Origin of the sequence: Sinorhizobium sp. 22678, from assembly GCF_052044265.1 — a bacterium.
Classification (GTDB): domain Bacteria; phylum Pseudomonadota; class Alphaproteobacteria; order Rhizobiales; family Rhizobiaceae; genus Sinorhizobium; species Sinorhizobium meliloti_A.
Genome location: NZ_JBQEMS010000033.1, coordinates 1 through 54,647 on the forward strand (window position 1 = coordinate 1; position 54,647 = coordinate 54,647).

At 57.7% G+C, this 54,647-nt stretch carries 51 protein-coding genes and 2 pseudogenes; 28 read left to right on the top strand and 25 right to left on the bottom strand.

The annotated features are described in order from the left end of the window. From ACTJKL_RS29130 to ACTJKL_RS29190, 13 genes and pseudogenes are all read left to right on the top strand, one after another. The coding region (locus tag ACTJKL_RS29130) for an IS66 family transposase (RefSeq protein ID WP_440854480.1) at positions 1 to 358 on the top strand (358 nt) is incomplete at its 5' end. Next, positions 355 to 918, top strand: coding sequence for a UPF0149 family protein (locus tag ACTJKL_RS29135; RefSeq protein WP_440854481.1), 564 nt, complete (start codon positions 355 to 357; stop codon positions 916 to 918). The genes ACTJKL_RS29130 and ACTJKL_RS29135, both read left to right, overlap by 4 nt. Positions 919 to 1,077: 159 nt before the next feature. Continuing rightward, on the top strand, positions 1,078 to 1,368 hold the full coding sequence (locus tag ACTJKL_RS29140; protein WP_440854522.1) for a transposase: 291 nt from the start codon (positions 1,078 to 1,080) through the stop codon (positions 1,366 to 1,368). A 355-nt stretch (positions 1,369 to 1,723) separates the two neighbouring features. Next, positions 1,724 to 1,831, top strand: a pseudogene (locus ACTJKL_RS29145) (nucleotidyltransferase); the annotation flags it as partial. An 88-nt stretch (positions 1,832 to 1,919) separates the two neighbouring features. After that, entirely contained in the window at positions 1,920 to 3,218 is a 1,299-nt protein-coding gene (locus ACTJKL_RS29150) for a capsular polysaccharide export protein, LipB/KpsS family (protein ID WP_440854482.1), read from the top strand. Between the two features lie 5 nt (positions 3,219 to 3,223). Next, on the top strand, positions 3,224 to 3,994 hold the full coding sequence (locus tag ACTJKL_RS29155; protein WP_440854483.1) for an ABC transporter permease: 771 nt from the start codon (positions 3,224 to 3,226) through the stop codon (positions 3,992 to 3,994). Continuing rightward, positions 3,991 to 4,650: an ABC transporter ATP-binding protein gene (locus tag ACTJKL_RS29160; protein ID WP_440854484.1), complete on the top strand. Its 660-nt coding sequence runs from the start codon at positions 3,991 to 3,993 to the stop codon at positions 4,648 to 4,650. Before ACTJKL_RS29155 ends, ACTJKL_RS29160 begins: the two co-directional genes overlap by 4 nt. Next, complete coding sequence (locus tag ACTJKL_RS29165) at positions 4,651 to 5,982, top strand: KpsE/RkpR family capsule polysaccharide export protein (RefSeq protein WP_440854485.1); 1,332 nt, start codon at positions 4,651 to 4,653, stop codon at positions 5,980 to 5,982. A gap of 136 nt (positions 5,983 to 6,118) precedes the next feature. After that, a complete protein-coding gene (locus ACTJKL_RS29170; protein WP_440854486.1) occupies positions 6,119 to 7,255 on the top strand; it encodes a glycosyltransferase family 29 protein in 1,137 nt (378 codons plus the stop codon). Beyond that, positions 7,252 to 8,211, top strand: a complete 960-nt coding sequence (locus ACTJKL_RS29175; RefSeq protein ID WP_440854487.1) for a Gfo/Idh/MocA family oxidoreductase — start codon at positions 7,252 to 7,254, stop codon at positions 8,209 to 8,211. The genes ACTJKL_RS29170 and ACTJKL_RS29175 overlap by 4 nt, the downstream gene beginning before the upstream one ends. Next, positions 8,196 to 9,170 (top strand): Gfo/Idh/MocA family protein, encoded by a 975-nt coding sequence (locus ACTJKL_RS29180; protein WP_440854488.1) that lies wholly within the window; start codon positions 8,196 to 8,198, stop codon positions 9,168 to 9,170. Before ACTJKL_RS29175 ends, ACTJKL_RS29180 begins: the two co-directional genes overlap by 16 nt. A gap of 14 nt (positions 9,171 to 9,184) precedes the next feature. Beyond that, positions 9,185 to 10,201, top strand: coding sequence for an NAD-dependent 4,6-dehydratase LegB (locus ACTJKL_RS29185; RefSeq protein WP_440854489.1), 1,017 nt, complete (start codon positions 9,185 to 9,187; stop codon positions 10,199 to 10,201). Positions 10,202 to 10,203: 2 nt separating this feature from the next. After that, positions 10,204 to 11,379 carry a LegC family aminotransferase gene (locus tag ACTJKL_RS29190; RefSeq protein ID WP_440854490.1) on the top strand — a complete coding sequence of 392 codons (1,176 nt, stop codon included), beginning with the start codon at positions 10,204 to 10,206 and terminating at the stop codon, positions 11,377 to 11,379. 60 nt (positions 11,380 to 11,439) lie between these two features. Here ACTJKL_RS29190 and ACTJKL_RS29195 read toward each other — a convergent pair whose 3' ends face one another. Further along, positions 11,440 to 11,661: a hypothetical protein gene (locus tag ACTJKL_RS29195; protein WP_440854491.1), complete on the bottom strand. Its 222-nt coding sequence runs from the start codon at positions 11,659 to 11,661 to the stop codon at positions 11,440 to 11,442. Between the two features lie 32 nt (positions 11,662 to 11,693). Between ACTJKL_RS29195 and ACTJKL_RS29200 the strand changes: the two genes are divergently transcribed. Then, positions 11,694 to 12,812 carry a nucleotidyltransferase family protein gene (locus ACTJKL_RS29200; RefSeq protein WP_440854492.1) on the top strand — a complete coding sequence of 373 codons (1,119 nt, stop codon included), beginning with the start codon at positions 11,694 to 11,696 and terminating at the stop codon, positions 12,810 to 12,812. Here ACTJKL_RS29200 and ACTJKL_RS29205 read toward each other — a convergent pair. From ACTJKL_RS29205 to ACTJKL_RS29245, 9 genes are all read right to left on the bottom strand, one after another. Further along, positions 12,795 to 13,475: a PIG-L deacetylase family protein gene (locus ACTJKL_RS29205; RefSeq protein WP_440854493.1), complete on the bottom strand. Its 681-nt coding sequence runs from the start codon at positions 13,473 to 13,475 to the stop codon at positions 12,795 to 12,797. The genes ACTJKL_RS29200 and ACTJKL_RS29205 overlap by 18 nt on opposite strands. An 8-nt stretch (positions 13,476 to 13,483) precedes the next feature. Further along, the gene (neuC, locus tag ACTJKL_RS29210; protein ID WP_440854494.1) at positions 13,484 to 14,650 is read right to left on the bottom strand and encodes a UDP-N-acetylglucosamine 2-epimerase; all 1,167 of its coding nucleotides are present in this window, start codon (positions 14,648 to 14,650) and stop codon (positions 13,484 to 13,486) included. Between the two features lie 92 nt (positions 14,651 to 14,742). Further along, positions 14,743 to 15,684, bottom strand: coding sequence for a GNAT family N-acetyltransferase (locus ACTJKL_RS29215; RefSeq protein ID WP_440854495.1), 942 nt, complete (start codon positions 15,682 to 15,684; stop codon positions 14,743 to 14,745). Next, the gene (locus ACTJKL_RS29220; protein ID WP_440854496.1) at positions 15,677 to 16,336 is read right to left on the bottom strand and encodes an acetyltransferase; all 660 of its coding nucleotides are present in this window, start codon (positions 16,334 to 16,336) and stop codon (positions 15,677 to 15,679) included. The genes ACTJKL_RS29215 and ACTJKL_RS29220 overlap by 8 nt, the downstream gene beginning before the upstream one ends. Then, on the bottom strand, positions 16,333 to 17,382 hold the full coding sequence (locus ACTJKL_RS29225) for an N-acetylneuraminate synthase family protein (protein WP_440854497.1): 1,050 nt from the start codon (positions 17,380 to 17,382) through the stop codon (positions 16,333 to 16,335). The genes ACTJKL_RS29220 and ACTJKL_RS29225 overlap by 4 nt, the downstream gene beginning before the upstream one ends. Next, a complete protein-coding gene (locus tag ACTJKL_RS29230) occupies positions 17,379 to 19,607 on the bottom strand; it encodes a CDP-glycerol glycerophosphotransferase family protein (protein WP_440854498.1) in 2,229 nt (742 codons plus the stop codon). The genes ACTJKL_RS29225 and ACTJKL_RS29230 overlap by 4 nt, the downstream gene beginning before the upstream one ends. Positions 19,608 to 20,170: 563 nt before the next feature. After that, positions 20,171 to 21,193, bottom strand: a complete 1,023-nt coding sequence (locus tag ACTJKL_RS29235; RefSeq protein WP_440854499.1) for a capsular polysaccharide export protein, LipB/KpsS family — start codon at positions 21,191 to 21,193, stop codon at positions 20,171 to 20,173. A 217-nt stretch (positions 21,194 to 21,410) separates the two neighbouring features. After that, complete coding sequence (locus ACTJKL_RS29240) at positions 21,411 to 22,181, bottom strand: ABC transporter permease (protein WP_440854500.1); 771 nt, start codon at positions 22,179 to 22,181, stop codon at positions 21,411 to 21,413. A gap of 7 nt (positions 22,182 to 22,188) precedes the next feature. Next, positions 22,189 to 23,115, bottom strand: coding sequence for an SGNH/GDSL hydrolase family protein (locus tag ACTJKL_RS29245; RefSeq protein WP_440854501.1), 927 nt, complete (start codon positions 23,113 to 23,115; stop codon positions 22,189 to 22,191). Positions 23,116 to 23,411: 296 nt separating this feature from the next. On the opposite strand from ACTJKL_RS29245, the gene ACTJKL_RS29250 reads away from it, so the two are divergent. Continuing rightward, a complete protein-coding gene (locus ACTJKL_RS29250; protein WP_440854502.1) occupies positions 23,412 to 24,119 on the top strand; it encodes an acylneuraminate cytidylyltransferase family protein in 708 nt (235 codons plus the stop codon). 111 nt (positions 24,120 to 24,230) lie between these two features. Here the strand turns inward: ACTJKL_RS29250 and ACTJKL_RS29255 are convergent, their stop codons facing one another. The 4 genes from ACTJKL_RS29255 to ACTJKL_RS29270 form a co-directional block, all read right to left on the bottom strand. Beyond that, a complete protein-coding gene (locus tag ACTJKL_RS29255) occupies positions 24,231 to 25,031 on the bottom strand; it encodes a 3-methyl-2-oxobutanoate hydroxymethyltransferase (RefSeq protein WP_440854503.1) in 801 nt (266 codons plus the stop codon). 84 nt (positions 25,032 to 25,115) lie between these two features. Continuing rightward, a complete protein-coding gene (locus tag ACTJKL_RS29260) occupies positions 25,116 to 26,342 on the bottom strand; it encodes an NAD(P)/FAD-dependent oxidoreductase (RefSeq protein WP_440854504.1) in 1,227 nt (408 codons plus the stop codon). Positions 26,343 to 26,609: 267 nt separating this feature from the next. Continuing rightward, positions 26,610 to 26,927, bottom strand: coding sequence for a MocE family 2Fe-2S type ferredoxin (locus tag ACTJKL_RS29265; protein ID WP_440854505.1), 318 nt, complete (start codon positions 26,925 to 26,927; stop codon positions 26,610 to 26,612). A gap of 43 nt (positions 26,928 to 26,970) precedes the next feature. Next, positions 26,971 to 28,062 (bottom strand): fatty acid desaturase family protein, encoded by a 1,092-nt coding sequence (locus ACTJKL_RS29270; RefSeq protein WP_440854506.1) that lies wholly within the window; start codon positions 28,060 to 28,062, stop codon positions 26,971 to 26,973. 209 nt (positions 28,063 to 28,271) lie between these two features. On the opposite strand from ACTJKL_RS29270, the gene ACTJKL_RS29275 reads away from it, so the two are divergent. The 5 genes and pseudogenes from ACTJKL_RS29275 to ACTJKL_RS29295 form a co-directional block, all read left to right on the top strand. Next, the gene (locus ACTJKL_RS29275) at positions 28,272 to 29,303 is read left to right on the top strand and encodes a LacI family DNA-binding transcriptional regulator (protein WP_440854507.1); all 1,032 of its coding nucleotides are present in this window, start codon (positions 28,272 to 28,274) and stop codon (positions 29,301 to 29,303) included. An 84-nt stretch (positions 29,304 to 29,387) separates the two neighbouring features. Then, positions 29,388 to 32,387 carry an AsmA family protein gene (locus ACTJKL_RS29280; RefSeq protein WP_440854508.1) on the top strand — a complete coding sequence of 1,000 codons (3,000 nt, stop codon included), beginning with the start codon at positions 29,388 to 29,390 and terminating at the stop codon, positions 32,385 to 32,387. 464 nt (positions 32,388 to 32,851) lie between these two features. Next, positions 32,852 to 33,133 carry a type II toxin-antitoxin system RelB/DinJ family antitoxin gene (locus ACTJKL_RS29285; RefSeq protein WP_440854509.1) on the top strand — a complete coding sequence of 94 codons (282 nt, stop codon included), beginning with the start codon at positions 32,852 to 32,854 and terminating at the stop codon, positions 33,131 to 33,133. After that, positions 33,090 to 33,458, top strand: coding sequence for a type II toxin-antitoxin system YafQ family toxin (locus tag ACTJKL_RS29290; RefSeq protein WP_180980810.1), 369 nt, complete (start codon positions 33,090 to 33,092; stop codon positions 33,456 to 33,458). Before ACTJKL_RS29285 ends, ACTJKL_RS29290 begins: the two co-directional genes overlap by 44 nt. Before the next feature lie 144 nt (positions 33,459 to 33,602). Continuing rightward, positions 33,603 to 33,765, top strand: a pseudogene (locus ACTJKL_RS29295) (AsmA family protein); the annotation flags it as partial. 224 nt (positions 33,766 to 33,989) lie between these two features. Here ACTJKL_RS29295 and ACTJKL_RS29300 read toward each other — a convergent pair. Together ACTJKL_RS29300 and ACTJKL_RS29305 are read right to left on the bottom strand one after the other, a co-directional pair. Beyond that, positions 33,990 to 34,730, bottom strand: a complete 741-nt coding sequence (locus tag ACTJKL_RS29300; protein WP_440854510.1) for a sulfotransferase family 2 domain-containing protein — start codon at positions 34,728 to 34,730, stop codon at positions 33,990 to 33,992. Further along, positions 34,708 to 36,525 carry an ABC transporter ATP-binding protein gene (locus tag ACTJKL_RS29305; protein ID WP_440854511.1) on the bottom strand — a complete coding sequence of 606 codons (1,818 nt, stop codon included), beginning with the start codon at positions 36,523 to 36,525 and terminating at the stop codon, positions 34,708 to 34,710. The genes ACTJKL_RS29300 and ACTJKL_RS29305 overlap by 23 nt, the downstream gene beginning before the upstream one ends. 353 nt (positions 36,526 to 36,878) lie before the next feature. Between ACTJKL_RS29305 and ACTJKL_RS29310 the strand changes: the two genes are divergently transcribed. After that, a complete protein-coding gene (locus tag ACTJKL_RS29310; protein WP_440854512.1) occupies positions 36,879 to 38,207 on the top strand; it encodes a polysaccharide pyruvyl transferase family protein in 1,329 nt (442 codons plus the stop codon). Between the two features lie 62 nt (positions 38,208 to 38,269). Here ACTJKL_RS29310 and ACTJKL_RS29315 read toward each other — a convergent pair whose 3' ends face one another. The 3 genes from ACTJKL_RS29315 to ACTJKL_RS29325 all read right to left on the bottom strand — a co-directional run bounded on the left by ACTJKL_RS29315 (position 38,270) and on the right by ACTJKL_RS29325 (position 41,874). Then, complete coding sequence (locus ACTJKL_RS29315) at positions 38,270 to 38,566, bottom strand: hypothetical protein (RefSeq protein ID WP_100674340.1); 297 nt, start codon at positions 38,564 to 38,566, stop codon at positions 38,270 to 38,272. 171 nt (positions 38,567 to 38,737) lie between these two features. Next, on the bottom strand, positions 38,738 to 40,771 hold the full coding sequence (locus ACTJKL_RS29320; protein WP_440854513.1) for an acyltransferase family protein: 2,034 nt from the start codon (positions 40,769 to 40,771) through the stop codon (positions 38,738 to 38,740). Positions 40,772 to 40,884: 113 nt separating this feature from the next. Then, on the bottom strand, positions 40,885 to 41,874 hold the full coding sequence (locus ACTJKL_RS29325; protein ID WP_411934707.1) for a KpsF/GutQ family sugar-phosphate isomerase: 990 nt from the start codon (positions 41,872 to 41,874) through the stop codon (positions 40,885 to 40,887). Positions 41,875 to 42,134: 260 nt separating this feature from the next. On the opposite strand from ACTJKL_RS29325, the gene ACTJKL_RS29330 reads away from it, so the two are divergent. After that, positions 42,135 to 42,872, top strand: coding sequence for a hypothetical protein (locus ACTJKL_RS29330; protein WP_440854514.1), 738 nt, complete (start codon positions 42,135 to 42,137; stop codon positions 42,870 to 42,872). On the opposite strand, the gene ACTJKL_RS29335 is transcribed toward ACTJKL_RS29330, so the two are convergent. After that, the gene (locus ACTJKL_RS29335; RefSeq protein WP_440854515.1) at positions 42,848 to 44,341 is read right to left on the bottom strand and encodes an ArnT family glycosyltransferase; all 1,494 of its coding nucleotides are present in this window, start codon (positions 44,339 to 44,341) and stop codon (positions 42,848 to 42,850) included. The two genes, ACTJKL_RS29330 and ACTJKL_RS29335, sit on opposite strands and share 25 nt — an antisense overlap. 317 nt (positions 44,342 to 44,658) lie before the next feature. Here ACTJKL_RS29335 and ACTJKL_RS29340 point away from each other — a divergent pair, with 317 nt between their 5' ends. Further along, on the top strand, positions 44,659 to 45,348 hold the full coding sequence (locus ACTJKL_RS29340) for a glycosyltransferase (protein WP_440854516.1): 690 nt from the start codon (positions 44,659 to 44,661) through the stop codon (positions 45,346 to 45,348). A gap of 130 nt (positions 45,349 to 45,478) precedes the next feature. Here the strand turns inward: ACTJKL_RS29340 and ACTJKL_RS29345 are convergent, their stop codons facing one another. From ACTJKL_RS29345 to ACTJKL_RS29355, 3 genes are all read right to left on the bottom strand, one after another. Further along, positions 45,479 to 46,378 carry a glycosyl transferase gene (locus ACTJKL_RS29345; RefSeq protein WP_102762746.1) on the bottom strand — a complete coding sequence of 300 codons (900 nt, stop codon included), beginning with the start codon at positions 46,376 to 46,378 and terminating at the stop codon, positions 45,479 to 45,481. Between the two features lie 63 nt (positions 46,379 to 46,441). Next, entirely contained in the window at positions 46,442 to 47,173 is a 732-nt protein-coding gene (locus tag ACTJKL_RS29350) for a membrane-anchored protein (protein WP_440854517.1), read from the bottom strand. Positions 47,174 to 47,213: 40 nt separating this feature from the next. Then, a complete protein-coding gene (locus ACTJKL_RS29355) occupies positions 47,214 to 48,044 on the bottom strand; it encodes a 3-deoxy-manno-octulosonate cytidylyltransferase (protein WP_100674333.1) in 831 nt (276 codons plus the stop codon). Positions 48,045 to 48,194: 150 nt separating this feature from the next. On the opposite strand from ACTJKL_RS29355, the gene ACTJKL_RS29360 reads away from it, so the two are divergent. Then, positions 48,195 to 49,109 carry a glycosyltransferase family 92 protein gene (locus ACTJKL_RS29360; RefSeq protein WP_440854518.1) on the top strand — a complete coding sequence of 305 codons (915 nt, stop codon included), beginning with the start codon at positions 48,195 to 48,197 and terminating at the stop codon, positions 49,107 to 49,109. A 57-nt stretch (positions 49,110 to 49,166) separates the two neighbouring features. Continuing rightward, on the top strand, positions 49,167 to 50,138 hold the full coding sequence (locus ACTJKL_RS29365) for a mitochondrial fission ELM1 family protein (protein WP_440854519.1): 972 nt from the start codon (positions 49,167 to 49,169) through the stop codon (positions 50,136 to 50,138). Between the two features lie 19 nt (positions 50,139 to 50,157). Here ACTJKL_RS29365 and ACTJKL_RS29370 read toward each other — a convergent pair whose 3' ends face one another. Then, positions 50,158 to 51,003, bottom strand: coding sequence for a glycosyl transferase (locus ACTJKL_RS29370; protein ID WP_440854520.1), 846 nt, complete (start codon positions 51,001 to 51,003; stop codon positions 50,158 to 50,160). 556 nt (positions 51,004 to 51,559) lie between these two features. On the opposite strand from ACTJKL_RS29370, the gene ACTJKL_RS29375 reads away from it, so the two are divergent. The 3 genes from ACTJKL_RS29375 to ACTJKL_RS29385 all read left to right on the top strand — a co-directional run bounded on the left by ACTJKL_RS29375 (position 51,560) and on the right by ACTJKL_RS29385 (position 52,812). Further along, positions 51,560 to 51,781, top strand: coding sequence for a heavy-metal-associated domain-containing protein (locus ACTJKL_RS29375; protein ID WP_102764583.1), 222 nt, complete (start codon positions 51,560 to 51,562; stop codon positions 51,779 to 51,781). A 308-nt stretch (positions 51,782 to 52,089) separates the two neighbouring features. Next, a complete protein-coding gene (locus ACTJKL_RS29380) occupies positions 52,090 to 52,287 on the top strand; it encodes a hypothetical protein (protein ID WP_026168999.1) in 198 nt (65 codons plus the stop codon). 135 nt (positions 52,288 to 52,422) lie between these two features. Further along, positions 52,423 to 52,812, top strand: a complete 390-nt coding sequence (locus tag ACTJKL_RS29385) for a YbaN family protein (RefSeq protein WP_440854521.1) — start codon at positions 52,423 to 52,425, stop codon at positions 52,810 to 52,812. Positions 52,813 to 53,290: 478 nt separating this feature from the next. Here ACTJKL_RS29385 and ACTJKL_RS29390 read toward each other — a convergent pair whose 3' ends face one another. Further along, complete coding sequence (locus tag ACTJKL_RS29390; RefSeq protein ID WP_440854436.1) at positions 53,291 to 54,490, bottom strand: IS256 family transposase; 1,200 nt, start codon at positions 54,488 to 54,490, stop codon at positions 53,291 to 53,293. Between the last annotated feature and the right edge of the window lie 157 nt (positions 54,491 to 54,647).

The window sequence follows — 54,647 nt, forward strand, 5'->3', positions numbered from 1 at the left end:
GCTGGGCAAGGCCGTCTCCTACGCGCTCAATCATTGGAACGGGCTGGCAGCCTTCCTGGAGGATGGCCGGATCGAAGCGGACTCCAATGTGGTCGAGCGTTCAATGAAATCGGTGGCTCTGACGAGGAAGAACTCGTTGTTCGTGGGCAACGAACGCGTTGGCAAGTCCTTCGCGGTCCTGGCATCGCTCGTCAACACAGCAAAGCTCAATAGTGTTGACCCCGAGGTCTGGCTTGCCGATGTGCTTGAGCGCATCATCTCGGGCAAGGTGCCCGCGAACCGGATGGATACGCTCTTCCCCTGGGCCTGGAAGGCCGAACGCGAGGCCATTGCAGATCAGGAGCGACGGGCGGCATGACACAGAACAGCCAAGGGACGACGGCACGACCGAAGCTCGATGACAAGGCGTTCGAGGCCTTCATCAGGGCACGTCGTCCCGTGTCGCCGATCTGGTCGATGAGTGGCCTCGACGGCTATCTCACGGCTCTCATCATCGGACCGAAGTTCATCGACCCACGCAAATGGATCCCGGAACTGACCGGTCCGGATGCCCTGAACCTGCCGATGGAGACAAGAGAACATCGGGCCGTACAGACGATCGTTGCTGAGTATAACCGCATCTCGGCTAGCCTTTCCGAAACACCGAAAGACCACCGGCCCCGGTTCACCCGGATCGATGATCAGACCTTTGATATCTTCGATTGGGACGTCTGCTTTCTGATGGGAACCGGGTTCGCGCCGAGGCTTTGGCAGCCGGTTCTTCGTGGTCATGCCGTCACTGGGGATATCATCGCACCCATCCGCAAGCTCGGCGAGGCAAAACGGAAAGCGACAAGCCAGGATGCTGCTGACGTCGCCGAAGCACTCGTCAATATCCGAACCTACTTTATGCCGAAGCGGGCAAAGCAGAAGTTCTGACCGAGCGCCAGAAACCTATCCGTCAATCATGAAAGCCGTGGGCCATTCGTTGCGCTCACGGTCGAAGCGTTGCGCCGCTTGCAGGATCAGGTCAGAGAACTTGATGCGGAGATTTCGGCAAATGCCAAGTCTGACGAAACTGCCCATGGCCCGATTAGCGTGCCTGGTATCGGTCCGCTGATCGCGACGGCTCTCGAGGCGCTTGCTCCATCGGCTGAAACATTCCCATCCGGTCGTGGTTTTTGCAGCCTGATCGGTCTGACACCGATCCAGCGTTCAACCGGCGGGAAGGAGCGCGTTGGACTAACATCGCGCATGGGAGAGGGAACGTTAAGACGTCTGCTCATCACCGCATCCAGCGCGCTGTCGTCCGCTGGGCCAAGCGTAAAGGCATACCATGCGGCTCATGGTTTGATCGGATGCTTGCGCGCAAGCCACCCATGCTGGTGATCGTGGCGCTGGCCAACAATACCGCGCGCATCGCTTGGGCGCTGATGAAGAAAGGCGGGACTTAGTGTGTGCACGTGCCTGCCTTCGCTTCTGCCGCATATTTATTCAGCGGCCACCGCGCCAAAAGGCCGCGGACTGATGGCGGTGGTAAGGGGCAGTGAGTCTGCCGCACGCAGGTCTTATTGCTGACCGACCCAGTCCCGATCGTCGCATTCTGTCATCGTCTCGCGGCCAGCCACCCGCATCCAACCAGCGCCGATCGGGAGAGCGGTGGGGCCTTGTTGCTTGGTTCCAATTAGTGCATAAGACTAATGTAATACACGCTATTTGAGGCACTTCAAGGTAACGTGACTAGGCGCTTCGCAAATTTCTCGAGCGAACCGAACACGTCCTCCGCCTCGTCGAGATGATTTGCACCGAACGCCTCGAAGAGCTTGAACGAGCGACGGTCCGAGGCAAATAATTTGTGACAAGGAGCGAGCGCTCGAGACTGGCGGATCGACTGCGGCGCATGTAGATAGCAGTCCTGCATTCTTTGATTCAAGGCGCCGATGGCTTTAACGCGACGACAAAGGGAAGAGCTCGCCGATGCTTCTTCCGCTCCCACACCGGAGCCGGTGACGACCTTTGCCGTCCAGATCATAGGATGGAAGAGAGAGTCTTTCGAGCGATATTTTCCCGACAGGCACTTCCGCTTCCTCCCCATGAATGTCGGCGAGCGCGAATTCGAGCGCGTCTGGAAGCCGCGGATCCTGGCCGAGAAGGACGCCGAGTTTCTCGCCTGGGGCCCGGAACTGCCGGGCCCTTTGGAGGCGCTGGCAAAAGCGCGGAACATTCCCGTCACTTTCATAGAGGACGGTTTCCTTCGCTCGGCCCGGCCGAGCGCCAGCCGCACGCCTCCCCTCTCCCTGGCGCTCGACGGCAGGGCGCTCTATTTCGACTGCCGGCATCCATCCGACCTCGAAGTGCTGCTAAAGAACTATGACTTCGAAGCGGATGCGGCACTGATGGAGCGGGCGCGCGTTGGCATCGCGCTACTCACCGAAAGCGGCATCAGCAAATATAATGGCGCGCGCCGGCGCAACGCCGAGGAAGTCTATGGCGAGAAGACGCGCAAACGGGTGCTGGTCGTCGGCCAGGTGGAGGACGATGCTTCGATCCGCTACGGCTGTCTCAGCCGCATGACCAACAACGACCTGGTGCGGCTCGCGGCCTCAGAGCAAGCGGACGCCCAGATCCTCTACAAGCCGCATCCGGACGTGCTGAGCCGCGCCCGCCCGGCAAGGTCCGACCCCGCCGAAGTGGCGCATCTTTGCGAGCTGGTGACCGAGAGCCTGCCGCTTGCCGAGGCGCTGCGCACCGTCGACCACGTCTATACGATCACCTCGCTTGCGGGCTTCGAGGCGCTCATTCGCGGCATCCCGGTCACGACCGCCGGCTGCCCCTTCTATTCCGGATGGGGCATGACGGACGACCGCCAGCCCAACCCGCGCCGCGGCCGTCGCTTGAGCATCGAAGCGCTTTTCGCCGGCGCCTATCTGCTCTATCCTCGCTATTTCGATCCCGAGACTGGAGCGCAAACCTCATTCGAAGCGACCGTGACCGCAATCAAAAGACAGCTCGACGAGCCGCAGGGCCTTGGCCCGCGCCGGCCGCAATGGCGCGCCTGGGGCCCTTACGGCCTTCTCGGCTGGCGCCATCTGCTGACCGCCTTTGTCACGCCGGCGATCCGCAAGATTGGCAGTGACCGCGATGTCGAAGACTTCAGGGCCGACCCGATCCGCTTCTTCCGCGGCCTGTCCGAGCGGAAGTACCGGATCATCGGCCGCATTCTCTATCCGTTCGGGTGACTGACATGGGCTATCTCACCACCCATTTCCGCGTCGTCGGCGCCCTTCTGGTTCGCGAAATGGCGACGCGCTTCGGCTCGAAGCCCGGCGGCTATGCCTGGGCGCTGCTCGATCCGACGGCCCACATCCTGTTGCTGACTACGATCTTCCAGACGATCGCCCACACGCCGGCACTCGGCACCAGCTTCGCGCTTTTCTTCGCCACCGGCTATATCGCCTTCCAGTTCTACCAGGCGATGACCGGCTACCTGAACGCCGCGGTCAAGGCCAACAAGGCGCTGCTCAGCTACCCGAATGTCGCGCCGATCGACACCATCGTCGCCCGCTTCGTCCTGCAGATGGGCACGACCTCTCTGGTCGCCTTCATCGTGCTCGGCACGATCGTCGCCACCATGCGGGTCGACACGAACATCCACTGGCCCTCGATCTTCGAAGCGGTCGGGCTCGCCTGCCTCTTCGGCCTCGGCGTGTCCATGGTCAATTGCGTGCTGTTCCTGAAATATCCGCTTTACGAACAGGTCTTCGGCATCTTCAACCGCCCACTTTTTATGATCTCCGGCGTCTTCTTCCTGCCCGACTCGATCCCAACGCCCTATCGCGAGCTCGTGCTGATCAATCCGCTTGTTCACATAATCATGAGTTTCCGCCAAGGGTTTTATCCAGAATATCGGGCGTTCGGCCTCGACATGAGCTATGTTTATGGCATCGCATTTATGACATTGTTTGCCGGAATGCTGGTCTTCACCCTTTCCAGAAAGACGCTGAGAAACGAATGATCCGCTTCGAGCAGGCGACCAAATATGCCCGCACCAAGGGCATCAAGAAGCCTATCATCGAGAACGCATCGCTGACGCTGAACCGCGGTAAAAGCGTCGGCCTTCTCGGTCGCAACGGCGCCGGCAAGTCGACGCTGCTACGCCTAATCGCGGGCGCTATCAAGCTCGACAAGGGTCGAATCATTCGCCGCGGCAAAATCTCCTGGCCGCTGGGGTTTCAGGGTAGCTTTCAAGGCTCGCTGACTGGGGAACAGAACGTACGTTTCGTCGCCCGAATCTACGGAGTAGATACGGAAGGACTGATCTCCTATGTCAAGGAATTTGCCGAGCTCGGCCCATTCTTTCGCGCGCCCGTGGGCACGTATTCCTCCGGCATGAAAGCGCGGCTCGCCTTCGGCTTGAGCATGGGCATCAACTTCGACTATTATCTCGTCGACGAAATCACCGCGGTTGGTGACGCAAATTTTAAGAAGAAGTGCCAGAGTGTCTTCGAGACCAAGCTGCAGGATTCGGACGTGATAATGGTCTCGCACAGCACCGGTACGATCCGCGATTATTGCGATTGCGGTGTGGTGCTGGAAAAAGGCAAGATGACGTATTATGAGAATGTAGAAGACGCGATACGCGCCCACGACAAAAATATGAAGGAAAGCTAGATGGCGGTAAGCAAGGACGCGGCAGTGAACCAGCCTGATTCCGCGCAGGCCGCTGGCACGCAGAATATCGCCAAAGCCGCGGCAAAAAACAAAGGTATTGCGGTCCTCGAGGGGCTCCTCGGAAAGGAAAGCGCACCGGTCATCCCGCTGCCGGGACGTAAGGTTGAATCACCCCAGAAAGCCGGTTGGCAGTCGAAGTGGCTGAAGAAACTTCGCTGGCGCCACGCCGTCATAGGCGCGTCCTTCCTCGGACTCGTAGCAGTACCAGCGACGCTTGTATCGGTCTATATGGCCTTCATCGCGGCGGACCAGTATCACAGCACCACCTCCTTTGCGGTACGTAGCATCGAGGGTGGCGTATCAACGGATATTCTGGGTATGTTCACCCAAGCGTCCGGTGGCAGCACTATTTCTGACAGCTACATTCTGATGGATTATATCCTGAGCGAGCGCATGGTAGCGGACGCCGACCGCAGATTCAAACTCGAAGATGTCTATGCTGCCCGAGGGCTCGACTATTTCTACGGAATCGGCTCTGACCTGCCGATTGAGGACAAACTCGCCTACTGGCGCGACATGGTTGATGTCAATTTTGATAATGCCTCGGGCATCGTGGCAGTGACTGTGAAAGCCTTTGACGCGAAGCAGGCGCAAGCTATCGCTCAATTCATCGTGGACAAGAGCGACAATCTTGTAAATAGCCTGTCACTTTCCGCCCGCAATGATGTGCTGAGGGCAGCGCAGGACGAAGTACTCGCAGGCGAGGCCCGCTTGGCCAAGGCTCGCGTAGCCCTGCGGAACTATCGCGACAGGTCGCAGGAAATAAGTCCGGAAGAAGGAGCGAAACTCGCCGTTCAGCTTATCGCTTCACTGGAACAGCAATTAACGCAACTCAACGCCGATCTCTCTACCGCGAAGACTCAGATGCGTGAAGATACGCCCAGGATTCGGGTCTTAAAAGCACGTATTGAAAGTCTCGAAAACCAAGTGGACGTCGAACGCAAACGTCTTGGTACGGGTGCGCGCGATACTGCATCCCCCTTCGGAACAGAGCCCCAAGATGTAGCTGGTCGAATCACGCAGTTCGAGGAGTTGGAAACGGAACGCGAGTTCGCCGAACGCGCATATACCGCTGCGTTGGGCGCTCTTGAGAAGGCGCGTGTTGAGGCGAACAACAGGCAACGGTATCTTGCACTGTTCATCGAGCCCACCCTCTCCGAAATGGCGCAATATCCGACGCGCATCGTAAATGCGTCGCTCGTGACTCTCGCTCTCCTGTTTGCCTGGGGTGTCGGAGTCATGGGCTACTACAACGTTCGTGACAGGGCGTAACTACGGCTTCGCTTTCCACGCTTCCTTGCCACGAACGGCGTCCCGCCGCCTAGATCTAATATCGGTTATAATGGAAGAAGCCACCTGCAGTATCTCTCACCGCAAAAGGTGGGTAAGTTGGATGTTCAGGCGCCTCATGTGGTACCTGAACGGTAGACCAGGCTCCACCGAGTTGCAGTCCAGTAGACGCGCTTATGCTTCCGGCCTTTATTCGGATGCGGTCAATTGGCTGCAAGCGGCGCTTGATAAATCCCGAAACGATTATTCTCTTCAGCTGAGCATGTCGCGCTGGGCAAGGTACGGCATTGTACCGTTTGAGAGTGCAAAGGAGATGTTGCTAAACATCGTCGACAACGCACCGCCGCATTTGGCACGCACGGCGTCGGTCGAGCTTTTGAATCTGTGCTGGGAAAGAGCTGGCGCGACAGCGGCAGTCGTCCATCTGCCCCGGACCATGCCCTTACTTGGTTCTAGGCCAGCAACTAGGGTTCGCGTGGCGGCTCTCATGAACGACGCAGGACTTGCTGAGGACGCCTTGGACATCCTCGCTGAGGTCGCAATCAGACACCCTCAATCACTTCGTGGCATGGGATATTTGGAACTGACAGTCGCCGCGCAGAATTCGGGGTTCGACCATTTGGAGCTAGGTCGGGCGGCATTGGCCATATCACACAGACTCAATGCTGGCGCCGCCCGTTTGCGGGCTCTCCTTGACACTCGGGACGTCGCCGTGGTCGCCAATGGCCGCTCTCTCATGGGTAAATCACAGGGAGCAAATATCGATGCCCATCGACAGGTGATGCGATTTAACAACTATGTTACAAGTGACATCGTAGATCTTGGCCGGCGTACTGATGTATGGGTGCGGCCCCTTAGTCCCCGCTATGTCCCTTGGAGGCAATTTCGAAAACAGCCTCTTCTTGTTTTCACCGGTCCAAACCTACGTCACCGATTTTCGGATGCTATTCAACTGTTAACAGCCTGCCCCAAAGAGTATGGCGATATAGCTGTTATCCCACCTTCGCTATACATATCCCTTTTCGGTGAACTGGACGCATCGCCGAGCAGCGGATTACTGGGCCTCGCATTATTGGCAGAACATTGTGGTGGCCGGGTACCGCAAGATCAAGTTTTCGGCTACTCACTTCAGGATAATAGGGAGAACATGTCGATTTACCATCATGGGACCGTTCAAGGCGACTCCCCGAGCCGTCACAACTGGAAAGCCGAGCTCAGGCTGTTCCAGAACTTGGTCGGAACGGAGCAGCAATGAAACACACCATTCTCCTCGCTGGTAGCGGCAATATCGGCCGCCGTCATCTACAAGCGCTGTCCGGGTTGAACCGGCGTTTGAACCTGATCATCATCGAGCCCGACGATTCGGCACGACAAGCATCCGCAGCACTGTTGGCTCCCTTCGCTGGCCAAATCGCCTTTCGCTTGCAATCGGATTCGGCCGACCTTCCGACGTCAGTTGACCTCGCGATTATCGCGACATCTGCCGGTCCGCGGCGGAAGGTGTTTGAGAGTTTAATTTCGGCCACCCACCCGAATTTCATTCTGTTTGAAAAAATACTGTTCACGACTCGGCGTGATCTAGATGAATGTGAAGAAATTCTCTCTAAGCTTGAGATACCAGCTGCCGTCAATTGCGGTCGACGCGGCTTTCATGATTATGATCGCTTGCGCGACGAACTTGGGTCTCGCCGCGGGTTGTCCATGAATGTGTTCGGTTCGGATTGGAACATCTGCTCGAACGGAATCCACTTCCTTGATTTGGCTACGCATCTATTTGCCGACATGCCGTTGTCGGTTTCAGAGGCAGAGTTAGAGCCCCACCCCGTGCCCAGCCGACACCCCGGCTGCATTGAATTCTTCGGAAGCTTGGTTGCACAGATGGGAGGCGGAGGGGCCGTCAAGCTCACGAGTTTGAGGTCTCCGGGCGTTCCGTTTGCAATAGAGATAACTCATCACAAGGAGAAATGGACGATTGAAGAAGCTAAGGGACGCTTAACCTATGAAGTCGGCGGACAGGAGCAATATTCTCGCCCGTTCGAGGCGATGATGGTTAGTCGTATGGGGCATTTGTACACGGAAATTCTGGATAGCCGGCAATCCCGACTTCCGTCCTACCGGACATCAGCAATCCACCATCGCCTGTTTGTCGACGCAATACGTCGCAGGTTGGGGATGCACCTCTCGGAGGATATGCCGTGCCCGATCAGTTGACGAGCTTAATTCTAGCTGGTTGCGGCGGCATGGCTGGCGCGTATGCTAAGGTGTTGCGCCAGGTAGAGCAACATTTTGTAGTGTTGGGGCGCAGCCAAGCAGGTGCCGAGAAATTTGCCGCCGAGTGGAATGTGCAGGTGGGGTATGGTCCGCATGAGGAACAGCTCGCCTCCCTCGAGACAGTGCCTGCGACGGCAATTGTTGCCGTCAGCGCGGCATCGCTCTCCGAAGTCACAAAGGCTTTGATCAAATTCGGATGCCGCAAGATCCTCATCGAAAAGCCTGCGGCAATGGACCCTGTCGCAGTCGCTGATCTCGCGAGGTTCGCGGAAGCACATGGCGTTGAGGCTTATGTTGCCTATAATCGCCGTTTTTATTCGTCGGCCCTGCAAGCAGAAAGACTAATTGCTGAAGATGGAGGCGCCCTGTCCCTCAAGTTTGATTTCACGGAAGCAACGCGCCGAATTGAGGCGCTTGGTAAAGATGCCGTCGAACTGCAGGGCTGGTTTTATGGCAACTCAACGCATGTGATCGATCTTGCATTCTTCCTAGCCGGCGAGCCACGCGAATTGCAAGCGCAGAGCCGCCGAGCCCTTGAATGGCATCCGGCTGGCGCCATCTTCAGCGGCCATGGGGTCACGAGTCGCGATGTAGTGTTTTCCTATCACGCTAATTGGCTTGCGCCCGGCAGGTGGGGGGTGGAGATCATGACTCGCCACAGGCGTTTGGTTTTGCAACCCATGGAGGAGCTTTTTTGCCAAAATCACAACACGTTCAACCTAGAGAACATCAGCTCGAATGACGAGTTGGACCGCCTCTACAAGCCTGGAATCTATCTTCAAACGAAGGCCTTTCTGGCTGCGAAGCCGGATGAACGGCTCCTTCCGCTTGCAAAACATGCCTCGCTATTCGCCATTTACGCGACGATACGCGATGGCGGCGTTTACTCGAAACCATAAGGATCAACAACTGAATGAGCACCGCGCTAAAAGGGAAAACAGTTCTCGTTACAGGAGCTGACGGCTTCATTGGATCACATCTTGTAGAACACCTCGTGCAGCAGGGTCTCAAAGTACGTGCTTTTGCGCTTTACAACAGTTTCGGGACATGGGGGTGGCTAGATCGCCTCTCGGACGACGTTCGAGGTCAGTTCGAAGTGTTTGTGGGGGACATACGCGACTCGCATGGCGTGCTGACAGCGATGCGTGGCGTAGATGTCGTCCTGCATCTCGCCGCACTTATCGCTATCCCCTACTCCTATCACTCACCGGATACATACATCGATACAAACATCAAGGGCACGCTAAATGTCCTGCAGGCGGCTCGTCAGCTCGACGTCAGCCGAGTCGTACACACGTCTACCAGCGAGGTTTACGGCAGCGCCCGATTCGTTCCGATCACGGAAGAGCATCCGCTGGTCGGCCAGTCCCCCTATTCGGCCTCAAAAATCGGCGCTGACCAACTGGCATTATCGTTTTACCGCTCTTTCGGGACGCCGGTTACAATCATTCGGCCATTCAACACGTTCGGTCCAAGACAATCGGCTCGTGCCGTTATCCCAACGATCATAAGCCAACTGGCAGCCGGCAAGACGGAAATACGTCTCGGCAAACTCAGTCCTACGCGCGATTTCACTTTTGTTACGGATACAACTCGCGCTTTCCAAGCTATGGCCGAAAGTCCCAATGTCCTGGGCGAGGTCGTTAATTTCGGCAGCGGATTTGAGATTTCAATCGGCGAGGTTGCCACCCATATCGCGCAGACGATGGGCGTCCAAGCGAGAATCGTCTCGGACGAGGAACGATTGCGGCCCGATCTAAGTGAAGTCGAACGTCTGTTTGCAGGGATCGAGAAGGCTCATCGTCTCACAGACTGGTCGCCGCAGTATTCGGGGCGGGATGGATTTGAGAGGGGATTGGCTGAAACGATCAAGTGGTTCCGCAACCCGGAAAATCTCTCATCTTACAAGCCTGAATCTTACATGGTGTAACGATGAGCCGTTTGAATGTGAGACAAGCGACCTCTGTGATCGCCGAGATTGCTGCACCCTCGGGTGGCCGCGTGGCACTGCATGAACCGCAATTCTCAGGTGCCGAATGGGAATATGTCAAAGAATGCCTGGATTCCGGATGGGTATCTTCGGTTGGTTCTTTCGTGGATCGCTTCGAAAGGGACCTGGCTGCGGCTTGCGCGGTCAAACGGGCGGTAGTCGTGGTAAACGGGACCGCCGCACTGCACATCGCACTATTGATGGCCGGAGTTCGGCGCGGAGACGAGGTCCTTACCCCTGCGCTGACCTTCGTCGCGACCGCGAACGCGATCGCTCACTGTGGAGCAATTCCCCATTTCGTCGACAGTTCGTGGCAGACGCTAGGTCTTGATCCCCAAGGTCTCTCAGACTGGCTCGCCCGGATTGCAGAACCGGACATCGACGGGCCTCGAAACCGTATCACGGGGCGCCGACTGGCGGCTATCGTTCCTATGCATACTTTTGGCCATCCTGTTGACATGCCCGGGCTCTTGGAAGTGGCCAACCGGTGGGGATTGCCCGTGGTTGAAGACGCGGCAGAATCTCTTGGTAGCCTGCAGGATGGACGCCCGCTCGGCGGGCGCGGGCTAGTCGGCGCCACCAGCTTTAACGGCAACAAGATAATTACCACAGGCGGCGGTGGCGCCATTTTAACAAACGACGACGCCCTCGCCGACCGCGCTAAGCACCTGACGACCACGGCGAAGGCACCCCACCGTTGGGCGTTTTCGCATGATGAAATCGCATTTAACTATAGAATGCCTAACATCAATGCGGCGCTCGGTTGTGCACAACTGCAAGAGCTTCCGGCGTTTCTACGCGCCAAGCGTGCTTTGGCGAGACGATACTCGGAGGCGCTTGCGGGTCTTGCTGGATTGCGTTTCTTCGCTGAACCGCACGGCGCGGAAAGCAACTACTGGCTGAATGCAATAATTTTGGACGATCCCACTCAGAGGGATGAATTCCTAGCGATATCCAATGACGCAGGTATTATGACGCGCCCGTGTTGGACACTTATGTGTGATCTACCTATGTATCGCGAGTGCCCGCAGATGGAATTACCCGTTGCTCGCGCAATAGTATCGCGCTTGGTTAATATACCGAGTAGTGCGGCTCTGGGATTGAGGAGTAACGCTTAGTTTCTCGAGAGAAAAATGGCGGCGTGCCTCCCCCAAAGCACCAACCACATCGCTGGATCATTACCTGTTGCCGCCACCCTTTGGTAGAAGACTTGCAATCACGTCGATTCGCGACTGTTCTCTTGCAGCTCGCGACGAGTTCACGTGGGTGGGTTGCCATTTTCTACCAAGGTCGGTAGAGGTGATGAGATTCAAAAGATTCGAATCGACCACACGCTCGCCGAGAATTTCCTCGTTACAGCAGTAGCCAAGCAGCCGGTGCAATCCCAACCGCAGCAGCATTCCGACTTCCCGGAAAATATTCGGAGTAGTATATGTCACCTTCGACTAAAGGCGTTCCGCCCTTGAGACTCTACGCAGCCGAGTCTTCGTTCGTTTCACCCGAATCAACAGTGATCGACGTCATCAAGGTTATAGACGCTGCAGCGATGCAGATCGCCTTGTGCGTAGATGACAATGATCGCCTTGTTGGTGTCGTCACGGACGGCGACATCCGCCGAGCAATCTTGCGCGGCGCCCAGCTGCATGACCCCGTCTCGCAAATCCTGAATTACCAGCCTCTCGTAGTTCGAGCCGATATGAGTATACACGAAATGGCCCAGTTGATTTGCGGCAAGAGTAGAATCCTTCGGCTCCCAGTTGTCGACGAGGCGGGCAAAGTCGTCGGCTTGTATCGAGCTGAGGAGATTGCGCCGGAGGTCGCTGGGCAGTGGCCTGTAGTGCTTATGGCGGGAGGCTTGGGCAGTCGACTTCGACCCTATACTGATTCGATGCCCAAGCCGATGCTCGAGGTAGGCGGCCGACCGATCCTCGAACAGATCATTTTACAGTTCAAGTCTCACGGCTTCCACCAATTTTATCTCTCAGTGAACTACATGGCTGAGGTGATCAAGGCTCACTTCGGCGACGGCAGGAACCTAGGCGTCCAAATAAGCTACCTGGAAGAGTTCGAGCGAATGGGGACTGCTGGCAGCTTGCGCTTACTGCCCGCGATCCCGGAATCGCCTTTCTTTGTCATGAATGGCGACCTTCTTACAACGACTGACTTCAGTATGCTGATGCACTATCACCTCGACTGCGGTGCGGAAGCGACTATGTGCCTCCGCGAATACACAGTGGAGGTGCCATACGGCGTCATTGAGCACGAAGACGGACGCCTGACTGGCTTCCAAGAGAAGCCAAAACACCGGCATTTCGTGAACGCAGGTATATACGTTCTCAATCCCTCTGTTTTGTCACACGTCCCAGCCGAGGGCTACTTTGACATGCCCTCGCTGTTCGACAAGCTTATGGCCGAAGATCCGGCAGCAGCTACGGTGTATCCGCTTCGGGAGTATTGGTGTGATATTGGTCGCATTGAAGATCTTGAACGCGCCCGGAATGATGCCGCCAAGCTCATTGCCCGAAGACCAACGTTAAGTCCTGCCGCGTAGGAGCATGAACGCCTCGGCTGCCGCGTACCCGCTCGTAGCCCCGCGCACCTTCGCCAGAGCGTTCACCGCTTCGAGGCTTCGGGGGAACGGGAAGTCACCAATCTCGTCCCCGAACATTGAGGTGATGCGGAGTTTTTTCTCCAACTGGCTTGAAATGTCGACATAAAGATTGGGCAGGAAAGGGTCGCTGCTGAAGAGTCCGGCGTCCGTTTCTGATATTGTTTCGTAGGCCATGATCCAATTCACGGATGGGTATCGGAACCATTTGGAGCAAGCTATTGCTGCTTCATACACCACATGATGATCTGAATGAGCATCTCCCCTGTGGGGAACTAGCAGCGTTGCTGGCTCGATCGACTTTACGACCGCCCCAAAAGCGCTGACCAGTTCCCCCATTGGAAGCGTTTCAAGCTTGGCCGAGGGTAGATTAAGCCGATGTACGCCAGTGAATCCATACGCATCGGCAACTGCCGAAATTTCCCGTTCTCGACGCTCGACCTTCTCCTGAGCCCATCCCTGTTCGACCGAAATTCCAGTCACGATCAGCCAGTGCACCGGAGTTCCAGATTCGATTGCTCGTAGGAGAAATCCGCCTGCTCCAAGAGTTTCGTCGTCAGGATGAGGTGCAACAATGACGACCGGCCCGCAGTTAGCTTCGAACATCTTCTCTATCACTCCAAGATAAAAGGCTTATTCATCAATTTTGGTCCTTGCTCTATCTCCGCCAGTATCGCTGCGATCCTGGCGCCGGTTCGTCCGTCGCCATAAGGTGTCCGGCGCTGAGAAACAAGGCGGCGAAAGCCTTGATCGTGGATTGTCTTATCAATCGCTGCGGAAATCTCATTTTGGTCATACCCCGTAAAGATTACATTGTCGCCACATTCACGACCACGCTGACGTATGCCTACATTCACCACCGGAAGCCCGAGACTTGGAGCCTCGAGTATTCCAGCGGACGAGTTGCCAATCATCAATGCCGCATGCCGCAGCAGATTCACAAAATTCTTTCTGTCGAGATGATCGAATACTTTGACACGCGGACAGCGAGCTGCAAATGCAGCTATCTCCGAAGTTATTGCCTGATTTCCGGGGTCGGAGTTGGGCGCCATAGCTGCTACATTCAATCCACTGCGTTCCAACACGCTCGTAACTGCTTTGATGTGTTCCCCTGCTTGCGAAAAATCAGTGATCGTCGGATGGAAAAGCAGCACCGCGTATGGGGCACCGGCCCAGTCCACCCTCAACGCCTCATCCAGTTCTTCGCGGCTCATGCGAGCAACCGATAACAACCTGTCGAGCCCGGAGGCACCCGTTACATGGATCCTCCACTCCTCTTCTCCAAGCGCACGCAGACGTTTAGCACTCAGCTGAGTCGTTGCCATATGAATATGCGCCATCTTCGACACAGCGTGGCGAATTACATTATCGACGTTGCCATCATCAGCGTGGTCGCCACCGCCAACATGGACCAGCGGTACTCGATGATATACGGCAGCAATGGCGCCCGTCATAACTTCCTCCCGATCCCCCATGACGACAAGGAAGTCAGGCTGCTCCCGTGCAAATATGTCGGTCATCCCCGTCAACTGGAGCGCCATGCCCTTGACTCGACCGGATAAGCCATCCGACGCAAGCAGGGAATCAACTTCTCCAACGATCCGATGTCCATCAGCTCTAATCTGGTGCACCGAGTGCCCGTGCAGGCCGGTTAGATGAGCGCCCGTGACAATTATGGCGGCCTCCAATTCCGGTCTTTTACTTACACCCTCTATGATGGGCGCTAAGATGTCGTACTCAGAGCGGATACCGGTCAGAAAATGTACAAGGCGACGGCGCATTTGATGCCTTTTTCGTTTGGATCATTTTAGGTTCTTGCATGCTCAAGCGGTCACCGTATGCGCGGCTTGAGAAGCCTGGTTATTTACTCGGTTCAATAAAGGTCAGAATCGAGCATCGAGAGCCGCCACAATCGGCTGTCGAACAAATCACTCGATATTGGCTGGAATGTTCGCCCGCCAAAGTAAGTGATGGGTGCTTCCGCCTTGAAACCAACAGATTCGAGAACCAACCGATGCGCTTCCTGCGGGAGGCACCACGTGGATACTTGAGTGTGACCCGCCGAAGATGCTCTGGCGATGACAGTTGATAGCAGAGCTCGCGCGGTGGCGTTATCTGCACAACGCAACTCCACCAAGTCCGTTGTGTCAACTCCGAAATTTTTCGTGATTGCATATCCCGAAATTTCGTTGCCCTCGCTTAGGACCAGGCGCGTGTATAGGTTCTCCGGATTCTGGTCGAGACGCCAGGTTAAAACCGCCGCATTTCTGACGCCGCAAACTGGCAATTTTGTTCCAACCACTTGAAAAAATGCGTCAAACCGCTCATCGATATGGTCTACTTGAACGACGGCCGGATCAGGTTTGCGGAGTTTTGAAACGGTGCGTAGATCTAGTTTCAGCGTCGGCACTTCGTAAATGTCACGCCACCCAACCTTTATCTGCCTGAGGGCATGGACAGCCGCATTGGGGAAGCCGTATACGGCCGCCACTCCAAGCTCAGGGAGACACTCATATAGCTTATTAGCAGTCTTCTCGAAAAGGCCGCGCCCTCTGAAATCCGGGTGCGTCATCGTTGTCATGGACAAAGCCGCGGATATTTCGGAGCCGCCCACGGACAGAGGCGCAGAATTGGCGGCATAGTGGCCCACGAGCTTGTCACCGCAGAATGCTAACATCACTTTCGCCGCACCGGCGGGATGGTGCAGGTAGCGCCAGTTCCAAGCGGCCGGAGACATTGGCTTGTCAAACACGGTATGAAAGAGCTTCGTTATCGCGCTTTCGTCACCCGGCCGGAAAAATCGGTAGTCAAACATTAGATTTACTCTGGCGTTTATTGGAGACCTTGCCTCGAGCAGATGTTACACGCGCACCATCGGGTACGTCATCTGCAACCACGGTACCGGCTCCCACGAAAGCACCTGATCCCACAGTAACTCCGGGCACAACAATGGCCCCGGCCGCGATAAAAGAGTTGTCCCGCACGCAAACGCCCCCCAAGATAACGGCTCCCGGCGCAATCATTACACCGGAACCAATGACGCAATCATGATCAACCAACGCCCCAGTATTGATGATCGACGCCGCACCAATCCGCACATCCGCCTGGACAACGGCGCCGGCCATTATAACACTTCCGGCCTCAACCGCTGCGGATGCCGAGACAATCGCCTTTGTATGCACCAAAGTGGGAACAGTCGCTCCTATTTCCACCAGCTTCTGATATTCACGCCAGCGAATGTCTGCCCTTCCGGTGGCAGGAAAGAGTTCATAATCTCTCAGCCAAGCGGCGTTATCGAACACCTCACTCACACTTCCGAGAACAGGTTTCCCGCCGATGACCTCCCCTCGATTTAGACCAGGGTCTAAATATCCTGCAACTTCCCGGCCGTTGACACGCGCCACTTCAGCTATCACCTTCGCGTGGCCGCCCGCACCCAACAGTATAAGCGCTCTGTTTTTACTCATTCGAAATCGTCCATGGAATACAATGTGAGCGCGCTCACCGGCCGCCTTAAACGCTTCCCGATCATCTCTAGTTCAAGCGCGGGCGCCAATCCGGTGCCCGGACGCAGCAGTATGATGTCGTCCTTCGACACCTTTTCTCCCGGCGACATGTCGCGCACGGCAGCTAAGCTGCGGCGTCCCAGAAGACGCGATGATTCCTCACATGGTTGGGGCTCTTTACGTGCATCACCTAGCGAGCGTTCGACGATCCGGATACCCTTGACCATCGCTGCGAATTCGTCCGGTTCTAGCGAAGCACGGTGGTCTGGGCCCGGGAGATCTCGATCCAACGTAAAGTGTTTCTCAATCACGCATGCGCCCAAAGCAACGGCTGCCAATACCACTTCTGTCCCTTGTGAATGATCGGAATAACCTATCGGGAGCAAAGTCGCCTCTTGCATCAGGGGTATCGCTCGAAGGTGCAATTCATCAAGTGGTGCCGGATAGCAGCTGGTGCAGTGGAGAACGGCAATGTCATCGCAACCGGCGTCCCGCAATGTCGATATCCCCCTCAGGACTTCCTCCATGGTGCACATACCGGTCGACAGAATAACGGGCCGCCCGCATTTTCCCATTTCGGCGAGATAGGAGATTGAAACGCAGTCAGGTGACGGAACCTTAAATGCCGGCACGCGCAAGTCATTTAGCAATGCTATGCTCTCGAGGTCGAAGGGCGATGAAAGAAAGATAATCCCTTCCGCAGAGCAATAGTTCAGAAGCCGTTCGTGTGCTTTTGCATCCAGCTCGAAGTTGGACAGCATCTGGTGCTGGTTTGTTTGCCCGGTGTTTGTTCTTTGGTAGGCCGCGGTCGGCGTGTCTCTAACGACCAGCCGGTCCGCCCGGAATGTCTGGAACTTTACGGCGTCAGCACCTGCTTGACGTGCGGCCGCTATCATCTGCTCGGCGAGTTCAATCGACCCGTTGTGATTGACGCCGATTTCCGCAATGACAAAGCATGGCTCACCTGGACCAATCGCGCGGTCGGCGATCTTAAATCCTGCGCTCATAGCATGTACTCCTGAAAGGGGGCCGTGACAAAGATTTCCTGAGGAAGTTCGGATCGCTCCCGGATCCCTGACGTGCCCTTCTGAATGATCTCATCCACGATCTCTTTCAATCGCTGGTAAGTACTGTTGTCGAAAAGATGCGGATTTTTGCATTTGAAAGACCCTGCGCCGGACCTTGCCTCGAGCCCCAGCGCAAAGGCGTCTTCCATGGCGGCAATCGTCTCCTCTCGCGTGGAGCATAGGGGCACACCAAGAATTTCATTGTAAGCGACGGGATAGTTCACACCAGGCTGGGCAACAATGGCAACGTTACGATCCAAAACCACGGCTTCGAGGGCAGTAACGCTGTAGGCCGTTAGCACAAGGTCACTAGCCATAAGTAGGTCCTTGATGTCGACGTCAACAACAGAACAGATGTCGCCCGCGGCTTCATCCTCAACTATTTGCCTGTATCGTTCGACATGGCCCTGCCCTTCCTCGGGATGTATCTTAAGCAAGACTTTGGTCGGCTGCTTCAAGGCTTTAGCCGCTAGTATTATCATCCGCCATAGCGCCAGGGATAACGCGGGGGGCATAGGCTGCGTGGGAAACGCGATGATGCGCACCGAACTTAGCTCGGTACCAACGCGCTCCCTTGCGAGCCGGCGTGCCTCTTCCGATTCGTAATCGTGCGGACGAAGGATCCGCGGGGACCCAAAAGATCGCACTCGGTCTGCCGGGATGCCGAAGTAACGATCGTACTCTCGGACAAAATGATCTGAGTAGACCGCGGCATAGTCGGTGCGGACATTCGTATAGCGGCAATACGAAGCATTCAGGCAATGTGTTTCGATCGTAAGGGTCGGAGTACCGGTCATCCTCGCGACAGCGCCAACAATTGCGTTGTTCGATGACCGTATCGGCGAAATCGCAATGGCATCGTAGTCGTAAGTTTCGAGCAGTCTCCTTGCGAGGGCAACTTGGCCTAGTTGTTTGAGCATGAACTCTGCAAGTCCTGTTCTAATAAGACAGGCCAAAGCGTTGCTAACCGCGGGATCGCTTTGCCACTTGTTCGCCAAATCCGCGAGGGGATCTGCGAAAGCCGTGAACGTAGACGCACGAATGGCGGCATTTGCGCGTTTATCTGGAGCCGGCGAAGCCGCGCGCATGAATGCCGGTCGGGTTGAAGCGTTCTGCTTTGGGCCTCGGAGGAAGACATCATCGGTGGCACGACTGAGACTCTCGTTAAATGATTTCTCGCGGCCTTGCGTCCAAACCACATCGACATTGAAATGATCCTGTAGCGCGCAAGCGATTTGGATCGCATTGTAAGCGTAGGCGCGGGTCTCATTCGAAATGAGGGCCAAACTTGGGCGCCCCCTGTGATGGCTTCCAGCTCGACGAGGAGGCAATCTAGTAGCCTTTCGAAGATATGCTCGAACCGCCTCAGGCGCGACACTTAGTGGCGACTCGTTGAAACTTGTAATTTCGGCTAGGATTCCAGGTAAGTAGCCATATACTCCTACTTCCTGTATGCCCATTGCGGCTTGTCGCGCTTCGAATTGGATCTGCGCAGGCCCCGGCAGCCAACTACACGCTTGGACGCGGGCATCCCCAATGAGGTCCGGCATGGCGGCACAAAGGCCATATAGTTCGCGATTTTCAGAGAACGAGATTATGACATTGTCGAAGCTTGGATCCCGTAGCGCCTGGGCCACGCCGTCCATCCGTAGCATCTTGAAGAAAATAAAGTCGGCAACACCCAAGATAAACTCGGCCTTCATGCCGTCGGCTGAGGGAACTTCCAGGTCGATCCAAGGATTGGCTTTGAAAAACGCCGTCGATAACGCGGCGGCGGCCTCGCTACTCGCCTCATGCAATTGGTAATACCGGCGGTGAAATCTGTCGACACGCGTCCGCGCATGCTCGATGGTTATTTCGATTTCGGGCAGTTCAGCTTGAATTGCCGGAAGGTCCAAATGTCCATAGAGATCTCCGTATCGGATGATTGTAAGCTTCTCGGCTCCTGCAGCCAGACGGCTGATGACTTTTGGTGGCAATTCTCCATCAATGACCAGCAATCGGCGGCGGCATGGCGCAGGGCGGCTGATGGTGTGTACGCCACGTAGGCCTAAAGAGGCCTCCACGCTTCGACCCAGCGGCCGGAGGAAGATCGCTCTTATGGCAGTCGGCACGATCGGGTGGCTCGAACCGCTTTCAATGAGAGCCAGCAGATCGTCAAGCAAGTCTGCCTCGCCACGTTCCAACAGCGCGACTGCCAAGCCGGCGCTAAGGGCAGGGTCTCCGCGCGCATTTTCGGCGAGGCGAGGTAACATCCTTTTTAACCGCGCTGATAACGTCTGATCGTCAGTCTCACATAAGAGTATTCGATAATCTTTCGGTCGAGGTTTCGCACAAAGATAACTTTGAACGAAGCGATCTCCCATTTCCTGTCCATGTTGTGCGACAAGCCGCTTGTGGAGCCATAGCAGTCTTGCCCGCGTGCGCCGGCGGAGCGGAGAGTGGGTCATCCATCCGATGGCAGCGCGAGGCCCTAGAGCGCCTGCCAGTAATCTCATCATCGCTCGAGAAAAGCGCGCTTCGAGATTGCTCGGGAGGTGTGCGAGGATGCGATTCATAGGAAGTATCTTCGTCGAGAGGAACTGTCGGCGCGTCTTTTAGGTACCGCGCTAGGTCGCAATGCGGTTAGGTGATGCAGACGGAGTTGTCCAGATGTTTTCATGACGTATGCCCGGGCACATTGTTTCTGGATCGGAAGCGAGGCACGTCAGGAAGAAACGGAACGGAGTCACGGCCGCGGTCCGCGCATTTCGATCAATCTACAGATCACCGTTTCAAGATCCGCTGGCTCACCGGTTTCGGGATCGTAATACAGCGAATGCATAAGATATGCTGCGGCAAAGATTTCACGGGGAGACAAGCGTCTCTTTCGACGGATGCTCGTCTGCCGGTCATCAGTAGCGCCCCAACCGGCGTAAAACGGTAGCCCGACGCAGGTAACTGGAATGCCTCGCAATAATGCTTCGAATCCCATGAGGGAGGTGATCGTGTAGACATGATCAACTGTATCGAGTGCGTCAGCAGGCGTCACATCTGTCTCCAGCAACTCACAGATATGTGCTACGTCGGCTGGATTGGACGCACCTGCACGTTTTCTGTGGACGGCGCCCGGATGCGGTTTGTAAATCACCTGAGCATCCGGATTTTCCGACACGGCGAGTCTGACCAGGTCGTTGTTGTTGAAAGACTTGTCGCATCCATGTGCAATCGCAGCATCTGTCTCCACTTGGCCGACGACGAGTACGCGCCTCTTCGTTTTCGGCCCTATCATCTTTTCGAGGTCCATTTGGGCGCCAAGGTTGTATTTGCTCACGCGCATATCGAGGAGCATTTGAATGCAGCGATCGGCGCGTTCCATCAGAGCGGCATCCGCGCCAAAATCATAATTTTGCAGCGTTTGCTCCAGGTCCGATGGATTTCGCGCGTCATAGTGCAGCGTTCCTCCATCGATGATCAAAGATGCCGGCGCCGCCCTCGTGGAGCCGAGCGATATCGAACGAACGAAGCCATCCTCAACGTAGTAGAAGGGGATACCAAATAAGCGGCAAAAGCCCCTCAGGAAACGTGGGTACTTGAAGCCCCAAACCAGGACAGCGGTTGGTCGTGACAGGAGAAGAAGCCGCAAAGGCCAACCTTTCAGCAGCATCGATTTTGGATTTCGGGTCACCACCTTGCAGTCTACCCCGGGAAACCATCGCGGAATGAAATTCTTCCACGGTGCGAACCCGAAGAACACGGCTTGACGTACCATGAGGGTTTCCAATCTCCTGGAAGTATAGCGCTGAACGTGTCTATTCAATCGTTTGGTTCGTCGGTTGTCGCTGTGAAGGGTATTCAATATCAAGTCTAGGGTAGCGCCACGTTGTGCCCATTCTACTTCTGAATGAGGCTGCAATTCTCCTAAGCGCCGAAGCACGGCCCAGTCCGCTCGCCTTCATGGCCTCTGCTCTTTTCTTGTTCGAAACCGTTCAACCCTCCCTCACTGCCGTTGCCGACAAAGTGAAGAGAGACAGACCGATGAATACACTGATCGCTGTGAATGCGTAAAGGTAGTCCAGGTCCAAGCCCTGCGCCCAATACTCGGGATAAATGCTTCTGCGGAATAAAATGATGGTGTGAACGACGGGATTGTAGAGCAGCAAGTTGTCAAACGGATGCGGGATCAAATGCGGCAAGAAAAAGACGCCAGACAGCAGCATCATTGGCCGCATCACCAAGCCAAATACCTGTTCATAAATCGAGGAACAGGAAAACAATGCAATATTGGAGAGGCCCACCCCCAATCCAAGCAGGGTCGCTAGGCCGCAGGCTTTTGTCGCGGATGTCACATCAACATGGAGAGTGAGACTGCTCTCCAAAGCCACAACATTCATTACGATGATCACGATGAGAAACGATGTTGATGTCTGCAACACGTAACGCGAAACCACCGTATCCAAAGGCGTTACAATCGGGTAATTGAGAAGGGCCTTATTCGCCTTGATTGTACCGGAAATAAAAGACTGCATGGAGTGATAGCAGTGGAACGGGAGATATCCGGTCGCGAAAAAGAGAGGGAAGCTTGTGCCGAGAGAGGGCAATCGCGCGATCGTCTGAAATATCAGAGTTAACATCACGACGTGGGCTACCGGGTCAAAAAGTGCCCAGAGGTAACCTCCGGGCTTGCCCCCATATCTCGTGGACATTTCCCTGATCATCAAAGCCGCAGTAATGCGGGCATGCTGCTTAAGAAGCTCCACAGAGACCTCAAACCTTCACGAGCGTAATGAATTTTTCAGCCATAAGGGCGTGCCCAGCAGCCGACAGGTGCATACCATCCGGCGACAAAGTTATTTGTGTCCCCTGTTCCCAACAGAGCCGATCCATGTCAATGAGGTGACATCGCTCCCGTTTGGCAACATCATACAAAACCATGTTAAAGCGATTGAAGCTCCAAGACATGTGCGGAGTTTTCGCGCCAAACTTCGTCGGTGGTTGTATGATCGTCACAAACGTGACTGAGCGAGCTCCTTTGGAGCGAGCTAAATTGGCGGCTTCCTCGAGGCGCCTCTCGTAGACCGGCAGCGGCGTGTACGTGTGCTCAAGATCGCTCTCAACCAAGGGCCCGCGATAGTCTTGGGCAAATTTTACAATCTTCTGGCGAACCTCTGCCGCAAGCGTGGAGAGTGCCAACCGCTGATCTTCCATGAACATACGGACAACACAGTCATTCAGCCCAATATGGATGATCACGTCCGCATTTTTGCAATCCGCTCGCGAGTGGAGAGCCTCCAGCATGAACGCCGTGGTGCCGTAGCGCCTACACAAAGGCTGCACGGAAGCGCTTCCAGTCTTCAAGATGGCCTCCAATATCAGACCGGAAGCTGTCATCTCAAGCTTGCTGGCCTCTATCTTCGATCCCGGCGCGCCCCGCGGAAGACCAAGTGAATCACTGATTACCACTGCCTTCCTTATAGCTTTCGCCTTCGACGAAAGCATTTTCGCACGTTGCTCAAAATCAGCAGACTCCTGGTTAAGCTTGCGATGCTCGTCTTCGATCGCCGCCGCCACCTTAACGGGATCCGTGTAAACTAACTTTGAGCGCGCCTTTTTAAAGCACGCGATGGCCTCTAGAATTTTCCCTTTTTCGGCAAACGCACCAGCCTCGTCGATCAAAGCCTCAATCTTCGCCAATCTCTTTTCGGGCGATCCAGACGCAACGTCGAAAAGCGTCGACTTTGTAAGGCCAACGGCAGTTCGCAATAACACGCTTGGCTCAATCGCCTTTCCCCATCTGGTACGGGTGAGGTTTAAACTCACGGACTGGCTCCCTCATTCGACACGGACTTGGCAGCCTTATCAGCATCAATCGGAAGCAAGGTCAACGATTCATGATAGGCGAAGTACGTATCGACCCCCTTTGCACGCACGTTGCGATCCTGAGCTTTGCTTGATAAGCATAGCGGTGATCGCACGTCGAGGACAATGACATGGAAAATCTTGGCTCAGTACTTGCTGTAATTCCTGCAAGGGCAGGCTCCAAAGGACTGCCCGGCAAGAACATCGTAGACTTTCACGGACGCCCGCTCATTCAATGGTCGATTAGCGCTGCACTTGAGTCCGGCTGCTGTGATACCGTTCTTGTTACAACCGACAGCCAGGAAATAGCCGACATTGCAGTTGCGGCCGGGGCGATTGCGCCCTGGTTGCGGCCGCAACACCTTGCCGATGACAGGGCGTCGACCACTGCAGTGGTGCTCCATGCACTGGAACAAACGCCCGCAGATGTCGTCGTCGTCTTACAACCCACGTCTCCATTGCGAACTGCCGAGGATATTTCGGCCTGCGTCTCTCTTTACTGCAAAGAAGACAAACCTGTAGTATCCGTCTGCCCCGCGAAACCTTGGCTTTTTTGCAAAGCAGCGGACGGGACACTCGCGCCAGTGGTGGAGTTTGCGACGCAGCGTCAAGAAGCAGAATATGTGTCCCCGAATGGTGCGGTATATGTGTTTAGCGCCAGATTCCTTCGCAGTGGCGAGTCGTGGTGGTCGGTTGGTGCGCTGCCATACCTAATGCCTCCTGAGCGTTCTGTGGACATCGACACTCCGTATGACCTCGCGGTAGCGAGGGCTGTCTTCAACGCGCCTGAAGGTGGCGCCTCTGCTAAACAGAAGCGAGTTATGAACGACAGCAGGTAAATCGGCTATAGGTTTGCTGGCAGTTCGCCTATGGCTGCAATAAAAAGACCGCCTCGATCCTTTTCGGTCGAGGCGGCCAGGCGGCCCCACTGGGAGGTGAGCTCGTCTTGCTCAGCGCCCGCCTTCGAGTTCGCTCAGGAAAGCGCTAAGCTCCTTCTCCTCAATACCGACAAGATGGTTTTTTTCCGGATAGGCGCCGGAACGGACGTCGAAAGCGAATTCGGAGAAGGCGGCGATGCGCTCCTGCTGCAGTCGGTCATATTCGGCGGCAAAGTTGCGATAGGTCTTGGCGTGGCGCGGATAGTGGCCGCGATTGGCGCCGAGCACGTCCTCGGCAAAGAGATATTGCGCGTCGCAGCCCGTCCCCGCCCCCATCGAAAGCATCAGCATGGAGGTGCGCGCGCTGATCGCGGCGGCGACTTCGCCCGGCACCACCTCGATCTCGGCGGCAAAGGCGCCCGCCTCTTCCAGCGCTTTCGTCTGGCGCCAGATCTCGAGCGCGCTTGCCGCCGTCTTGCCGACGGCGCGAAAGCCGCCGGTCCAGGTGGCCTTGGAAGGGATCAGCCCGACATGGCCGCAGACGGGAATGCCCTCCTCGCGCATGCGCCTGACGGTCGACAGGCTTGCGGCGCAGTAGACGGCGTCGCCACCCACCTTCAGCGCCTTAAAGGCGGCGCGGATATAATCCTCCGCGGTGACATGGTCGCCATATTCGAGGCCGGGAAAGGCGAAGACGGAAGGGGCCGCCTCGCGAAACTCGGGGCCGAGCAGCGCCGGCGGGACGGAAACGAGGTCGATGCGCGCCTTCTCCGCAGCCTCCGCATCTTCCAGCGTCATCACCCGGAGCATGGTGAGCTGGCGCTTTCCCTTCATCGACAGGAGATCGGCAACGGTCGGGCGGCGGTGTCTCATCTAAAATCTCCGGTAGAGCACTTCCAGAAAAAGTGGGCAGCGGCTTTCCGTCCGGAAGTGCGCCGCTTCAAAGAAAGGGGGCACTCAGGCCGCCAGCAGCTTCTTGAGCCTGGTTTCGGGCGAGGCAAGCGCCAGCGGATCGGGCCTTGCGCCTGCGGCGATCAGCATTTCGGCGAGGCGGATATCGCGGGCGACGGCATTGCCGGGGCCGATGCCGCTGGCGGCGATCAGCCGTCCCTCGGCATCCAGATGAAAGAGGATGAAGGCCCCCTCCTCCATGTCGCGCCGGACGGTGGTTTCCGCACCGTCGGCAAGCCCCGCGATCTGCAGGGTGAACTCGTATTGATCCGACCAGAACCAAGGAATGCTGGCCATGGTTTCTCCCGCACCCATCAGATTGGCGGCCGCGAGCGCGCCCTGATCCTGGGCATTGCGCCAGGCTTCGAGCCGCACCCGACGGCCGCCATAATGCGGCAGAGGGAAGGAGCAGCAGTCGCCGGCGGCGTAGATATGGGGGTCCGACGTGCAGAGCCTCTCGTCGACTGCGATGCCGTTTTCGATCACGAGCCCGGCCGCCTCCGCAAGTTCGGTGTTGGGCACCGCGCCGATGCCGATGACGATCAGGTCGGCCTCGATGCCGACTCCGTCGGCAAGCAGCAGGCGCGCGCCGTCACCGGCTTGCTCGATCTCCGCAATCTGCGCGCCGCAGATAATCTCCACGCCTTCTTGCCTGTGCCGTTCCGCGACGAAGGCGGCGATCTCTTCCGGCACGCCGCGCGAGAGAACGCGCGGCAGGCCTTCGACAAGCACGACTTCGGCGCCGAGCCTACGCGCGGTCGCGGCAAGCTCCAGGCCGATGAAGCCGCCGCCGATGATGGCGAGCCTTGCACCCGGCGTCAGGGCGGCGCGGATCGCAAGCGCATCGGCATGCGTCCTCAGCATGCGGATACGTCCGGCATTTTCCGGCACTCCCTGGAAAGCGCGCGGCCGGGCGCCGGTGGCAAGGAGCAGGCGGTCATAATCGAGGGATTGTCCGTCCGAGAGCGTGATGGCTTTCCGCGCGCGGTCGATGCTCTCCACTGTAACTCCGGTCAGGACCGTAATCCGCGCATCCTCGTAGCGCGTAGCAGTCGCGATGAATTTCGGCTGGGAGGCCTCGGCGAAGCCGTCCTTGGAAAGCGGCGGCCGCTCATAGGGAAGGTGCGGTTCGGCGCCGATCAGCGTGATCTCGCCATCGAAGCCCTTTTCCCGGAGGGCAAAGGCAGCCCGCCCACCGCATTCGCCTGCGCCGATGATAACGATATGCGACATGCTCTCCTCCTGCCATTTAGCGATCGGGTTTCTTTGAGTACGGGACCCTCTGGGATTTACTCGTTGCAAGGCTCGGGCTTTACCCCAGTCGTCATCCTCAGGCTTGATACGAGGATCCATTCACAAGCCACCGAAACTCAAAACCAGCCGGCGTTACGCGCAGTCCCTCTTCACGCCCATACCTTGCGTGTGGGACCCCCGGACAAGCCCGAGCATGACAACCGGGGTGAGAATTGACTGCGGAGGCGTTCCGAAACGTGAGCATACCTAAGAAAGCCCGATGAACACGCTCCCCGCCTCCACCTTGACCGGATAGGTCCTGAGGTTGACGCAGACGGGGGCGCCCTTGGCCTGGCCGGTCTTGTAGTTGAAGCGGCCGTTATGCTTCGGACATTCGATGATGTCGCCCATCACCAGGCCGTCGGCGAGATGGATCTGCTCGTGCGTGCAGAGACCGTCGGTCGCGAAATATTCGTCGTCCGGGCTGCGATAGACCGCAAACGTGCGTCCCTCGTGATCGAAACGGACGACGTCTTCCTCGTCGATCTCTTCGGCCGCACAGACCTCCACCCAGTTCGAGCTCATTTCTTCCTCCATTCGATGATTTGCTGCGATCGACCGCGCCGCCTCACTCAGCGGCAGGAACCAGGCGGTCGTTGTGGAACTCTTCGCGATAGGGCTTTGCCGTCGGCGGCAGTTCGCGCTTCAGGAAGTAGGCCTCGTTGCGCAGCTGCCGCAGGAATGCCGGGATCATTTCGCGGTAGCCGTGAAGCATCGAGGGATTGGCCGCCGGCAGATCGTGCTTAATCATGGCGTGCAGCCTCGGCAGCGCGTGATAGGGAACCATCGGGAACATATGGTGCTCCACATGGTAGTTCATGTTCCAATAGACGAAGCGGCTGAGCGGATTCATATAGACCGTGCGGCTGTTCAGCCGGTGGTCGGTCACGTTGTCGGCAAGGCCGCCATGCTGCAGCAGCCCAGTCAGCACATGATGCCAGGCGCCGTAAAGCCGCGGCAGGCCGATGAGCATCAAGGGCAGGATCGAGCCGAGATAGAGCGAAAGGCCGATCGTCGCCAGATAGATGGCAAGCCAGATGCGGGCGATGCGGATCGCCTTTGGCTGCTCCATTTCCGGAATGAAGGTCTTCTCCGCGGCGCTGATTACGCCGAAGGCGTTTCTAACCATATCGATCATGGCATGCCAGACGTCGATGATGCCGAAGAAGTTGAGGACCAGGCGCAAGAGATCCGGCGGCCGCATGACGGCGATTTCCGGGTCGCGGCCGACGATGACGGTATCGGTATGATGGCGGGTGTGGCTCCAGCGCCAGGTGACCGGGTTGCGCATGATCATGAAGCAGGCGATCTGGTAGACGGCGTCGTTCATCCACATCGTCTTGAAGGCCGTGCCATGGCCGCATTCGTGCCAGCGGCTATCGGAAGCGGAACCGTAAAGGACGCCATAGGCGAGGAAGAAGGGAACCGCCCACCAGCTGCCCCAGAAATAGACGCCGAGGCCGCCGAGAAGAACCGTGCTGCCGAGCCAGATTGCGGTGTCGCGAATGGCGGGACCGTCCTCCCGCTTCATCAGCTCCTTCATCTGCTTGCGCGGAATGTCGGTGTGATACCATTCGGCGGCGGCAAGGCCGCTTGCAACCGCCGCCTCGGCATCGCGGCCGAGCAGGCTGTAATCGCGCTTCGTCGCAACTGTCGTCATTCCTGCCTCCCTGCGGCGCCGCGCCTCTCACCGAGTGCGCAAATGCGGCTGCAGCCTTTTGAACCGGCGCCACTCCCGATCGGCGCCTCCATTCGATGAAGCGAGGATAGGTTGACTTCTCACGCTTCTCAATGCAGTCATGATAGATTCTCTCAAATCCTATCAGCGTGACAGCCTCACGGATGAGGGAATAGTTTCAGGGAGGAGACATGACGAAGAGGCCGACGATCGCGGATCTCGCCCGCGCCTCCGGCGTGAGCGTCGCAACGGTCGACCGGGTGCTGAACGGCCGCCATCCGGTGCGCGAGGAAACGGCACGCCGCGTCTATGATGCGGCAAAAGCGCTCGGCTATCACGCCGTTGGCCTGCTGCGCCAAAGGGTCTTCGAGGATCTGCCGCAATACCGGCTCGGCTTTCTCCTGCAAAAGCCGGAGCAGTCGTTCTACAAGGCCATGGCAAAGGAGATCGAAAACGCGGCGCTCTCGGTGACGCGTGTCCGCGCCAACGCGCAGGTGGATTTCGTCGCAAGCTCCACGCCCGGCGCCATCGTCGAAAAGCTGAAGGTGATGGCGGCGCGCAATCAGGCGATCGCGCTGGTGTCGCCCGACTACCCGGCCGTGACTGCGGCAATCGAGGAACTGAAGGAACGCGGCATCCCGGTCTTGGCCCTCCTGTCGGATTTCGCCGCCGGCGTGCGCGAAGGCTATATCGGTTTGAACAATCAGAAAGTCGGCAGGACGGCTGCCTGGATGATCGCCAAGGCGGCCAGGCGGCCAGGAAAGGTCGCGGCTTTCGTCGGCAGCCACCGTTTCCATGGGCACGAACTCCGCGAGATCGGCTTTCGCTCCTATTTTCGCGAGAATGCACCGGATTTCGAGGTCCTCGACACGATGGTGAACCTCGACACGCCCGAGATCACCCACGAGGCGACGCTCGATCTCCTGCAGCGCCATCCGGATCTCCTGGGCTTTTACGTCTGCGGCGGCGGCATGGAGGGCGCCATCTCGGCGATCCGCGAGGAAAAGCTCGGGGGCAAGCTGCTCGCCGTCGTCAACGAGCTGACGCCGGAATCGCGCGCGGCCCTTGCCGACGAGACGGTGCTGATGGCGGTCTCGACACCCGTTCCGGCCTTGGCCCGAGAGACGATAGACCTCATGGTCGGCGCGATCGACCGGGGTGCTTCGAGCGTGCCCGGCCAGACTTTCCTGCCTTTCGACATCTATACGCCGGAAAATATCTGACGTCGGCGTCGTGAAGACATTTGCGAAATCGCGCTTTCTGGAAAACGATAGCGAATCAATAGCTTTTACAACCAGGAGAAAGCGATGCGGCGCTTCATTCTTAGTCTTCTGGGCGTTGCCGCGCTCGCCGTCACTGCAATCGCCATTCTGCCGAGCCTGATTTCCAGCGACTGGATGCGGGCCGAACTCGGACGGCAGTTGTCGGCTGCGACCGGCAGTTCGATCGCGTTCAACGGTCCCGTGAAACTTTCGGCATTTCCCTATCTTGCGGTCATCGCGGAAAACGTGACCCTCTCGGCCGAAGCCGAAGGGATAACCGCCGAATTTGCGGAGGTCGCCGGTTCGGTGGCGATTTCCTCGCTCTGGTCGGACCGGCTGCGTATCAAACAGATCGCGCTCGACCGTCCCGTCATCGTCCTCAACGAGAAGGCCCCGGGCGACGAGGTGCCGGCTCCTGCCGGCGGCGGCGATGAGACCGGTTCCGGCGACCCGCTTCCCGCCCTCGTCGCTTTCCTTGAACGAAGCGCAATCGAGTCGGTCTCCATCGCCTCCGGCACGTTCGTACGTCGAAGCGCAGCCAACCCCGAGGAGGTCGTTTCCGATGTCGAGCTCACGCTCACGGCGCCCGACATCGACGACGCATTCTCTCTTTCCGCATCCGCCCGCATGGGGGGGCGGAACTACGAGACCAGCTTCACCATATCGACCCTGCGGTCGCTGCTCGAGCGCCAACCCGCGGATGTCACCCTTGCCGTGGAAGCGGACCCCGCTCCCGCGCCGGGCATGTCGAGCCTGGAGGCAAGCGGACAGGTCACCCTGAACGCCAATGGCAGCTATCAGATAAAAGGCGGCGAAGTGGAAGCCGGCGAACAGGCCTTCGGCCTGAACGCGCTCTTCGTCCCCGGGGAGCGTGCGCGCTTTCTCGTCGATCTGGAAGCCGACCGGCTCGACCTGACGCCGTTCATGGCCGCCGCGCCGGAAACGTCGCAGTCGGGAGCGCCGGCTGCGGAGACGGCCGGACGGGCGAATTTGCAGTTCCTGGCCGGCTTCGATGCCGACATGAGCATCAACGCGGCCGCTTTGACCATCGGAGAAATTTCAGCGACGGACGTTTCCTTTGCGGCCGCACTCAAGAATGGAGAACTGGTTGCCGAGCTCGGGCATTTGGGCATCGATGCGGGAAGCGTTGCCGCCAACGTCGCGACCGACGTCCGGGCCGACGATCCGGTCTTCCGGGGCCGTCTCGCAAGCAAGGGGCTCGACATAGCCAAGCTCTCAGCCCTTGCCGGCCAAACCGTCCCGCTCTCCGGAGCCCTGACTATCGACGCCGGCTTTGCTTTCCGCGGCCTCGATGCGCAAGACATCAGAAAGACAGCCGATCTCACGGGAACGATCGGCCTTCGCGATGCGGCCTATACCCTGCCCGGCATTGCCGATGAGACGATGCGCGAGGTGAAGGCGAAGAAGATCACGGCCCGGATCGAAAGCCTCGCGAAGCCGGTGCGCGTGGCCGGCCGCCTGGAGTGGCGCAGCAAGCCGGTCGACGTCGATCTGCAAATCCCCGCCGCCGATACGATCCTCGCCGGCAATCTCGCCGCCGAGGGAATCCCCCTCAGGCTTCAGGTGAAAATGCCCGACGCAAACCTGTCGCTCGACGGCAAGGCTGCTCTGCCGGGCACCTATGCGGGAAACCTCGGTTTTTCCACCGCCGACCTCTCAGCTTTCCTCGCCGGTTTCGGGCAGAGCGGTGCCGAGAGCGTCGGTCCGCTGGCCTTCAACGGGCATGTCGATGCGGGCCCGACGAGTGTTTCCTTTAAAAAGGCGACCATCTCCGTCAACGGCGTCGAAGGCGCGGGCAGCGGCTCTGTCGAATTTGCGACACCGTTGAAGATCACGACAGCGCTGAACTTCGACGAGCTGGACCTTGCGCGGCTGGCCGGGGCGCAGTCCCCCGCGCCGCAGGCAAAGGCGCCGAAAGGGGGCGAACCTGCCGACGCTCCGCTGGATCTCTCTTCGCTCCGGTCGGTCGACGCAACCGTCCAGCTCAATGCTAAAAAGCTCGGCTACGGCAAGGTCTTTGCCGGACCGGTAGCCACCAGTCTCGTCGTCTCCGACGGCGTCGCAAGCCTGACGCTGCCCGAAAGCCCGTTCTATGGCGGCCATGTCGTCGCGAGCCTCAAGGCCGACGGCTCCCAGCCCGAGCCCTCGATCGCCCTGCAGGCCTCCATCTCCGGAGCGTCGGCCGCGCCGCTTCTGACGGACATGGCGGGCTTCAAATATCTCGAAGGCGCATTGAAAGCCCGGTTCGACGTAACCGGTGCGGGCGGCACGACCAGGACGCTTGCGAAGTCGCTGCAGGGCACCGCGGATGTGGCCTTTTCCGATGGCGCTATTCGCGGCATCGACATTGCCGACGTCTACAACAATCTCGTGAGGCTGATGTCGTCAGGTTTCAAGCAGGACGACGGCACAGCGACGACATTCACGGAGCTTGCGGCATCCTTTGCCATCGAAGGCGGCGTTGCCCGCACCGAAGACATCAAGCTCGTTGGCCCGCTGGTCCGCATGAGCGGCAACGGTGCGGCCGATCTTGCGGAACGCACTCTGAATTTCCGGCTCGAGCCCCGCCTCGTCGCGTCTCTCCAGGGCCAGGGCGCCGAGATTTCCACCGACGGCATCGGCGTCCCGGTCGTGGTCGAAGGCAGCTTCGCCGCACCCCGCATCTATCCGGACCTTTCGGACCTGCTGAAGAATCCCGATGCCGCATTGGCAAAGCTTAAGGATTTCGGGCTGCCGATCGATAAGTTGCCGATTGGCGACCTCGTTAACGGAGGCGGTGCGGGTGGCTCCGTTAAGGATCTGCTTGGCGGCGCCCTGAATAAGGCTCTAGAACAAGAAGAACAGCAGCTCTCGATTGAAGAGATTATTGGCGGCGGTACAGCGCCCAGGCCCGACAAGGCGGCTGGGGAAATTCCGGTGAACGAGGAGCCCGCAACCGCCGAGCAACCGGGAGTCGGAACTGACATGCCCGGTGATGAGGCGGACGGTTCGATGGAGAGCCTGTTCAAAAAGCTCCTACGCTAGCCGACCCTTCCTGCAAATTCTCCGGCATTAGGTAGCAAAAACCAACCAGACCTGAAGTGGCATCCCGACTACCCTGGTTTGGTGAGAACCGAGCCTAGAATGGGTGTAGCCTGGGAGTTGAGGCAGAAGCGGGGCCGCCTTGACTGACAGGCTGGAGCAGATTGAAAGGGAGCGGGCGCGCGGACATCTTAGACCAGTCGTAGGCAGCTGTATCCCGCATCTTGGCGAGATCGAGCACCGTCAGCCTTCGGCACTCTGGCGACAGCAGGAAATGCTGGCCCCCTTGGGCGTGTCTTCGGGGTTCGCCATGGCTCAATCCCTCCGCGATCCAAAGGGATACGACGCCTATTTCGGGCGAGTGCGGGGCAACAATCATAGTGCCCCAGTTCGATCGACCCACCACGGAGCTTGAATATGTTGCTCAGTTGGGCTACATAAATATCAAACTCGAAAAGGAGGCAAAAATGGCTGCAAACGCATATGTACGCGCCCGCATTGAACCTTCGGTGAAGGATAGCGCCGCCTTGGTACTCGATAGTCTCGGACTGACCACCTCGGATATCATCCGAATCGTTTTGACCAGGATCGCCCGAGATAAAGCGCTTCCCGTCGAATTGACTCGGCCGAACGCCAAAACAATTGCTGCGATGGAGGAAGCAAGGGCCATCAAGGCGGGTCACGACAAGCATTTTGATACTGCTGATGAGATGTTTGAGTCACTCGAGGGACCCAAGGTTGTCAAGTGATAAGAAACGAGCGAAGTCCGCTTCCAGCAAGCGGGCTTCGCTTCCGCGGCAATCAAGTCATACCAAACAGTTTCAAAAAGATTGGGAGCGCCTTTCTAGGTCCGGCCGATATGATATGGTCGCACTGAAGAAAGTCGTGGGGTTGATCGTAGACAACGATGGCCCTCTGCCGGCGGAACTGAAAGACCACGAGCTGACGGGTGATTGGAAAGATCATCGAGAGTGTCATATCGGCGGTGATTTTCTCCTCATCTACACGTTAGACGAAAGAAAGAACCTGGTTGTGTTCGTAGCCGCTGGGACACACGCCGAGCTCTTTGAATGAAACACTCGCTTGGACGGCTCCCACGCGGCCTACCTCGCTCTATTTCAATCGTTTTGCCCAACGGCGGCTGTGTCGCAGCCACCAGGCAACCTATCAGCGCTATCAATGCCAATCCGATCTTTTCGATGGCTGAAATTTTAAAGCTTTAAACATCTCGAGGGCGCATGAAAGCCGAGTTCGACATTCGACGTCACCGGTGCCGGCGTCACGACCAAGACTCTAGCCAAATCGCTACAGAGAACCGCCAAATGTAGGATTTTCGGATGGAGACATCCGCGGCATCGACACCGCTAACGTCTACAACAACTGGCAAGCGGAGGCCCCGAGGCAAGTGACGGGGCCGATGGTTCGATGGAGGGGTATTCAAGCGGCTCCTCCGCTAGTCGACGCGACTGAAGCTCTTGCCAGCCGAATCGAGCCGCAGGGTGCCCGCGGTTAGAGCCAGAAAAATAGCGCAGCGATTTTCCCTCGGAATGGCCGAGAACGATAGGTTATTGCCCCATCCGCGATTCGGCGAAAAGCGGAAATGGTCTAATCGGGGAAACGATACTTGAAATGTTCGATCTCGGCGCCGAACAGCCGCGCGACGCGTTCGCGATCGCCTGGTTGATAATAGTTGCGAATGTCCGGTCTCGTCGGGTTCGCCTTAGCCCTGGTCAGAAACCGGTCGTTAAACGGCAGTCCAAGCCTGTCGCATACGATACGCAGATCATCCGAGAGCCGCTCCTGCCGGCCCACGAAATCCACGACGACCTCGTCGTTTCTTGTGTAGAGTTGCCAGGATCTCCAGTTAATACTTTCACGCTCCGCCGCTCCCTCCTCGATCAAACGGAGCATTTCGGAGAAATTCGGCCGCGTCGTCGCTTTCCTGTAATGCCAATTGTAAAGAGAGACGGCCCTTTCGAACGGATTCCGCACGAAGCAGAATTTGAAGTAGTTTTTCCAGGCTGCGGAATCGAAGGCCTCGATTTCGCTGGCGCTTGAATGATCCGAAAGCCTGCCCGCAAAACGCCGACTGAGGGCGGCCCCGGCCAGCGAATCAACACTGTGGTGCCGGACAAGGGTTTTCGCGATCTCGAGCGGAGGAAGATGGCGGAACATGGCGATCAGCGCCAGCCGATTGGCTTTCGCTCCATTTGCAAGCGCGTCCTTCCAGGACCCAAGTTGCAGGTCCCAGGGTCCGAATTCGCGCGCGAGGTAGGCAGAGACCGCACTGCCGGCCGTTTTCGGTACGTGGATGAAAATGAACTTATGGCGATGGGATATGATCATTGCCTTGCCCGACGGACTCCAAGAAACTGCCCTGGATGTTGTGGAGACGAGCGTATATGCCGTCCGGACGGCGCGCGAGCTCCTCATGCGCTCCCTCCTCCACGACCATGCCATCCCTCATCACGACGATCTTGTCGGCATTGACGACAGTGGAAAGCCGGTGCGCGATGACGATGACGGTGCGGCCGCTCATCGCCTGGTCCAGCGCTTTCTGGACAGCCGCTTCGGACTCCGTATCAAGGGCCGAAGTAGCCTCGTCCAGCAGCAGAATGGGGGCGTCGCGGACGAGCGCCCGGGCGATCGACAGGCGCTGCCGCTGGCCGCCGGAAAGCGTCATGCCTTGCTCGCCGACGGGCGTGTCGTAGCCCTGTGGCTGCGCCAGGATGAAATTATGCGCATAGGCAAGCCGGGCCGCTTCCTCTACTTCCGCGTCCGTCGCTTCGGGCCGGCCGTAGCGGATGTTGTCGCGGATAGAACCTTCAAAGAGGTAAGCTTGTTGTGAGACATAGGCGAGCCCGTTGCGCAGAGACTGCTTGGTGACGGCGGCTATGTCTTGCCCGTCGATCAGGATGACGCCCGATTGTGGATCGTAGAAGCGTGGAATGAGGCTGATGATCGTCGATTTGCCGGCTCCGGACGGGCCAACGAGCGCTGTAGTCTTGCCACCCTCCGCCAGGAAACTTACTCCCTTGAGGACCTCCTCGCCATTGCCGTAGGAGAACCGCACGTCTCGAAACTCGACGGTCGCGTCGCGGAAAGCCAGTTGAGTAGCCCCGGGCAGGTCCCGTTGATGCGGAACCGTGTCCAGAATTTCGTAAAGCATGCTGGCGTTGACGGCCGCGCGCTCCAGCGACAGCTGCAGGCGAGCGAGGCGCCGCACCGGGTCGTAAGCCAAGAGAAGCGCCGTTACAAAGGCGAACAAGGCACCCGGGGCCACGTTGCTGTAGATGGTGCGGAAAGCCGCATAGGCAAGCACGCCCGAAATTGCCAGGCCTGCAAAGGTCTCCGTCAACGGCGCCGTCCGTTCGCTCAAGCGCGCGATGCGGTTGGCGCGGTTCTCCGCGCCCTTGATGATCCCCTCGACCTTGCGGCCCAACTCGTCCTCCATCGTGAAGGCTTTGACGATGGAAATGCCCTGAATGGTTTCCTGCATCGCGCCTAGTACGCGGCTGTTGGCCTCGACCGCTTCGCGCGTCGCCAGACGCAGCCGCCTGGAAATGTAGCGAAGCCCAAGGAGCAACGGAGGGGCACCAACGAAGGTGATGAGCGAGAGCAGCCAGTCCTTGCTGATCATGACGCCGATAAGGCCGACCAAGGTCAGGACATCGCGGGCGACCGAGGTGACCGTCATATTGAGCACGTCGCGAATGCCGGAGATGTTCTGGTTGATCTTGGCGGTGAGGTGCGTCGAGCGCTTTTCCTGGAAAAAGCCAATGCTCAACGCCATCAGATGCGTATAAAGCCGGCGCTTATAGCGTGCGACAATATTGTTGCCGATTTTCGATAGAGCGACGGCTTGCCCATAAGTCGCCAGCCCTCTCAGCACAAAGGCAGCAAATATCGAGAAACAGACGAGTAGAACGACGTCGCCGCGCTTGTTGGCGAAAGCTTCGTTGACCACCGTTTCACTGATCCAAGCGGTGAAGGCCGTCGTTGCAGCCACAACCATCAGGCACGCAATGGCAAAGGCATAGCCGCGGATATGGTCGCGGCCGTTTTCGGCAATGACGCGCCTTAGGACCCCAGCGATCTTTTCAGTATCGACCTCGCGCTCTTTTCGATCCTTAACGCTCAAATAGTCCCGTCCCCGCAATCACGCATGGCGTGCCCGTGTACTGGCGCCGTCCCCGGGTCTCTATAGTGCCTTGTGACCGTCTTGGCCAGTCATGGGCGGCACCCTGTCATGGCAGAGCCAAACGGCTCAGCCTTCCAGCCGCCTCCCTTCTGCAACGTCACGGCTTTCAGTGCGAATGCGGTCGGAAGCCACCCGCCCTGCCATCAATTCGTTCTCAGGTTTTCCGTGCGGGCAACGCGTCGGCTGGGTGTGAGCGAGGCTTCGGAGGCCCTTTCGCAATTTCTTGATGTCAGACTGAAATGTGTGCACTTATACAGGAGCCATTATCCTGAACCTGATCGAAAGCACGAAAATTGTTCGAGGGGATAAAGTCCGCCATTCATTGGCGGTTCGCCAAAAAACTGAGGAATTCAAATCCTGACAGAGCTGCAAGGCACTTGGTGCTGGCAGCTACAGGACGCGGGGCAGACGTTTCCAGAGCCAGGCGCGCTGTGGGATTCCTCGTGGCAGACAAAAGGTACTCGGACGCTCGCACGATTTGCCGGGAGCAGATATCGACAGGCGACCCATCCGGCTTTTGGCGGCATTACGAGAGCTTCGTTGACGAGCTCGCAAGCTCCTGCCGACACCAAGAAGTGGCTGGTTCGAAAATCAAGATCGCTCTGTTCAACGACACAGACTTCAGGGTCAATATCGGATGCCGGCTGACAAGCCAGGGTCTCAAGCAACAGATTCTAGAGGCGTTCCCGGGCGCCGAGATCACATCCATCGGGTTCAACTTCGCCGCCTTCAGAAAGGAGTTCCCGAAGCCTGCATCCGCTGAAGGATATGGACTCTCGGACATTGAAACCCGGCTTTCTGCCGCATATGGCGAAGACGCTGTTGACCATATAGCGGCCGCCGATTTTGTGATCCTTCAGCCGGAGGGATCGTTGGACCACCGGACAACGGCAGAAGGGCTTGCAACTTTCTTCACTCCTATTCTTACCGCCAGGAAACTGAGGAAGCCGTTTGCTGTATTGAACGGAACGATACCTATCTACGAAGGCGAACGATCGGACTATCTCACAGGGCTCTTTCGCGAACTCGGCCATGTAGCCGCACGCGACGAAATCTCGGCGGAGCACTACGGGATCGAATTTCTGGTGGATGCCGCATTCCTCCGAATATCGCCAGCACCTGTGGCCGAACGCGACGGTTGCCTGATAACCACCGGCGCCAGAAACAATGCCGAAGAAGACGTTGAAATCCTCAAGGCTGCACTGAAGGTCTGCGAGGCGCAGAAGCTTCGCCCCGTCGTTCTTACGCATGCAGTTGAACGCTTCTCACCATATGAGGCCGAGATCATTGGCCGTGGCGGCATTTTTGCTGAGACGGCCAGTATAGAACATGCTGCCGAGACGATCTCGCAATGCCGCCTGCACATAGGCGGGCGATATCACATGGCGATCTTCAGTCTCCTCTGTAACGTTCCTTCTCTCCTCTTCGACGTTCAAACACACAAAAACCAGTGGCTGGGGCGCTACTCTCCTCTGATAACGCTTGTGCATCCGCACACCGACCTCGATGCCGCGGCAGCCGCGGTGCTGAGCAGTGGCGTATCGCAAGGACATCCGAGATCAACGGCCGCGGAGAAATACGTTCATTTCCTGAAACGCGCTATGGCTGAGCAGCCGCTATAGCCGGTCCCCGGCGCGACGAGCCGCTGCCGCGGCGGGCGGCAATTGACAGCGCTTGTTCCGAACTATCGCCATTGGCGGTAATGCGAGGCTGATAGCGGCCTACCCGTGATCGGCGAGATCGTGGTCGTCCGCCCCTCCACCGCCCAGTTCAGAATTGCATTTGCCTCGGCATGCATCTTTGCCCTGATCTCGGCCCGTTCCACCTCACTGGAGACGAATTGCAGCGGTATACGTTCAAGTGCGCTGAGAACGTCCTGTTTGAGGTCGGCATCGGGATCGTCCCTGAGCCTTTTAGTTGCAAGGACTTTCACCAGAAACTCAAGGGTCGCGACCCGCAAGCCGTCATCTTCGAAATGCAAAATTCCGCCCCCCGGTGATCGCACCTTGACCGGAGATTAACAGCGGCGATTGTTAGTGGCAATTCGGATTTACAGTATACGAAATATAGGACCGAACGCGGCGCAATATTCAGAGTTTCTTGGATGACGGAGAACTGTCTCACGTGCGGACGAGTACCGGCCGTTGCCGGCTCAGCGATTCGAAACCCGGACGCTCTCCCGCATTCTGCTCAACACGGGACCAAAGAGTGCCGAGAGACTTTCCGCACCTTTCGCCGACAGGTGATCTCCGTCCTTATAGAGAACGGTGCCTTCTCGCATGGCATGACACCTGGAGGCGTCGCAGATTGCGCGCATCGGATCGACGACCAAAGCTCCGCTCGATCTGGCCGCCTCCGACAACACCCGCCGGGCCAAGGCTTGCCGCCGGTTCGTATATTCAAGAGAAGGAGCGATATCGAGCGAGCGACCGGACGCAGCCGCTCGTGCAAGGGCCTCCGGGACATCGAATCCCATCTCCGGCACATCCATCACCAGAATCGCCTTCGATCCCTGCCGAGCGAGCCTGGTCAAAGTCGCATCAAGTCCCTTCCTCACCGGAACGGACCAATCGGTCCGGGAGGGTACGACGCGAGGATCAAAGAAGATGCCCTGACCGGGAAGCTCTTCTCGGTGGAAGTATTTGGGCCAATAGCCCACCATGAAAATGAAGGCGAACTTTCTCTTCTCGATCAGCGACATCACTGCGGAATTGTGATCGATGCACCTCTTGACCGCGCCCGGAGGACCGAAATCCGTCTCTGGCAAAGGCGGGCACGATCCGCGCCCGACGAACATGCCCGAGATACCCATTTGGCGAGCGGCAATGTCAATCGCAGGAGCGATCGCAGCGGCGTGAGAATCTCCCCACACGAGAAACCGCGGCTCGCCTGCAGTCTCGAGCCCGACCCGACAGATATCCCCTCTCCTTATCTGATCCGGTGTCAGACCTTCTCCATTTGAATCGGTGAAACACCGCTTGGAGGAGAACGGGCTCTCATCGTAGGTGGCCTGGTAGAGCGTTCGGGCCTTTTCGGGCAATCTTTGGGGAATGCCTTCCAAATCATTGACAATGAAACCGAAGGCGACCGCAGAAGAAATAGCAGCGCTACTCACGCCGAGGATTGCGACGCGCGAGGATGCCAGCACGCCATACCGCGCGGGCTGCTCTACGAACCTCCATGAAATGTATGCGAGGGCGAACGACATCGCCACGGCGGTCAGCGCCCATCCGGTTGTCAGTTCATGGCCAAGGCCGTAGCGCAAGAACACGATTACCGGCCAATGCCAGAGGTAGAGGGAGTATGAGATGCGTCCGATGAAGACCGAGACGGGATTACCCAGTAGGCGGCCTATCGCTCCGCCTCGACAGTGTGCGTAGATCACCAGGGCCGTACCGATGCAGGGCACTGCAGCATAAATACCGGGAAAGGGCGTATCGGGAGAATAGCCGAAAACGGCCAGGAGAACTGCCAGCAGTCCAAGTGCCGCCAATGCCAGGGAGGCGCGGGGCCCAAAAGTCGGGGCAGGAGCAATGGCGACAAGGACTCCGATCAGCAGCTCCCAAACGCGAAAATGCAGCAAGTAGAATGCTTTTTCCGGTGCGTGCACGATCCCCCAAGTGCTTGCCCCGAAGGACAAGAGCGCCACCGTCAAAACGATTGCGGGAATGTGCTTACGTGCGAATTTGAACGCAAGGAAAACCGCGATGGGAAAAATCAGGTAAAACTGCTCTTCCACAGACAGGGACCAGGTATGAAGCAATGGCTTCATTTCTGACGAGAGATCGAAATAGCCGCTCTCGCTGCGGAACAGGATGTTCGAAGTGAATACGGCAGCGGCTTGTACGCTATCGCCGAAATACCGAAACTCCTGCGGCATCAGTAAAAACCATGCCGCAACGGCCGAAACGGCAATCATCGAGAACAATGCCGGGAAGATGCGTTTCATCCTCCGAACGTAGAACGCCGAAAAGCTGAAGCTGCCGCGCTCGAGGTCGGTGAGGATGATCCTGGCCATGAAATAGCCGGACAAGACAAAAAAGACGTCGACCCCGACGAATCCGCCGGAGAACGAAGTGAAGCCTGCGTGAAAGAGGAGCACAGGCAGGATCGCGACAGCTCTCAAACCGTCCAGGTCCGGGCGATACTCGAAGTCTCGGTGGATTACTGCCAAGCGAATTCCCATTTCCGTGATCGACTGCCAAGCCAATGCGGCATTTGACGTCCACGTTAGATTATACGGTGTGCTCCCCCTCGGAAGCTGGCTCGTCAACCATCTCCGGGCCGCACTATTTGTCTTCAGGCAACGCCGGCACGCAGAAGATCGTGGACGTGCAAGATGCCCGACGGCCGGCCAAAATCATCGACCAGAAACAGCACCGTGATCTTTTGCGATTGCATCATTTCCATTGCCGCACTTGCCAGCATTCCAGTCGTAATCACGCGAGGCATATGCGACATCACGGTCTCGACCGTGAGGAGCAAAAGATCTTGTGACATATGGCGCCGCAAATCGCCGTCGGTAATGACACCGACAAGCTCACCGTCGCTACCAACGACGCCGACGACCCCGAAACCCTTCGAGGACATCTGGATGACCGCTTCGCTCATCGGGCTGCCGATCGGCAAAAGTGGCACAGCCTCGCCCGTATGAGCCAGCTCATGGGCGAGCAGCAACTGCGAGCCGAGCTTGCCGCCCGGATGAAAGGTCTTGAAGTCCTCGGCCGAAAACCCCCTGCGCTCGAGCAAGGCTATTGCGAGAGCATCCCCCACCGCCAGCTGCAGCATTGCAGACGTGGTCGGGGCTAGACCATGAGGGCATGCCTCCGGCACTTTCGGCAGGACGAGCGGGATCGTGGAGTTGCGAGCGATTGTGCTACCGGAATTCGACGTGACGGAAATGACCGGAACGTTGAAGCGCTTGGCGTAAGTGAGGACGTTCCCGAGTTCCACGGTCTCACCGGACCATGAAAGCAGAATAAGCAGATCCTGCGCGGTGATCATGCCGAGATCGCCGTGACTTGCTTCCGTCGGATGCACGAAATAGGCGGATGTTCCGGTTGAAGCTAGCGTCGCGGCGATCTTGCGTCCGATGTGCCCGCTCTTGCCAACACCCGCAACAACGACCCGCCCACGCTGGGAGGCGACGAGTTCGACGGCGTCGACAAAACTACGGCGCAAGGCCGCATCATCCTCCAGACAGGCCGCCAGGGCATTGATCCCGTCGGCGGCAGTGGCGATCGTACGACTGATCGACGCCAGTATCGGGTCACTTACAACCACGTTCATTTCTTCACTGCCCATAAATATCGACGACCGGTGCTAAAGGCGTCGCTTAATCAAATCAAGATGGCTAAATTGTGCGATGCACGGGTATTTCCACGCTTTCTGAAGCGTGGCGACGGAGTATTGAAAGAATTGCAATACCGGCTCACCCCCTTCTAGGCGAAGAACCGGCGCGAATGGACAGGTAGGCTGGCTTGTGCGAGACATAAGATGTCAGTCCCGTAAGTGAATCTCGCCTGCCTACCTGGTCAATGGAATTCGCGATGACGATTGAACCCGAAGCGCTTGAAAAATTGCGAGAAAAGCACCGCCGCTGGCTCTCGCGACTTGGCATTATCGATAAGCCGTGGCTGATTCTCGGTTCGGCGCCCTCCCCCACGATTCCGCCGGACCTGATCGGATATTGCGCACGCGTCGACGTCAATAACGCTGGCAAGACGGCCAATGCACTGGGTCTCCCACCCGCCGATTTGACATTTCGAAAGCGGAAGAAGTCGTGGGAAGAGCATCCCTATGTAAGGACGAGGGGTCTTTTATGGCTTCATACAAAGTCTATCTGGGTGATGTACCTGAAACTTCTGGCAATGCCGCACGTTCGCTACAAGAGTCTGATGCGCGCCACCAAAGCTGAGCGCGAAGCGATCGTCGAGGCCGTGAGCGGCGGACTTCCCCCCGATATTGGCGAAGTCGGCAAGGTGACGAACGGAGTTGCCGCCCTGTGCTACGCTCTTTTCATGGGAGTGCCGTCCGTGACACTTGCCGGCTTCTCAGTCACCACGATGGGCCATTCCTACGACGACAAGGGGAGAATTCGCCGGCAAATTGCCGAAGACACCTTCGTTCTGACGCGTTTGAGAGATCGAGGAAATGTCTTTACGACCGAGCTGGAGCTTTCTGAGCATATCGGCCTTCCCTTGGTTCGCGAAAGAGGCGACATCACGCCCAACATCGGCAGCCCGATCGAACCGGATCAGCGTCAGCGGACGTCCGCCCAAACATAGGCAAACGTGTATACGTCGCCCGGGCGTCCGGCGTTGTAGGGAACCGAGACGATCGTCGGCTTCGAGCCGGCAATTGTTGCGGGCATGAGCTGCAGTAGAGCCGAAATGCGAGGCGGAATCTCTTCTCGTCCCCTGCCTTCGGGCGACCAGGCCGCCAAAATTCGGCCTGCCGGAAGACGTCTTTCCGCCTCCTGAGAAATTCCCGCCAGGATGATCGGGGTGTCGGGAAACTGAATTCTGAGGTTACCCGCCACGATGCTGTCGGCGACCAAGATGGCGACCGGCGGCGGGCCGGGCTCAGCGCGCACAACCTGGGCGAACCCGTTAAAGGGCGTATGTGCGAAGGAATAGTCGCCGATCATCGGACCGACGAAAACCCTTGCCCAAAGCATCACGATTACGCCGACGGAGAGGACGCCCGCGATCGAAAGAAGTGCAGGCAGACGACGGGCAGGGTCCAGGCCGGCGGCATCGATTTTCAGCATCAGATAAAGTGGAAGAAGCGCAGTAAAAAGCGCCAACCACTTCGCACGGATGTGGGTCGCATCCATTGCAACGACGATAATCGCTATGATGAGGAAGCAGGCGAGAATCATCCTGCCGACGACCCTCGTCCATAGGCTCTCGGCGCGAAGGATCTTCCCGAGGTCCGCGTAGAAGACCAACCCGAAGACGGCAAGGGTCAGCGCGACGCCCTTGAGGCTTGCAACTGCGAGCGAAACAAGCCCTTGGATCGCGTGCGGCAGCATCGCGCTGTCCGCCCCCTCCTTCATTTCAGCAACAGTGACACCAGTCGCATGTCCAAGATTGTTGACGACCCAATAGGCATGGGGTGCGACGATCACCGCGCACACCGCAACTGAAGCGAGCACGCGCCAGTCAAAGAGATATTTGCGCAGCTTTGCCTCTGGCAGGATGGCGAGCAATGCCGCCGCGGGGAGGATCACGAAATTGTATTTCGAAAGTGCCCCAAGCCCCACGGCAACGCCGACTAGCAGGTAATTGCCAAGGTTGGGTGGGTTCTTCAGAGCGCGGAAAAAGCCGTAGAGGAACAGCGACACCGCAAAAAGCGCGGCGACGGTGTGGGACAAGTCGCGCTGTGACAGAAGGAAAACCGGTGGCAGTGTCAGGACGCCTAGTACCGCCACTGCCGGACCGAGCCGACTACTGGAGAGGACACCGGCAGTGAGCCCATAGAATAGAAGGAAGAGGAACAGAAGACCGTTCTTTACGATGGTCAGCGATGCGACGGAGATACCAAATAGGGCCACCACTCCATATTGAAGCCAATTGTAGAAGGGCGGCTGGGCTCCGTATCCGAGCAGCAGATATTGTGAGAGCAGTGCTTGCTCGGATTCGTCGATCTCGAGCGAGTCCGGGCGCAGGATTTTCAGGATGATGCTGAGCAGGCAATAACCGGCAATCAGAACGTATAAGAAATCCGGTCTTCGAACCAGGAGGCTGCGCATTCCTCTCCCCATCGTCCCTGCCTATGCTGGTGGCAATATCGCGGACCAGCGACAAGCTACTAGGCGAAGTTCGCTGGAATTGCCAGAGGCCCGATCGAGGACCGCGAACCACCAAACACATCGTTTCGCTTCATCAGGACGAGACGATGGGGCCGGAAAGCGGTCGCTGCCGGCGAGAGAACGTTATCCGTTACACGAGGCTTCACGGCGCCGCCTTTTTTGGCTACATCTGAAAGCTGCTTATACGCAAATAAGTGAGTTTGAGTCGTTTCGCGGCTGCCAAGCGCGCTTGAAGCCTACCTGTCATCGGAGGTTTAATGACGGAAAGTGCTCATATTTACATCGGCTTCGACAGCAAGGAAGTCGTCGCCTATCATGTTCTTTGCCAAAGTATTTTGGAAAAGAGCTCCATCCCGGTCACGTTCACGCCGATATCCCTGAACAACGTCGACAGGATTTTCACGCGCGAGCGGAATCCTCTCCAATCTACAGAGTTTTCCTTTTCACGATTCCTCGTGCCTTATCTAAGCCGGTATGAGGGTTGGTCCCTTTTCGCTGATTGCGACATGCTGATGCGGACTGATATCGCCCAGTTGTGGGAACTGAGAGACGATCGCTACGCAGCGATGTGCGTAAAACACGACTACGTTCCGAAAGTCGAAACGAAGTTTCTGGGCCAGGTCCAAACGAAGTACGAAAAGAAGAACTGGTCGAGCGTGATCCTGTTCAACAATGCCAAGTGCCGAAACCTCGATTTGGATTACGTCAATACCGCTACCGGGCTGGAGCTGCATCAGTTCAAGTGGCTGGATTCCGACGACCTGATCGGCGAACTGCCCGCGAGCTGGAATTGGCTTGTAAACGAGTACGAATATTCGCCGGATGCAAAGCTCGTCCATTTCACCGATGGCGGACCTTACTTCGACGAGTATAAGAACGATGACTACGCCGAGGAATGGTTCGCTGCACGTGATCGTGTTCTTCATGTAACGCAGCGCTCGGCTTAATCGCTCGACACCCATAAGCCATTTTCATCGGGGCGGTGCCCGTCCCATCGTCGTCTCACGTGCCGATGCGCCGGCGATGGACTTTCGTCAGAGAACCACTTGGCGATAGAGCATCACCGGCGTTGGAGCATCACTGAGCGAAACTTGCGTCGTAGCCGAACCCCATTCCGACAAGGGCCGAGACCGGCGAGTGGTTTACGACCTCAATGCCGCTTTCGGCGGCTATGCTGCGTGCCATGACCAAATGATCGACGATCCGCTTTTGGGCGACGACGATTCCCGAATAGGCCTTGTCGGTTGTTTCGTAGTACCTCGGTTCATCGGCATTACTGAGATCGATCCCCACAAAACCGATCGAGCGGGGCCTCCAGGCGACGGCAAACTGTGCGGCTGAAACCGCGACCGAGCCTGCCTGGAAAATGCCGGCCAAAGGGTCTTCGGAAAAGCCGACGTCGCCGTCCTCGCTCAGCCGCACATACGGCAGCTTGCGCAGTTCCGCGGTGTCCCGACGTGCTACCCCGTACGGCTTTCGCACGTTATCGATCAATACGACCGGCCTGTCCCGCAGCCATGTGCCATCGAGCTCGCAGATCGCCCTTATGACGCTCACGGACAGCAGACAGACGCATCCGGCAGGAATCCGCTTCACGAGATCGAAGTGTCTCCATACGAACCGTTCGTCTTCGATTGCTATCGCCAGAGGCTTTGCTATCACGCTGGGGAAAAGGTGCAACGCGCCGTTCAAGAGAAGGCACGAAGACCCGTCTGCGCGGGTCAGATCGCATCGGGCGACCGAGGGGCCGGAGCCGACGATAAGCACATTGGACGGTCTTTCTTCCAAGGCGTGCGAGGGGCTCGTGAGACGTCCTACCAATTCGCCGCGATACTGGATCGTGCCGTCTCGATCAGCGCTTGCAAGTTCGAGCTTCAATCCGGGAAACCAGTCTTGGACATGCGCCCTGGAACGACCCAGGAGAAGCCGAACGGCGATCTTGATGCAGGAACGTGAAAAGGGTCGATTTGAAATCATTGATTTCTCTGACGCAGGCGTTGAGCGACCAAAACGACGACATAAGGACAAATATGCAAAGTACTAGCGGCTTGAACCGCTCCACAACGGAATGCCTAATTCTTCCGAAACCGGCGGATCCGCCGTGAAGATCGGGCGGCCCTCACTCATCAGCTTCGAAACAAGGACTTTATCCATTTGAACGTGAAGACGCGTCAATCCCGTTGAATTGTAGACGTGACCGCTTGAGTTCGGATTTATTCCCGTGATGATGACGGCGGGTGCTCCGTTGTAGAGGGCAAAAAGGACCGCGTTCATACCGTTCGAGCACTTGGAATCGGCGTCCATCTCGAGGGAGCGCAAGTCAGCCACACGATCCAGCAAGGCCATCCGCTCGTATCGATCGACGATTTCGAGCCGTTCGTATTTGTAATCGAACGCTCGCAAACCTTCCTCCAGGCGTGCGCGATCGTCCTTGCGCCAGAGAAATACGTAGAGCGTCCCTGTACGCTGCCCCTTCAGCACACGCCTGACCTCGATCGCGTTCGCAGTGGTTCCTTCGATCTGGTTGAACATCATCATGGTAATGTCCGGCGCATCAACGCCCCACTTGGCGATGACCGATTGCGAGCCGTTCACGGTAATGATCCTGAAACTGTCGTCCAATCCGGCCGGCCTATTGGAAAGAGGCGCGGATCCGACAACCACGACGGGGCTGTTGAATCGAAACGGGGCAGCCGGCGGATCCGGGCGCAGTATACGGTACTTCAGATTTCGATATATGCGCTTGCGCGCATCGGAGATCCACGACCCCATACATCCTCGCCAGAAATCGATATTAGAACTTTCGATGCTGCTATGCTTTGGTTTTCTTTAGAAACTTCGGCTTCAGCCGACGTAAAAATTCGTCAATGGACCGAAACGCGTTTGTCAGGGAAATCAATTTGTCCACTTGCGCATCGGTCTGGCTCAGACGCAGCGACAGGACTTCTGCGATCGTCGCGGAGATTTCGGCTGCGGGCAGCTCCGGGAAGCGGGAGGCAAGCGTCATGTAACTGTTGGCCGGCCTGGAGCCATGCATCGTCAGCTTGCCGACACGCGCGAAGAGGCGCAGGAAGACCTGCTCGAAAGTCCAGTCGTGGACGTTCACAACCCGCCACTTGTCGCTTCGCTTCGCCGAGAACCCTGCAAGAACGATTTCAGCCGGAAGCGACTGGTTCACGAGCCACAGGGCCATGGCGAAGCCGCTCGTGGCGACCTTGTCCTTCGGGTAAAAGTCTGCGCAGAAGCCGACCAGATCCAGGTGGCCGGTGGGCGTGCCCAGGTAATCCGCGCTTGTGTTCAGCCTCTCGATCTCCGCCAGCCGGATGTTCATGATGCCCAGGAACTTCTGGGGCGCGAGCAGCTTGACGACGTCGGCGACCTCGTTTCGATATACGATGTTGGCGCCTCGTGGCTGAGCGCGCGATATCAGGAGGGAGTTGCCGGAAAATTGTTCATCGAGGATTTTGTAAACCTTGTTGAAAAACACGAAGAGGGCCGTCCCAGGGTATTCCTCCTGGAGTTCCTTCACGCTTACCTCGTCACTGTTGGCAACGAGGACAACGTGTGAAAACCTGGAAAACAGAGCCCGCCATTGCTCAGGCGCCGCCAAATTCTCCGTCGCTCCCGAAGCGGGAAAGTCCATGCCTGCTCGTCCCAACCCTGGCGTGCTTTGAGCCCGCGGCCTCTCGATGTTGCCAAGCCTGGATACCAAGTTCGGCTCCCACCCTCTATAAAGGCGATGTATTCGAAGTAGAAGCCACCGGCTCGATGTTTTTAAAACCAAGGGATGTAAATGTTCAAAATAAAGGCTGAGCGACATCTTACGAGAGAACTTGCGATCACTCCTCCGCAGGGCGATCGCGGCCGGCAAGGGATCGCGGTCGTCGCCTGCGTGAAGAACGAAGCCAGCTACATCGAGGAATGGGTGCGTTTTCACCGAGGCGTCGGCGTTCGCCATTTCTGCCTCTACGATGACGGCTCGACCGATGGGACGTTCGATATCCTGCAACGGGTTTTGGCGCGCGAGGAACTGACCGTCGTGCCCTGGAAGATGCGTATGCGCGATGAAAGAAGCGGTGAGTTCCTGAACGGGCAGACGATCGCTTTCGCCCATGCGATCCTGAATTTTGGCAGCCGCTTCGAGCGTATGGCGTTCATCGATGTCGATGAGTTTCTCCTGCCGAAAAACGGGCGAACACTGGAGGACGCCTTGCGAGGAGCAGGTGACTTTCCCAACATCTCGTTGCCTTGGCACATGTTCGGCCATAGCGGTCATATTTCGCGACCGGCAGGGCCTGTGTGCCTCAACTATAAAATGCGCGTCTCCGACCCCATGCGGCAGAGCCTCGACGCAAGCAACTTCAAATGCATCGTCGATCCGGTCGAAGTCACGAAAGTGGGCGTGCATCACTTCGAAACAAGGTCCCACGGCGACAGGACGGCGAATGATTCGGGGAAAGTGGCATCGCGACGAGGGCGGAAGGCTGCCGATTTTTACTCCGCCGAGTTCATTCAGCTCAATCACTATTATGCGAAGTCGATGGAGGAGCTGAAGGAAAAGACGGAAAGAGGCTGGTCCTTCGACGGATCTGCAGAGAAATACCGGAACAAGGTCTCGGCCACGATCAAGTATATCGAAGCGAACGTTGTCGAAGACCGCAGCATGCTCGAATTCGTCGAAGAGAACGGGATCGACCTCGGCCGGTGATTTGAAGCCGCGCGAGGCGCGGGCGAAAGAAAACAAGCGTCACATCGGAGCTCAGCTTTGCAAGACAACGACGATAGAGTGGTGAAAACGCCCAGCACGAACTGTGTGTGGGCTGTGGCGGAAAGCAAGGCGGGAACGCTCACGCAGTGCCTCGGCGTTGGAAAGGAGTTCCATCAGGAACCGGTGGTAAAGCTGATCAGTCGGACTCGCGGCCTGAGAAAGCTGTTCGAACCCAGACTGTTTCGCAATAGGGAACCGCGTCCCGAGGTCGTGATCTCCTGCGGTTTCCGCGCTGAACCGGCGGTCCTCGACATCAAAGCGGCCTATGGCGGCAAGCCTCTCACCGTCCATCTCCAACGCCCGCGCATCGAAGGATATGATCTCGTTTTCGTCTCTCGTCACGATTGGGTCGAGGAACTGGACCGGCGGGCGAACTATCATTCGATGGTCGGAGTACCGCATCAGATTACCTGGGCGCGACTGGCGCCTCTCAGAGATGCCGCACGCAGACGATTGTCGCCGGACGGACGCCCAATAGTTGCCGTCTTCGTAGGCGGCTCAAATGGCGCGTATGTCTACGACGACAGGACCCACCAAAACATCAAGGGCGCTATCGAACAATTGGAGAAACAGGACTGGCGCGTCGTCGTGTCGGTTTCACGCAGATCCGAAGACCACACGCAGCAGGCTCTGTCGGCACTGAACAGCGCAAACATCGCGGTCTGGGACAGGCGAAGCGAGAACCCTTATCTCGACTACATGGCAGCCGCCGACGCGTTCGTCATCGCAAAGGACTCGATCACGATGCCGTGCGAGGCTCTCGCCACGGGCAAGCCGGTCTACATACTGGATTTGACCCCCGTCGAGGGGCCACGGCTGGAGAAGTTCGAGCGCTATCACCAGGACCTGCACAAAACTCTGCAACTGACCCGGCCGTTCGAGGGAAGGATCGAACCCTACAGCTACGAACCACTGGATGAGACGCGCCGCATCGCCTCGGTAATCCGTTCCCAGCTCAACCGTCCGTAAGGCCTAAGCGGCTTCACGGTCATTCGCGCCAGTGCTCCGCCACCCAGGGCGTCGGACGGATATAGTGTCGCAAGTATTGTAGCGCTCCCTTATCCTTCCTTCGCTTCGCATCGAAGACGCCCGCTATGTGTTTGAACGCTGTGTCGTGGGGACGCTTCGTTCCGTATCGGCCTTCTATTGCGTGCTGTGGCTGCAGACCGCGCGGAAAAATAACGACACGTGCCTCAGGCGGCAGGCTCGGCGCAAAGAAGTAATTGAGTGGAAATGGCCAGCGGCAGTCCTGACGAAAATGAAGAACCCATTTTCTTGGAAACAACGTTATACCCCCAGGCGCGTTGCGGCTCACGAAGCGCTGCTCATACCGGTATTCGTCGGCGACGCCCTGTGGGTCGGAGCGGAACTTGTCCTGCAGCGGCGCGAGTTTTCCAACGGGAAAGCGGAAGAGGGACGTTTGCCCAAGACGTTCAAAGGGGGTGGTTTGGTTTCTCGCCAGAATTACGTCATCCGCCCGCCCAGTCTCGAAGAAAACGTCCAGCGATGACACGATCACGAGATCCAGATCGAGAAAAAGCACTGGCCCCCTCAGTTTTCCCAGGGTCGGCCCCCAGAGCCGCGCCTTGGGCCATATGCCTCTCGTGTTGGTCGGCATGCGCTCTACATCGAGTGGAGGCAAGTCTTCGCAAAGTATCGCCGGGTTCAGACCTGCGCGATTATCGGTAAAGCACGTGAAGGTAAAAGGAGGCGTGATGTTGCGAGCAACCATCGCGTAGAGCCTATTAATAAAGGGCGCTCCATATTTTGTGCCCCAATTGATGCATATGACTTGCTTCACGCCGCCACTTGCTGCCAAAACGTTTGTGGTCATTTGCTCCGTTCCCAGTTGCTGCACATGTCCTGCAGCCGTCGATCCTCAATCCGCTCGCAGGCGTGCCGAACTGGGCACAAAGAGTGAATAAGCGCGACCATCGTGACCCTATTACTTGCAAGCCGCGCCTTCGCCAAGGCGCTGGCAGCTCGAAATTCGCCAATACATCCACGCAGAAGTGACGAGCAGCTGCCGCGCCTGGTCCGATGTGATTTCTCGCCGTCAACGCGCGCGTTGCACAACTGATACTGTCCAGTTCGTGGCTGGAAATCGACGCTGGAGTGTCCAATCTCAGCTCCGACAAGTTCACCGGAAAGCCGCCTTGACGCGTTGGAGCAGCAGCTCGCGACCGGCTGTGGACCTGTTTACCGGCCGCTTTGGGGCACAGCGTTACCTGCAATCAGCCGCATTGCATCGATTTTCCTTTCCTTGGCTCGCCGGTTCTGGTTCTGGCACCATCAGCAGGGGTGCACAGACAGAATTGTAGAGCACACCCTTGACCTTGCCATCGTTGGAATCTCCACATTCAGTCAAGTCAGATCAAAGGAGACTTTCGATGCATCACCTCATCGTAGAAGACATGACCTGCGGACATTGCGCCGCCACGGTCGAGAAAGCCGTCAGAGCCGCCGACCCGCAGGCCAAGGTGGCCGTCAATCTCGAGGCGAAAACCGCCTCGATCGAATCCGGGATCGGATCCGATGTATTCATCGCTGCGATTGAAGACGCTGGTTACCGGGCGTCCTTCAAGAAGTCCTGCTGCAGCCACGTCGATTGATATCCAAGGCAACCCAAACAATCGAAACGCAGCAGTGACGGAATTCAAAGCACGCCCAGTCCGCGCGGAAATTGCCTCGGCTGGACGAGAGCGAGAGGGCGGCAGACCCGGAGGAGATCGCTCCGACATGCTGCAAGGTTGGCGACTTCAACGTTCGCCATCCCTCTGGTCGAGAAGACTTCAGTCAGAGTGCCCTGAGATAATTGCATGGAATCACGAGCGCGTGGAAGAAAAAGGCCCACAACGGGAGCCTTGTCATGTGATTGGATTTTCGGTTTGATCGACACCGGCAACACAGGGGCAGCTCGATGACTTACCTTGAAGAAGAATCAGAACGCGGAATTCAGCTCTTCATGGCTGAATACGCGGTTAACCGGGAAGATGCCCTTCGTCTCATCGTTCGAGACTGGCTAGGCAGTCACGGTTATCTCGCCTTAACTGAAGATGAATCAGAACTCGGCAAAGACACCGCATTCGACGACACGGAGACACTCGGCGGTGCCTAGAGCAGCGAGGCGCTTTTCTCCGTCACTCCTGTATGTTGAGAAATGAAGCAGCTTTCTCCCTCCAATCCGGAGCTTTAATTTCGTCTCGGCGGGAAAAGCATTGCCGGCATTTGGCAGCTGACCGGAAGAAGGTAGATGAATCTTTCCATGCGACTTGCACTTCTCAGTCTCGCGTGGGTAATGGTCGGGCTCGGCATCGCCGGAATCTTCCTCCCGCTGCTACCGACGACGCCTTTCCTCCTCCTGGCAGTATGGTTGTTTTCACGCTCCTCGCCGCGCCTCGCGAAATGGCTGATGGACCATCCATTGCTAGGGCCGCCGCTACGTGACTGGCGAGAAGAAGGCGCAATCTCACGTCGTGCCAAGGTATCTGCAATTTTGCTGATGAGCTTGGCGCTCCTCTACTTGTGGGTTGCGCTCGAACCACCGGCAACCGTTTTGCTCGTGGTTGCGGGGATCATGCTCACATGCGGTGCCTTCATCGTGTCCCGTCCCGAACCGCCAAACAAGCCAAACAAGCGATGAGCTCAGCAGCATGCCCCCGCGCTACCTTTTTCGAAACGTCGTTTTGTGGGCAATCAGCGCCGGCCGGCAGTGATGAATGTGATCGCTCCTAAGAAACAAGTGCGGCAGCGCTCTTGACCCCAGGAATGAGGCTTAATGCACTGGACGCTCTAACACATAAGGCGTCGCGGAATACCTAGGAGGTCAGTCCGGGAATTCTTTGGGGACTTGGTGACTCGACGTTGCATTTGCCGCTCCCCCAACGAGACACGGTAATGAAGCGTTTTTACTGGGTTTAAGGTTGTCTTCTTGCTTGTGTGCAATCGCACAACAGGAGACCTGAATGACAGACTCGGAAATGCGCGCCATCGTCCAAGCCAGCTTCATGATGCTCCAGAAGTTGATCGTCGAAGTTGCCGCAACGAAAGGAGAGATCATGTCCCAGGGAGTGGTGTAGGTGGCGGCTGGGTCGCCGCGTTCTCCGGCATGGCCGGTATGATCAGCGCGCCACGGCTGGCAGGCTGATGAGCGGATCATCGCTCATCTGGCTGATGGTTTCCAGCGTCATGTATCTGGCGCGCTGCACAGCCCATTCGTCGTTCTGCTCGAGCAGGATCGCGCCGACGAGGCGGACGATGGCGTCATCATTGGGGAAGATGCCGACGACCTCGGTCCTGCGCTTGATTTCGCCGTTGAGGCGCTCGATCGGGTTGGTCGAGTGCAGCTTGGCGCGGTGCTCCTTCGGGAAGCTCATGTAGGCGAGAACGTCTTCTTCGGCATCATCCATGATGACGGCGAGCTTGGGCACCTTCGGCCGGATCTGGTCGGCGACGGCGCGCCATTGGGCGCTTGCGGCTTCCGGTGTCTCCTGGGCGAAGGCGGTGGCGATGAAGGCGGAGACGACACGGCGGCCGCTCTTGCCGGCGTGGGCGAGAACGTTGCGCATGAAGTGGACCCGGCAGCGCTGCCATGTGGCGCTGAGAACCTTGGTGACGGCCGCCTTGAGGCCCTCGTGCGCATCGGAGACGACCAGCTTGACGCCGCGCAGTCCGCGCCGGGTCAGCTTGCGCAGGAACTCGGTCCAGATCGGTTCGGCCTCCGAGGTGCCGACCTCCATGCCCAGCACCTCCCGGCGACCGTCGCTGTTGACACCGACGGCGATGATCACGGCGACGGAGACGATCCGGCCGCCGCGGCGGACCTTCAGGTAGGTGGCATCGATCCATAGATATGGCCAGTCACCCTCGATCGGCCGATCGAGGAAGGCCTTGACCTTGCCGTCGATCTCCTCGCACAGCCGGCTGACCTGGCTCTTGGAGATGCCACTCATGCCCATGGCCTTGACCAGATCGTCGACCGAGCGGGTCGAGATTCCCTGCACATAGGCTTCCTGGATGACCGCCGTCAGCGCCTTCTCGGCCATGCGCCGCGGCTCCAGGAAGCCCGGAAAGTAAGAGCCCTTCCTGAGCTTCGGAATGCGCAGCTCGACGGTTCCGGCGCGCGTCTCCCAATCCCGCTCGCGGTAGCCGTTGCGTTGGGCCGTCCGCAGCGGGTTCTTCTCACCATAGCCGGCACCGGTGGCGGCCCCCACCTCCAGCTCCATCAGCCGCTCGGCGGCAAAACCGATCATCTCGCGCAAAAGATCGGCGTCGGGGGACTTCTCCACGAGCGCACGCAGGTTCATCATGTCGTCGGTCATCGGTGGTTCCTTCGAATCAGGTTGGTGTCAGCAACCCGACCCTACCGGAGAACATCGATGACCACCGCTCCGCCGCCCGCTCACTACGGCGCTGTGAAGGGCGCGCTCGCGAGCGGCTTCGCTACCGCCGAGCTACACCACCTGTGGGGACACGACC

What these genes read in the sequence shown, in the direction of transcription:
- ACTJKL_RS29135 (WP_440854481.1), top strand. Translation starts at nt 355, where the DNA reads ATGACACAGAACAGCCAAGGGACGACGGCACGACCGAAGCTCGATGAC.
- ACTJKL_RS29150 (WP_440854482.1), top strand. Translation starts at nt 1,920, where the DNA reads ATGGCTTTAACGCGACGACAAAGGGAAGAGCTCGCCGATGCTTCTTCC.
- ACTJKL_RS29155 (WP_440854483.1), top strand. Translation starts at nt 3,224, where the DNA reads ATGGGCTATCTCACCACCCATTTCCGCGTCGTCGGCGCCCTTCTGGTT.
- ACTJKL_RS29160 (WP_440854484.1), top strand. Translation starts at nt 3,991, where the DNA reads ATGATCCGCTTCGAGCAGGCGACCAAATATGCCCGCACCAAGGGCATC.
- ACTJKL_RS29165 (WP_440854485.1), top strand. Translation starts at nt 4,651, where the DNA reads ATGGCGGTAAGCAAGGACGCGGCAGTGAACCAGCCTGATTCCGCGCAG.
- ACTJKL_RS29170 (WP_440854486.1), top strand. Translation starts at nt 6,119, where the DNA reads ATGTGGTACCTGAACGGTAGACCAGGCTCCACCGAGTTGCAGTCCAGT.
- ACTJKL_RS29175 (WP_440854487.1), top strand. Translation starts at nt 7,252, where the DNA reads ATGAAACACACCATTCTCCTCGCTGGTAGCGGCAATATCGGCCGCCGT.
- ACTJKL_RS29185 (WP_440854489.1), top strand. Translation starts at nt 9,185, where the DNA reads ATGAGCACCGCGCTAAAAGGGAAAACAGTTCTCGTTACAGGAGCTGAC.
- ACTJKL_RS29190 (WP_440854490.1), top strand. Translation starts at nt 10,204, where the DNA reads ATGAGCCGTTTGAATGTGAGACAAGCGACCTCTGTGATCGCCGAGATT.
- ACTJKL_RS29195 (WP_440854491.1), bottom strand. Translation starts at nt 11,661, where the DNA reads ATGCTGCTGCGGTTGGGATTGCACCGGCTGCTTGGCTACTGCTGTAAC.
- ACTJKL_RS29200 (WP_440854492.1), top strand. Translation starts at nt 11,694, where the DNA reads ATGTCACCTTCGACTAAAGGCGTTCCGCCCTTGAGACTCTACGCAGCC.
- ACTJKL_RS29205 (WP_440854493.1), bottom strand. Translation starts at nt 13,475, where the DNA reads ATGTTCGAAGCTAACTGCGGGCCGGTCGTCATTGTTGCACCTCATCCT.
- neuC (WP_440854494.1), bottom strand. Translation starts at nt 14,650, where the DNA reads ATGCGCCGTCGCCTTGTACATTTTCTGACCGGTATCCGCTCTGAGTAC.
- ACTJKL_RS29215 (WP_440854495.1), bottom strand. Translation starts at nt 15,684, where the DNA reads ATGTTTGACTACCGATTTTTCCGGCCGGGTGACGAAAGCGCGATAACG.
- ACTJKL_RS29220 (WP_440854496.1), bottom strand. Translation starts at nt 16,336, where the DNA reads ATGAGTAAAAACAGAGCGCTTATACTGTTGGGTGCGGGCGGCCACGCG.
- ACTJKL_RS29225 (WP_440854497.1), bottom strand. Translation starts at nt 17,382, where the DNA reads ATGAGCGCAGGATTTAAGATCGCCGACCGCGCGATTGGTCCAGGTGAG.
- ACTJKL_RS29235 (WP_440854499.1), bottom strand. Translation starts at nt 21,193, where the DNA reads ATGGTACGTCAAGCCGTGTTCTTCGGGTTCGCACCGTGGAAGAATTTC.
- ACTJKL_RS29250 (WP_440854502.1), top strand. Translation starts at nt 23,412, where the DNA reads ATGGAAAATCTTGGCTCAGTACTTGCTGTAATTCCTGCAAGGGCAGGC.
- ACTJKL_RS29255 (WP_440854503.1), bottom strand. Translation starts at nt 25,031, where the DNA reads ATGAGACACCGCCGCCCGACCGTTGCCGATCTCCTGTCGATGAAGGGA.
- ACTJKL_RS29260 (WP_440854504.1), bottom strand. Translation starts at nt 26,342, where the DNA reads ATGTCGCATATCGTTATCATCGGCGCAGGCGAATGCGGTGGGCGGGCT.
- ACTJKL_RS29265 (WP_440854505.1), bottom strand. Translation starts at nt 26,927, where the DNA reads ATGAGCTCGAACTGGGTGGAGGTCTGTGCGGCCGAAGAGATCGACGAG.
- ACTJKL_RS29270 (WP_440854506.1), bottom strand. Translation starts at nt 28,062, where the DNA reads ATGACGACAGTTGCGACGAAGCGCGATTACAGCCTGCTCGGCCGCGAT.
- ACTJKL_RS29275 (WP_440854507.1), top strand. Translation starts at nt 28,272, where the DNA reads ATGACGAAGAGGCCGACGATCGCGGATCTCGCCCGCGCCTCCGGCGTG.
- ACTJKL_RS29280 (WP_440854508.1), top strand. Translation starts at nt 29,388, where the DNA reads ATGCGGCGCTTCATTCTTAGTCTTCTGGGCGTTGCCGCGCTCGCCGTC.
- ACTJKL_RS29285 (WP_440854509.1), top strand. Translation starts at nt 32,852, where the DNA reads ATGGCTGCAAACGCATATGTACGCGCCCGCATTGAACCTTCGGTGAAG.
- ACTJKL_RS29290 (WP_180980810.1), top strand. Translation starts at nt 33,090, where the DNA reads ATGAGATGTTTGAGTCACTCGAGGGACCCAAGGTTGTCAAGTGATAAG.
- ACTJKL_RS29300 (WP_440854510.1), bottom strand. Translation starts at nt 34,730, where the DNA reads ATGATCATATCCCATCGCCATAAGTTCATTTTCATCCACGTACCGAAA.
- ACTJKL_RS29320 (WP_440854513.1), bottom strand. Translation starts at nt 40,771, where the DNA reads ATGGGAATTCGCTTGGCAGTAATCCACCGAGACTTCGAGTATCGCCCG.
- ACTJKL_RS29325 (WP_411934707.1), bottom strand. Translation starts at nt 41,874, where the DNA reads ATGAACGTGGTTGTAAGTGACCCGATACTGGCGTCGATCAGTCGTACG.
- ACTJKL_RS29330 (WP_440854514.1), top strand. Translation starts at nt 42,135, where the DNA reads ATGACGATTGAACCCGAAGCGCTTGAAAAATTGCGAGAAAAGCACCGC.
- ACTJKL_RS29335 (WP_440854515.1), bottom strand. Translation starts at nt 44,341, where the DNA reads ATGCGCAGCCTCCTGGTTCGAAGACCGGATTTCTTATACGTTCTGATT.
- ACTJKL_RS29340 (WP_440854516.1), top strand. Translation starts at nt 44,659, where the DNA reads ATGACGGAAAGTGCTCATATTTACATCGGCTTCGACAGCAAGGAAGTC.
- ACTJKL_RS29345 (WP_102762746.1), bottom strand. Translation starts at nt 46,378, where the DNA reads ATGATTTCAAATCGACCCTTTTCACGTTCCTGCATCAAGATCGCCGTT.
- ACTJKL_RS29350 (WP_440854517.1), bottom strand. Translation starts at nt 47,173, where the DNA reads ATGGGGTCGTGGATCTCCGATGCGCGCAAGCGCATATATCGAAATCTG.
- ACTJKL_RS29355 (WP_100674333.1), bottom strand. Translation starts at nt 48,044, where the DNA reads ATGGACTTTCCCGCTTCGGGAGCGACGGAGAATTTGGCGGCGCCTGAG.
- ACTJKL_RS29360 (WP_440854518.1), top strand. Translation starts at nt 48,195, where the DNA reads ATGTTCAAAATAAAGGCTGAGCGACATCTTACGAGAGAACTTGCGATC.
- ACTJKL_RS29370 (WP_440854520.1), bottom strand. Translation starts at nt 51,003, where the DNA reads ATGACCACAAACGTTTTGGCAGCAAGTGGCGGCGTGAAGCAAGTCATA.
- ACTJKL_RS29375 (WP_102764583.1), top strand. Translation starts at nt 51,560, where the DNA reads ATGCATCACCTCATCGTAGAAGACATGACCTGCGGACATTGCGCCGCC.
- ACTJKL_RS29380 (WP_026168999.1), top strand. Translation starts at nt 52,090, where the DNA reads ATGACTTACCTTGAAGAAGAATCAGAACGCGGAATTCAGCTCTTCATG.
- ACTJKL_RS29385 (WP_440854521.1), top strand. Translation starts at nt 52,423, where the DNA reads ATGAATCTTTCCATGCGACTTGCACTTCTCAGTCTCGCGTGGGTAATG.
- ACTJKL_RS29390 (WP_440854436.1), bottom strand. Translation starts at nt 54,490, where the DNA reads ATGACCGACGACATGATGAACCTGCGTGCGCTCGTGGAGAAGTCCCCC.